Genomic DNA, 53,868 nt, shown 5'->3' with positions numbered 1-53,868 from the left:
TTGCCGGGGTTTATACGGAACGGGGGCGGGTCGCTTGCGATCAAGTGGTTCTGGCCGGGGGGGCTTGGTCGCGGTTGTTTGCCGGTAACGAAGGAATTGCCCTGCCACAGCTGAAGGTGCTGAACACGGTTCTGCGGACCTCGCCTGTGGAACCGGGTCCGGAAACAGCTCTGTGGTCGGATGATTTTGCCATTCGCAAACGCGCCGACGGCGGGTACACGATCGCCTCGGGCCATGAAAACACGGTGGATATTGTGCCTGACAGTTTTCGGTTGGCCGCGAAATTCCTGCCGGCATTCGCGCAGGAATGGAAATCGCTCAGAATCCGCCTGTCGAACCGCTGGACCATTGAGGCGCGTCAGCGCCGGTCATGGGCGCCCACCGACGTAACCCCGTTCGAACTCTGTCGGATACTGGACCCCGATCCGTCGAAAAAGGCGCTCCGCAAGTCATGGGCCATGGCCCGTCAGGCGCTTCCGGCACTGGTTGGCGCCGAGATCGTGCAGAGCTGGGCCGGGATGATCGATGTGACCCCGGATGCAATCCCGGTCATCTCGAACGTGCAGGAAATCCCGGGACTGGTGATTGCAACCGGATTTTCTGGACATGGATTTGGCATAGGCCCTGGTGCCGGCCGCTTGGTGGCCGATCTGGTGACGAACACAGCGCCTTGTGTGGACCCGGCCGCCTTTCGACTGTCGCGGTTTTCGGACGGTACGAAAGTACGGCCGGACCCGGGGTATTGATCAGCCCATCATCTGATAGCTGACAGGTACAAAGCGGAAGCCTTCGCCGCGCGGCTCGACATAGCCGGCGGCCGGGAAAGGCATGTGGTACCCGATCATCGGGACCTTGTCCGCGGCCAGCATACCCAACACGTTCCGACGCGATGCGGTGGCCGCCGCCTTGTCCATGTCAAACCGGACTTCCCATTCCGGATGCGCGAAGGACCAGACATAGTGATTGGCAAGATCGGCGGTCAGGATCAGCCGCTGACCGTTGCTTTCTAGATGATAGACCATATGGCCAGGCGTATGCCCGAAGGCCGCCATGGCGGTCACGCCGGATGCGACCTCGCCACCGTCCTCGATGAACGACATCTTTTCAGCCATCGGGGTGACCTTGGCTGCCACAAGGTCGCCGACGCGGTTGCCGGCCTCCTGTGCTGACCAGAAATCATACTCGGCCGCGGCGGTCACATAGCGTGCGTTCGGAAAGGTCGCAGCATCGTTGGTCGTCATGCCGCCAATGTGGTCGGGGTGCATGTGGGTCAGGACGACAACGTTGATCGCCTCGGGACCAACGCCCGCATCGGCCAGAGCCTTCTGGATACCGCCTTGGCCCAATCCCGTGTCAAACAGGATAAGTTCGGATCCGGTATTGACGAGCGTTGGCGTGAAGAAGAACTGGGCAATGTCGGGTGAGATGAAATTGTCGGCCGATACCTTGGCAAACTCCTCGTCTGACGCGCCACCGCCGAAAATCTCTTGGGCGCCGTCTCGCGGCAGGCTGCCATCCAGCAGGGTCGTGACCGTGAAATCGCCCAGTTGAAAGCTGCGGGCGACGGTCGAGTTGGCCTTGGTTTCGGCCCCGGCAGCCAGTGACTGTGTCGCGATAGATGCAAAAGGTAACGCAGCGGCCGTGCTCAAAGCGGCCCGGCGGGTCAGTTTCATGGTCATTTCAAAGTCTCCCTGTCAGATTACGTGCGACGAATTAGAACGCTTTCGGATAATTGCCACTTTCCACTCTACCATATGGGCTGCGCGCTGGCCGATCGCATGTTAAATCTTGTTCATGTCCCGCTCAGGAAACAAAACCGTTCCGACGGATCAAAGCGTCCAGGAATTTTTGGCGGCGATCCTGCCGGCCGCGCGCGCTGCGGAGGCGCAGAGGCTGAATACCCTGTTTGAAACCGTCACCGGGTTTCGGCCAGTCATGTGGGGGCCATCCATCGTTGGATACGGGCGGTATGACTACCGCTACAAGTCCGGGCGGGAAGGCACGTTTCTTGCCACCGGGTTTTCCCCACGCAAGGCCGCGTTTTCGATCTATATCATGCCGGGCTACTCCGATTTCGGCAGTATTCTGGCGCGCCTGGGCAAGCACAAGACCGGCAAGTCATGTCTGTACGTGAACAAGCTGTCGGACATTGACGGGGACGTGTTGGCCGAATTGATCCGCGCAGGGTTGGATGACCTGTCATCACGTTGGCCGATCAAGTCCGAGTAAACGGCAAGCATTCGCACCGCCTTCTGGACAAAAACGCGCTCATGTGACATGAGCCGCGCCAACAGGAGACATCCATGACAACCACCCGTTTCGCCCCTTCGCCCACCGGTTATATTCATGTGGGCAACCTGCGCACCGCGCTGATGAACTATCTGATCGCCCGCAAGGCCGGCGGCACGTTCATCCTGCGCATCGACGACACCGACCCCGAGCGGTCGAAGGAAGAATATGTCGACGCGATCAAGCAGGATCTCGAGTGGCTGGGCCTGCACTGGGATCGGGTCGAACGGCAGTCGGACCGGCTGGACCGCTATGCGGAAGCCGCCGACAAGCTGCGCGAGATCGGCCGGTTCTACGAAGCCTTTGAAACCCCGACCGAGCTGGACCTCAAGCGCAAGAAGCAGCTGAACATGGGAAAGCCGCCGGTTTATGACCGCGCCGCCCTGAACCTGTCGGAGGCGGAAATAGAGGCGCTGCGGGCCGAACGCGGCAATGGCGTGTGGCGGTTCAAACTGGATCATGAGCGCATCGAGTGGACGGACGGCATTCTGGGTGACGTGTCGATCGACGCGGCATCGGTATCGGATCCGGTGCTGATCCGCGGCGACGGGCAGGTGTTGTACACGCTGGCCTCGGTCGTGGACGACACCGAGATGGGCGTGACCGACGTGGTGCGCGGCGCTGACCACGTGACCAACACGGCGACCCAGATCCAGATCATCAAGGCGCTGGGCGGAACTGTCCCGCGTTTTGCCCATCACTCGTTGCTGACCGGCCCGCAAGGTGAGGCGTTGTCCAAGCGCCTTGGCACGCTGGCGCTGCGCGATCTGCGCGAGCAGGGTGTGCAGCCGATGGCGCTGCTGAGCCTAATGGCGCGGTTGGGCTCGTCCGACCCGGTGGAACTGCGCAGCGACATGGCCGAGTTGATTGAAGGTTTCGACGTCACCCGGTTTGGGTCGGCGCCGACCAAGTTTGATGTGCAGGACCTGTTCCCGCTGACGGCCCGGTATCTGCAGACGCTGCCGCTGGAGAAGGTTGCCGACGCGGTGGCCGCGGCCGGTGTGCCCGATGAACTGGCCGAACCGTTCTGGATGATGGCGCGCGAGAACATCACCACGCTGAACGACCTGAAAGGCTGGTGGGAGCTGTGTCGCGACGGGGCCGAGCCGCTGATCGACGAGGAAGACCGCGAATTCGTTGCGCAGGCGATGGAACTGCTGCCCGAGGGGCCGTTTGACGGCGAGACCTGGGGCAAGTGGACGGCGGCCGTGAAAGAGGCGACCGGCCGCAAGGGCAAGGGCCTGTTCATGCCCCTGCGCAAGGCGCTGACCGGGATGGAGCGTGGCCCCGAGATGGCGACCTTTCTGCCGTTGCTGCAGGTCGTGCGGGCGCGAAAATAAGACACCCCTCGGCGGTGTCGCCTTTGATCTGAACAAGAACCAGAGGCGGGTGCTGCAGGCGCCCACCTTTCTCACGCGGTTTGAACGATCCGGGCCGAGACCCGGGACAGGTGCTCATCGACCAAGGCTGTTTCGTCGGGGTGAAGCTGTTGGTGGCGCGGATAACGCGGCTCGTGCCGGTCATTCAGGATCGGCGCGTCCCACCCGTCGGTCGTGGCGAAGAAACGCTCGACACCCGGCAAGCCGAAGGCGCGCAAATACCCCTGCACCACGACGTCTACATAGCTGAGCAAAACCGGATGGCTGTGCGTCGGGTTCTTGCGGTGCTGTTCCGGAACAGCATAGACCGCAATCTCGACCTCTGTCTTCAGAGGATGAGTTATGGCGTGGGTGGCGGGGATCCGATCATAGGCCCACTCCCGTTCATCCAGTGCCGCCCAGTCGTTTTTGGGGACATGTGCGATCATGCCGTCGATCTCGCAGTCGGGATCCGGCACCGCAGTCAAGAAGGCGACCGGGCGCAGATCGGTATGCCGCCACGCCCGGCGCCAGCCCTTGAGTCGCGCCGGTCGCGGGTCGGGAAAGTCATGCGTGGCAAGGTTTACGAGGCTGCCATAGCCAAAGAAATAGGGCTCTGCCATTTCGCGTGCTGTCCTTCTTGACGATTGATGTATGTCAAACCGTTTTTTTGCGGCCTGTGCAATAAGGTTGCATCTTGAAATTCGGGGGGAGGATCTGATGCGGATCACCAAACGAACAAATATCGCCGTACGGCTGCTGATGTATTGCGCTGCACATCCGGACCGGCTCGTCACGAAATCCGAGATTGCGGATGTCTGCAACATTTCGGAAAACCATCTGGCGCAAGTCATCAACCAGCTGGGTCAGCTGGGGTATCTGAGTACGCAGCGCGGTCGCAACGGTGGCATGACGCTGGGTCGGCCGGCGGACCAGATCCGGATCGGATCCGTCTTTCGCCATGTCGAGGGCAGTTTGCCGATCGCCGAGTGTTTTGCGGATGCCGACAACACCTGCCCGTTGACCGATGCCTGCCGCCTGCGTCTGGCGCTGCAGGACGCGGCCGAGGTCTTCTTTGCGTCGCTGGATGAAATATCGCTGGATGCTTTGGTTTGCGACAACGATCCGCTGCTGAAAATTCTGCAACCCGTTACCTGCGCGCGTTGAATTCAGTCGCTGGCCCGCAGAACGCGGGCCGGGCTGACGGATAGGGGGCGGAGGGCGAAGAACAACCCCGCCAACAGCGTGACGGCCAGCCCAGCAGCGACGATACCCAATGCCGAAGGCCATATCACCGCAAAGCTGGTATCGAAAATGAATGTCGCCACAGCCCAGCCGCCAAGGATGCCGGCCAGCAGCGCCACGCAGCCCGCGGCCGCACCCAGAAGCGCCGAGCGCAAGCCAAAGCTGAGAAGTATCCGTCGGCGATCTGCGCCGATCGTCTTGAGGATTGCGGCCTCGTAGCGACGTGCGGGCTCTCCCGCGGCCGCAGCGCCGATCAGGACCAGAAAACCGGTCAGCAAAGACACGCCGGCGCCGTAGGAGGTGGCCGAGGCCAAACCGGCAAGCAGGCCCGAGACACGGTCGATCGCGTCCCGAACCCGGATCGCGGTGATGTTGGGGAACTGGGTCGCCAGGTCTTGAAGGATGGCTGCCTCGGCCTCTTCCTCGGCGTAGACCGTTGCAATGAAACTATGAGGGGCGCCGGCCAGTGCCGACGGGTTCATCGACATGATAAATCCCATGCCCGCGTTCGAGAAGTCCACCTCGCGCAGCGATGTTATGGTCGCGGTGATATCACGCCCGAGAATATTCACCGTCAGCTCGTCACCAAGATTGAGACCCATTTCCTCGGCCTCTTCCGCGGCAAAGCTGATCTGAGGTGGGCCTGAATAGTCCTCTGGCCACCATTCCCCGGCGGTGATGCGGGCGTTTTGTGGCGCGTTGTCCGAATAGGTCACGCCGCGATCGCCTTCCAAGACCCAATGATCGCCTGCAACCCGATGTGCCGGCTGGCCGTTGATCTGCGAGATGATTCCGCGCAGCATTGGTGCGCTTTCTACACGTGTGACACCGGGGTCGTTTTCAAGCCGGCTGCTGAAGCCGGGCATCTGGTCTTTTTGGATGTCCACGAAAAAGTACGACGGCGCTACGTCCGGCAGGTTCCCGGATATCGCATTGCGCAGAGTGCCGTCGATCTGTCCGACCGCAGCCAGAACCGACAGCCCCAATCCCAGAGACAGGACCACCGATGCGGCGCCTTCGCGGGGGTCGGAAATTGCGGCAAGTGCCCAACGCAATGCCGGGCGACCTCGGGCGCGTGTTGCGGCCCTTTTTGCGACATAGCGGATGCCATGGGCCGACAGCGCCAACAGCACCAATGCGCCGACAAATCCCCCTCCGGTCCAGAGGGTCAGCCACGGGGAGCCGCTGAACCAAGCTGCGGTGGCGATCAGTGTCGCCAGAGCCAGGCCCGTCGCCAACAGGTAAGCGGCGCGGGGCAACCTGCGGGCACTGCTCAGCGCATCGCGGAACAGGGTCGCTGCCCGGACGTCCTCTGCCCGGGCAAGGGGCCACAGAGTGAACAGCAAGGCGGTCAGCAGGCCATACAGTGCCGCCTCGAACAGCGGTTGCGGGTAGACAGAAAAAACGGCCGGTACGGGAAGCCGGTTTTCAATCAGGGGTGCCAGGAGAATCGGGGCCAGCCCGCCAAGGGCTACACCAGCGGCGATCCCGACAACCGAAAGGACGCCGATCTGGATCAGATAGGTCTGAAAGATCGTGGCGCGGTCTGCGCCCAAGGTGCGCAGTGTGGCGATGGTTTCGGTCTTTCGAGCGAGATAGGCGCGTACGGCCGCGGACACGCCGATGCCGCCCACAGCCAGACCCGAGAGGCCCACCAACACCAGGAACGCGCCGAGGCGCGAGACGAATTCGGCAATTCCGGGTGCGCCGTTGCGCGCATCGGTCCAGCGCAGCCCAGAGCCTTGCAGAACGCTCTCTGCTTGTTCCGAGAGTTCTGCGAGGTCGGCCCCGACCGGCAGGTCCATACGGTATTTGGTGGAAAACAGCGTGCCGGGCTGCAATAGGCCCGAGTCCTTCAGATCGGCTGTGCGAACCAATGTGCGCGGCCCCAAGGTGAACCCATCTCCGGCCGCGTCGGGTTCGGATATCAGGGCGGCGGACAACACAAAGTCCTGCGTGCCCAGTGCAAAACTGTCGCCGATGTCCAGCCCCAGACGCTCGATCAGAACCGGGTCCATCACTGCCCCGGGAAGGGTGGCATTTCCGTCCAACGCATCGGACAGCGAGATTTCGGGGTTCAACCGGACGGCACCGATCAGAGGATAGGCCTCATCGATGGCCTTGACCTGGGTAAGTCCGCGTTGCGGTGCGTCGCTGCGGGTCACGGCCATCGAGCGGAAATCGACGACTTCGGACACGCGATCGGCGTTTTGCTCCATCCACGCGGTTTCTGCTTCGTTCGCGAAGCGATAGGTCAGCTCGATCTGGGCATCGCCGCCCAGCAAGACCGCCCCCTCTTGCGCAAGGCCGGTCATGATTGCTTGCCGCACCGATCCAACTGCAGCGATGGCGGCAACCCCTAGGGTCAGGCAGGCCAGAAAAACCCGAAAACCGCGTAAGCCGCCCCTGAGTTCACGTCGGGCCAGGCGCGTCGCCAGACGCAAGCTCATTCCGCTGCCTCTTGGCTGGCCTCTTCGGTGATGCGACCGTCGCGCAATCGAACAACCCGGTCGCATCTTCGGGCCAGCGAGTGGCTGTGTGTGACCAGAACCAGCGTTGCCCCGTGCCGGTCACGCAGGCCGAACAGCAAATCAACGATAGCCGCGCCATTCGCCTCATCCAGATTGCCGGTCGGTTCGTCCGCCAACAGGATCCGAGGCCGCGGGGCCGAAGCGCGGGCCAGCGCGACCCGCTGTTGTTCGCCGCCCGACAGTTGCGCCGGGTAGTGATCGCGCCGATGCGAAAGCCCCACCGCCGCCAATTCGGCCTCGGCCCGATCGAAGGCATCGCGGTGACCGGCCAGTTCCAGCGGGGTGGCAACGTTTTCAAGCGCCGTCATGGTCGGGATCAGATGGAAATTCTGGAAAACGACTCCCATCGCGTCGCGCCGAAACCGGGCAAGCGCATCCTCACTCATCGAAGTCAGGTCTTGTCCCAATGCAGTGATGCGACCCGCGGTCGTCTGCTCTAGTCCGCCCATCAGCATCAACAGCGAGGATTTGCCCGAACCTGACGGACCGACGAGGCCCAGCGTCTCTCCCTCTTTCACGGTCAGATTGATGTCCCGCAAGATTTCGACGGGTCCGGCATTGCCATCCAGCGACAAAGCGGCATTTTGGAGTGTCAGAACGGGTTCAGTCATTAGTCTTTCCGAAAGGGGCAATCATTTGGGATATGGAGCGGTCAGGAACTTGCGCAAGGCTCTGGCGGCGGGGCTGTTGTCGCTCTGCGGCATTGCTGCCACAGCCGAGCCGGTGGTCCTGGCCGCTCTCGGAGACTCGCTGACTCAAGGCTACGGCCTTGTTGAGGAAGACGGGTTCGTCCCTCAACTAACCCAGTGGCTGGATGCGCAAGGCGTCGAGGTGAAGATAATCAACGCCGGTGTTTCCGGAGACACCACGGCTGGCGGGGCAGCGCGTGTGGGTTGGACCCTGACACCAGAGGTGGACGGGATGATCGTGGCGCTGGGCGGAAACGACGTTCTTCGTGGGATCGACCCGGCGGTCTCGAAGTCGAATCTGGAAAAAATTCTGACAGAGGCGCGAATAGCCAAGGTTCCGGTTCTGCTGATCGGCATGCAGGCCCCGGGCAATTATGGCGTGGACTACAAACAGGCGTTTGATGCGATGTATCCGGATCTGGCCACCCAGTTCGGCACACTTTACGCCCCCAGCTTTTTTTCCGGGTTGCAGGCGGGTGGCGACCCCGGAGCCGTGCAGACTTACATGCAACCAGACGGGATCCACCCCAATGCGCGCGGCGTTGCGCTGATCGTGGATGATCTGGGACCCGCCGTCCTTGATCTGATCGCCGCCGCAAAACAGCGGCAGTAAACCGTGCCCGGGCGGTTCTTTCTGACGCGGCCGTTTTCCCAGATTTCCGAATTCCTGGGTCGAGAAACTGTTTGGCCGGATGAACAGCCGCGCCAGAACATACAGCCCGGTCAGGAAGTGATCGTTCTGACCGCTGAAGGCACGAGGCGCATGCGGTGGGGCATGATTCCCGTAGGGCGCGTCAATGCCCGGGGGCGACCGGTCATGGAAACGATCATCAATGCGCGGTCGGAAACGGTTTTTGACAAATCTGCTTTTCAAGGTGTCGGTCGCGCGGTTGTTCCGGTTGATGGCTGGTACGAGTGGACCGGCGAAAAGCGTCACAAAACCGTGTGGCGGATTGAAACCGCCGATGGAAACCCCCCTGTTGTTTGCCGCGATTACGGACAGGTGGACTGCACCCGGTGGTCAGCATGTCGATCAGTTCGCCGCAGTGACCTGCGAACCGAACGATAATCTGCGGCCGATCCACCACCGTATGGGTGTCCTGTTGCGGCCCGAAGACGTCCGGACCTGGCTGAACGGATCAGACAAGCAAGCAGCAAGCCTTTGTGTACCGTGGCCAAACGGACGGCTGAAGATTGAAAAAGCCAAAGGGTGGATTGGTCGGGGCCTTGACCGCTGTGTTAGACGACGGTGACGACCGTTCCGATCGGGACGCGGTTGTACAGGTCGATCACGTGCTCATTCAGCATTCTGATGCACCCGTTCGACACGGCTCGTCCGATGGTCTGCGGCTGGGTCGTTCCATGGATGCGGAAATACGTGTCGACGCCATTCTGAAACAGATACAGGGCACGGGCGCCAAGCGGGTTGTCTCCTCCACCGGGCTGGACATAGTCATTGTCCTTGAATTTGGCATAGGCAACGGGGTCCCGCTCGATCATCTCTTCGGTCGGGCGCCAGGTGGGCCATTCCTTTTTCACGTCGATCGTCGCAGTTCCGGTAAACTCCAGCCCGGCCTTGCCGACGCCACAGCCGTAACGGATGGCTTTGCGGGGCTCGGTCACGAAATACAGGTAGAACGAACGTGGCGCGACCAACAATTGCCCGGGCAAAAACTGCTTCTTGATCCGAACGATTTGCGGAGTCGGGTCGTACTCGACCGGCTTCTTCTTCGCGTGGGCCGTGCCAGGCACGGCACTGATAGCGGCGGCAGAGATCAGAAAATTGCGGCGTGAGAACATGGCAATACTCGGCTAATCAACAAAGAAAACAGGGTAGCAGTCTGTTCAGAATAGCCGATCCGGTCAATTCCCGCGCGAGTTTCACCGGAAAGAGATGTGGTTTTCCTGCCCCACCTGGGCTGGAAAGCGCGATCGGAAACCGCGCAAAAAAATGGGGGCGACGGCCATCCGTCGCCCCCAGAGACCTGATTTAGGCCAGTTCGATGTTGTCGGCGCTTTCGCGACCGTCGCGACCAGCGCGCAGTTCATAGGTGACTTTCTGGTTGTCGGCCAGACCAGTCAAGCCCGAACGTTCGACGGACGAAATGTGCACGAACACGTCTTTGCCGCCCTCTTCGGGTGCGATGAAGCCGAAACCTTTGGTGGTGTTGAACCATTTTACGGTGCCTGCGGGCATATCCGTATCTCCTGTATTAGTGCTGCCCACGGAATTGCGGCAGCCCGGCGTCGTTGTCTGGATCGATAGACTGAACGCCGAAAACGGAGACAGTAGGTCGAAGTAGAATAACGTAAGCTCTTTGCATATGGCACTGAGAGGGCCATATGGCAAGGGTCAGTTGGGCAGAATGTGTTGTGCTTTCAGGGGCCAGCGGGCGTTTTGAACATAAATCCGCCGAACTGAATTCGAATCCGCTACGGACTTTTCGGTGTCAGATTATCGCGTCCCATCCGGGCAGAACGGACACGAATCCATTAGCGGATCGGCCAAGAAATAGGATCGGTCACCTGTCTGATAGTCGACTCCAGTCAATGGCATTCGGACGCCCGAGAGCCCGTATGGGCACAAGCAATCAGCCAGATGCCGGGATGTCGTTTTCTAGATTCGTGCCGAGATGATGTTGAACATCGCGAATGCAGCGATCCACAGGAACACGGTAAAAATCAAGGTCGCAAGTGCCAGGAGAAGCATGCGAAAAAGGTTGCGATTTGGAGTGGTTTTGAGTGCACCCGGTGCAGGTGAATCGTGCCCCCAATCTATCTTAAAGAAATAGCTGTTAGCCCCGTAAACCGTCAGAAGCAGACGAAGACGGGTGGGCGGTGCGCCGCTTACCCTCAATAGATACTCGGTATACTCTTTCTTGAAGTTGAAGAATGGAAACACAGACGCCAAGATCAGCGAAGACACCCACGCCGAAATGCTTGCGAGCACAAAGAAGCCAAGCAACAGTAGCGCTTCCGCCATACCGTTCTCCAACTGTCCATCATCCCGGTGATAGTATGGGCTGATTTCTGCCCACACTATCCATCCGGAGATGTATCAGGGGTGCTACCGCGCAAATTTCTTGTGCTTTAAGCGCTTGGGCTCCAGCGCGTCCGGTCCAAGGCGGCGCTTCTTGTCTTCTTCGTAGTCCTCGAAGTTGCCCTCGAACCATTCCACATGCGCATCGCCCTCGAAGGCCAGGATGTGCGTACAGATCCGGTCGAGGAAGAAACGGTCGTGCGAGATGACCACGGCGCAGCCGGCGAAATCGACCAGCGCGTCTTCCAGCGCGCGCAGGGTTTCGACGTCCAGGTCGTTGGTCGGTTCGTCCAGCAGCAGGACGTTGCCGCCCTCTTTCAGCAGGCGGGCCATGTGGACGCGGTTGCGCTCACCCCCTGACAGCAGCGAGACCTTTTTCTGCTGGTCGCCGCCCTTGAAGTTGAAGGACGAGCAATAGGCGCGGGAATTGACCTGCGCGTCACCCAGTTGGATGATTTCGGCACCGCCGGTGATCGCCTCCCACACGGTGTCGTTGTCGTTGAGATCGTCGCGCGACTGATCGACATAGGACAGTTCTACAGTGTCGCCGTATTCGATGGTGCCTGCATCGGGCTTTTCCTGGCCGGTCAGCATCTTGAACAGGGTCGACTTACCGGCGCCGTTGGGACCGATGACGCCGACGATGCCGCCCGGCGGAAGGCTGAAGGACAGGTTCTCGATCAATTGCTTGTCGCCCATATGCTTGGCCAGCCCGTTGACCTCGATCACCTTGCTGCCCAGGCGCGGGCCGTTGGGGATGACGATCTGGGCGCGGGTCAGCTTTTCGCGCTCGGACTGTTCGGCCAACTCGTTGTAGGCGTTGATGCGGGCCTTGGATTTGGCCTGACGCGCCTTTTGCCCCTGACGCATCCATTCCAGTTCGCGCTGCAGGGTCTTCTGCTTGGACTTGTCCTCGCGGGCTTCCTGCTCCAGCCGCTTGGCCTTCTGTTCCAGCCACGAGGAATAGTTGCCCTCGTACGGAATGCCACGGCCGCGGTCCAACTCGAGAATCCAGCCGGTGATGTCATCAAGGAAGTAGCGGTCGTGCGTGACGATCAGGATGGTGCCCTTGTAGTCGATCAGGTGCTGTTGCAGCCAGGCGATAGTCTCGGCGTCCAGGTGGTTGGTCGGTTCGTCCAAGAGCAGCATGTCGGGCGCTTCCAGCAGCAGCTTGCACAGTGCCACGCGGCGTTTCTCACCGCCTGAGAGGTTGGCGATGTTGGCATCGTCCGGCGGGCAGCGCAGTGCCTCCATCGAAACGTCGATCTGACTGTCGAGGTCCCACAGGTTTTCCGCGTCGATCGCGTCCTGCAGGGCGGTCATCTCTTCCATCAACTCGTCCGAGTAGTTCTCGGCAATCTCCATCGCGATTTCGTTGAAGCGGTCGACCTTGGCCTTTTTTTCGGCCACGCCCAGCATGACGTTTTCGCGGACGGTCAGGGATTCGTCCAACTGAGGTTCTTGTGGCAGATAGCCGACCTTTGCGCCCTCGGCGGCCCACGCCTCGCCGGTGAAATCGGTATCAAGGCCGGCCATGATCTTCATCAGGGTCGACTTACCGGCGCCGTTCACGCCGACGACACCGATCTTTACGCCGGGCAGAAAGCTCAGGTGAATGTTTTCAAAGCACTTCTTGCCACCGGGATAGGTCTTTGAGACACCCTGCATGTGGTAGACATATTGATAGGCGGCCATGTCGCGTCCTCTGGGTCGGGGAATTCAGGTTGACCCGCTTGATAGCCAAGCGGGACGGGCGGGGCAAGCTGGTGCTTTGGCGAATTTCTGGCTGGCCTTATGCGCCGGCCGGACCGGACTGGGAGGGATGCTGGGAATGCCGGAACTTGCGCAATTGGTATCGGGTTGGGCCAAGGCCGGACGGATCGAATGGATCGGCGTCAGACCGGGGCGACGATTGGACATGATGGCGCTGGGTCAGGCGATGATCCGGGAAGACGGGGTTGAGGGCGATCGGAGTCGCCCGGGGAAGCGTGCGGTGACCCTGATTCAGCACGAGCATCTTGCCGCGATCGGCAGCTATTTGGGACAAGGTCCAGTCACACCGGACGTGCTGCGGCGCAATCTGGTGGTTTCCGGCATCAATCTGGGCGCTCTCAAAGGGCGCGAGGTTCAGGTCGGCACAGCGATTTTGCGGATCACGGTTATCTGCGCGCCTTGCAGCAGGATGGAAGAGGCGTTGGGCAGCGGAGGCTACTCTGCCGTGCGTGGGCATGGCGGCTGGTGTGCCGAAGTGGTGCGATCGGGGATGGTCGGTTTGGGCGATGCTGTGCAACCTGTTGATTGACAAGGCTGCCGAGTTCTGGACTACAGCAGGGGATGTTGCGAAGCGCGATACCATATGCGCGGCCCGGTCAGGTCGTGGGACTGTTCGGGGGATCGTTCGATCCACCGCATCAGGGGCATGTGCACGTTACACTGGAGGCGATGAAGGCTTTTGGGTTGGGTCGGGTCTGGTGGTTGGTGTCGCCGGGGAATCCGCTGAAATCTCGCGGCCCGGCTCCGATCGATCAGCGTGTCGAGGCCGCACGGTCCATCATGCGGCATCCCAAGGTTGAGGTGACTGACATAGAGGATCTGACCGGCACCCGCGCCACGGCTGACACACTTGCTGCATTGCGGCGGCTCTATCCGCAGGTTCGGTTCGTTTGGCTGATGGGGGCTGACAACCTGGCCCAGTTTCACAAATGGAAGGACTGGCGGTTGATCATGGACACCGTTCCTGTGGGCGTGGTGGCGCGCCCCGGAGATCGGATTTCGGCCCGCATGTCACCGGCGGCGCGTGTCTATGCCAAATACCGGATTGACGGAACGGCGCGGCATCTTTTGGGTCGGGCCGATGCGCCTGCCTGGTGTTTCGTGAACGTGCCGATGGTCGACGTCAGCTCGACTCAGATACGCTCCAAAGGCGGCTGGACCTGACAGGTGTTGCCTGAACAGCCCCGATGGGCACATAATTCAGGTGCATGGTTGTTTGCCTGTGATCTCTGGGATTTTATTTAACCCATGACTGATCGTATTTCGAGACGTTTCTTTCTGGCCGGCGCCGGTTCGCTTCTGATCCCCACCGCGGGTTTTGCCGGGGCGCCAACGGTCTCGTTGCGGCCTGTTGCCCGTGGCGCCGAGTTGAGCGGTGCCGAACGCATCATTCAGGCGGCGCGATTGAAAGGCGAAGTGGTCTTCGCCGTGGCCGACGTGAAAACCGGCGTGCAACTGGAGGAATTCGGCGGAGCCAGCGGCTTGCCGCCGGCCAGTGTCGCCAAAGCCCTCACCGCGCTATACGCGCTGGACGTTCTGGGCCCGGACCATCGGTTCGAAACAAAGCTGATCGCAGATGGTCCGATTGAAAACGGGATCCTCAAGGGTGATCTGATACTGGTCGGAGGCGGCGATCCGGTATTGGATACCGATGCTCTGGCCACGATGGCCGCCAACCTGCGCAAGGCCGGACTGACCGAGGTTCGGGGTGCGTTCAAAGTGTACAGCGGCGCATTGCCCTATGTATTCAGCATAGACCCCGGTCAGCCTGATCATGTGGGCTATAGCCCTGCGATCAGTGGAATTTCGCTGAACTTCAACCGTGTGCATTTCGAGTGGAAGCGCCAAGGGTCCAGCTATGACGTGACCATGGACGCACGCAGCGCCAGTTATACGCCGTCGGTGGACATGGCCGCGATGCGGATCGAAAATCGCAACCTTCCGGTCTACAGTTATCAACCCAGCGCGCGGCAGGACCGCTGGACAGTTGCCAAGGGCGCGCTGGGCAGCGGCGGCGCCAGGTGGTTGCCAGTGCGCAAACCGGGTTTGTATGCCGGAGATGTGTTCCGCACTCTGGCCCGGGTCAACGGCATCGTCCTGGGGCGGGTTCAAGTCACGCGCGAGGTCCCCAGCGGCACCGTTCTGGTCACGCATCAGAGCGATGAATTGACCAGCATCGTGAAAGGGATGCTGAAATATTCGACCAACCTGACGGCCGAGATGGTGGGGCTGGCTGCGACCGTTGCACGGGGTAGGCGGCCGCAAACACTGGCAGAGTCTGCGGATGAGATGAATCGCTGGTCGGCTCAGACCTATGGCGCGTCCGGTATTGCTATGGTGGATCATTCGGGGTTGGGCGATGCTTCGCGAATGGTACCTTCTGGTCTGGTCAAGGTTCTGGTGGCCGCACAGCAGCATGAAACGCTGCGACATCTGTTGAAGCCGTTTACCCTGACCGACGCCAAGGGCCAGCGGATCCAAGGGCACCCGATCAAGGTGGACGCCAAGACCGGGACCCTGAACTTTGTGTCTGGCCTGGGCGGGTATCTGACCACCGCCGGAGGATCAGAACTGGCCTTTGCGATATTCACTGCCGATCTTCCACATCGGGCGACCATCGCGCGTGAAAGCCGCGAACGCCCTGAAGGCGCGCGCAGCTGGAATCGCAGGTCCCGCAAACTGCAGCAGGCCCTCATCGAGCGCTGGGGCGCGCTTTACGGCAGCTAAATCCGATCAGACGGTGTGACGCGCCCGTGCGCCCCGCTCGATCGCTGCGGCGTGCAGCCGATCGATCTCCAACTCATACCGGATCTCTTCCAGCAGCCGCAGTTCGGTCTCGGCCAGCGAGCCATCGGCGGCGGCGACATCGCAGGCCAGAGCATAAGCCGTTTCGTTCAACCGCTCAGGCAAATTGTCCCGGATCAGGCCAAACAATGCGTCCAGACCATCTTCCTGCTCGAACAGGTCAAACACGATCTGCGAAACCCGGCGCATACGGTCAATATCGTAGTCGGCAAAAACAGGCAGCATGTTCACAGCTGTCTCGATCTTGACCAGTTCCACGGTGCGGATGTTCTCGTCCGAGGCTGAAACGGCCACCATGATCGCCACAAGGCAATCCTGCGGCGACATCGGGTGGGAAACGGGTTGGGTCATGGGAACGTCCTGCGATTGGTATCGTGCCGCACGTTATTGAGGTGTGGCAAAGGGTTCAATATCTTGTTTTCCAATACATACCGATGTCTGCTTGTGCCCTGATCAGATTTTGCCGTGTTTCTGGTCACGAGCAACCGTCTGAAATCGTAGCAGGGGCGGCGTTTCTCGCCTGCGGTCATTGACTCACGCTGCATCTGCACAATAGGAGATGCCGATCGGTCGCATTGCGCGACCGTCGCTGATTTCCCGATGGAGAACGAACGAAATGTCTGAACTGCGTGAAACCGCCATGACGTCAAAGGCCTGGCCTTTCGAAGAGGCGCGCCGGTTGCTCAAACGCTATCAGAAGTCTCCACCGGAAAAGGGCTTCGTTCTGTTCGAAACGGGATATGGCCCGTCCGGCCTGCCGCATATCGGCACTTTCGGTGAGGTGGCGCGGACCACGATGGTCAAGGGCGCCTTCGAGGCCCTGTCGGACATTCCCACCAAGCTGATCTGCTTTTCGGACGATCTGGACGGGATGCGCAAGGTCCCCAGCAACGTGCCGAACCCAGAGGCCCTGGAAGCCTATCTGCAGCAGCCACTGACTTCGGTCCCTGATCCGTTCGGTGAGTATCCCAGCTTTGGTGAACACAACAACGCCATGCTGCGTCGGTTCCTTGATACGTTCGGGTTCGAATACGAGTTCTATTCGGCGCGCGACTTTTATCGTTCGGGTCAGTTCGACGAGATCCTGAAGCGTGCAGTCGAACGTTATGACGACATCATGGCCATCATGCTGAAAAGTCTGCGGGAGGAGCGTCAGCAGACCTATTCGATCTTTCTGCCGATCCATCCGGAAACGGGCCGGGTCCTTTATGTTCCGATGAAAAAGGTGTGCGCCGAGACCTACACAGTCACCTTTGATGATGAAAACGGCAAGGAGTGGACGCTGCCCGTGACCGGCGGCAATGTGAAGTTGCAGTGGAAGCCGGATTTCGGGGCGCGCTGGGCGGCGTTGGGCGTCGATTTCGAGATGTATGGCAAGGAACATGCGACCAACGAAAAGATCTATGACGCGATCTGCCGCGCGCTGGGCGGCCGTGCGCCCGAGCATTTCTCGTATGAGCTGTTCCTCGATGAAAACGGGCAGAAAATCTCGAAGTCGTCCGGAAACGGTGTTTCGATCGACGAGTGGCTGACCTATGCACCGACCGAGAGTCTGGCCTATTTCATGTATCAAAAGCCGAAGACGGCAAAGCGGATGCACTTTGACGTCATCCCCAAGGCGTATGATGAGTACCATCAGCAGTTGCGTGCCTACCCCGGGCAGGATCTGAAGGCTCAGTTGAACAACCCGGTCTGGCACATTCACGGCGGTGACGTGCCGGAATCGACGTTGATCGTACCCTTTGCAATGCTGCTGAACCTCGCGTCGGTTTCAGGTGCCGAGGACAAGGAGACGCTGTGGGGCTTCATCCGCCGCTATGCGCCCGAAGCCACGGCCGAAAGCCACCCGGACCTCGACAAAGCCGCCGGTTTTGCAGTGCGCTACTTCAACGACTTCGTGAAGCCGACACGCAAGCACCGGGCGCCGACGGAGCAAGAGCGCGAGGCACTTGAGGCCCTGAAGTCCGCGCTTGAAGCCTATGACGGTCCGGTCGAGGACGAAGCTCTGCAATCGGTGGTCTATTCCATCGGCCGCGAGCGCTTTGACCCGATGCGCGGCTGGTTCACAGCCCTTTACGAGGTGTTGTTGGGCGCCAGCCAAGGCCCTCGGTTCGGCGGGTTCATCGCCCTTTATGGCGTCCCCGAAACGATTGCACTGATCGACAAGGCCTTGGCCGGAGACCTGGCCTGATTTGACCACATACTGCATGGGGCTACCTTTCCGGCAGGAGGTGGCCCCATGCGTCGACTTTTGCTTGCAGTTTCCTTGAGCGCCGGTTTGGCAACAGCCGCAGTTGCCCAAAGTGGCGACATCGAAGCCAATATTGCTGCGCAGATTGAAGCCTTCAAGGTCGATGACTTCGCCACGGCCTTCACCTTCGCCAGCCCCAACATCCAGACAATGTTCCGCACGCCTGAGAATTTTGGCGCGATGGTGCGCAACGGCTATCCAATGGTCTGGCGCCCAGCTGAGATCCGATTTCTGGAATTGCGGCAGATTTCTGGTTTCTGGTGGCAGAAAGTGATGGTGGTGGATGCGAACGGCCGGGTTCACATCCTGGACTATCAGATGGTCCAGCTGGAAAACGGCTGGAAGATCAACGGAGTGCAGCTGCTTGGCAACTTCGACCCATCGGCCTGATGCAACACCCACCGTTACGATGATATGAGCGACCGTTAATCCCTTTCCGATACTCAGACCAGCGTGTCCGGGCGGCTTCCGGATCCGTAATTTGGCACGCGCGATAGCCTGAAGAGTGGGCGCGTTTGGGAAAGGGTATTCAATGAACAAGGCAATCACCGACGGCATCGTTTTCACGCCGCCGCAATTCGCGAATGGTCTGGATGTCTGGTCCAGCGGCGACGGCACTCCGGGCTCACCGACCTATGACGGATCGGGAACTGGAGTGTTCGTGCCTGCAGATGCGGAGTTTGGCGGTTGTCTTGAGATACTGAAGGTCAATGCCACGCAGCAACTGCGGTACATGGGGCAGACGCCGCTTCTGCCGGGCTGCTATTTGCAGATCAAGGCGCGGGTCAAAGCGATCAGCGGGCCATTGCCGCAGGTCCGGATCGCTGGATGGGCCGGAGGGGCCGGCGACGTGCACCTTTCCGGACTGACCGAACAGGGCCCGGCCATTCAGCTGTCGGGCTATGGCGTGGTGCACGAGGTCACCGCGATCGTCGGGATTGGGCAGCGGCCGGGCGTGGACATGCCTTGGGGCATTTCGGCGCTATACGGGCATTTCGGCCTCGATATCGAGGGGGCAAACGGCGCGCTCGTTCGGATCGATGATATCGAAATTACCGATGTCACCGGGGTTTTCTTGCGCGACATGATCAGCCTTGTGGACGTGCGGGACTATGGCGCGTTGGGAGATGGTGTGACCGACGACTCGGCCGCGTTTGAGGCGGCTGACCAAGCTGCGGGAGGTCGCCGCATCTATGTGCCGCAGGGAACCTACCACCTGGCACAGGATGTTGGGCTGGACGCCGAGGTCGACTTTGAGGGCACGGTCACTATGCCTGATGACAAGATGCTTCTTCTGACCAAGAATTTCGATCTGCCGACTTACATCTCCGCCTTCGGCGACGAAGCCCTGGCCTTCAAAAAGGCGTTTCAGGCGCTGCTGAACAACTCGGATCATGAATCGCTGGACCTGGGAGGCCGCAAGATCTCGGTGTCCGAGCCGATTGACATGCAGGCCGCCGTGCCCAATCGCGGCAGCTACTCCACTCGCCGCGTGATCCGCAACGGGCAGTTCGACGTCAAAAGCAGCGCCTCATGGGACACCGAGACTTTCAACTCTGTCGCAACATACGATCCGGCGGATCCTTACAAGTTGTCCGGTGTGGCCAACGTGGCCAATATCCCGCTCGGGTCGTTGGTTCAGGGCAGCGGCGTTGGAAGTGAGATCTATGTTCGGTCCAAGGATGAAGGTGCCGGTGAGATCACCTTGAACGCACCCATCTACGATGCGGCTGGCACTCAGACCTTCACGTTCGTTGATTTCAAGTACCTGTTGGATTTCTCGGGCTTCAGTGCGCTGCAGAAATTCGCGATGGAAGACATCGAGTTTCAATGCAACGGGCGCTGCAGCGCCATCCGCCTGTCGCCGGGCGGGAACACGTTCGTTTTGAAGAACTGCTTTGTCAGCCGTCCGTTGGATCGCGGCATCACCTCGATCGGCGTGGGGTGCCAGGGCATGTTGATCGACGGTTGCCAGTTCCTGTCCAGTGAGGAGTCTCTGGACGTGCCCGACCGCAGTTCGATTGCCATCAACGCCAATGCCAACGACGTCAAGCTGCGCCACAACCGCGCCGTTCGTTTCCACCACTTCGCGGTTCTGGGCGGAGACAACAACCTGGTTCTGGGCAACCATTTCTTTCAGGGCGACAGCGTGTCGAACGGTGTGCGCAATGCGGGTTTGGTGATGATCGGGGCCTACAACAGTTCTTCGATCGCCGACAATTATGTCGACAACTGTTTCATCGAGTGGAGCAATGAGCGCGATGCCGAACCTGACTACACCTCGGGCTATTCCTTCAGCGCCATGAGCATCACAGACAACATCTTCTATTCAAGTGACGTTGCCCCGTGGTTCGCCTATATCGTCGTGCGCCCGCATGGCGTCGGGCATTTCCTGAACGGAATGACGGTCACGGGCAACAAGTTCCGAACGGCGAACGGGTCAATCGACCGCGTGGACAAGGTTGATACAACTTTTGCCGATCTGAATCCTGATCGGCATGTGAATGTCACGTTCGCAGACAACACGTATCACAACGTGACAATCAAGACCGCGAACCCGTTGCGGGTCCGACACGAACAGAATACGGCGGCCTCTGCCTGGACGGTGGACTCGGATGGTGCTTTCCCATTTGGCGGGCAGGCCCGCAGCTGTGACAGCGTCGTCGTTTTGGACGGGCTGAGAACCGCCTTTGGAACCCTGCGCTATTCGGCCCCCTATGTTCAGTTGCAGCAGGGGACAAACCAGGACCAGATCAAGTTGCGTTGGTCCGAGGCCTTGAGCGGTGAAGTTTCGGTGATCATGCGGATCGAGGTCTGATCCGGGTCGGCCGGTCGCTTTTGGGCCGGCCGGCTCGCTGCATTCAGAACTCGCGCCACAGCGCGAATCTCAGGCCTGGCCTGTCCTGGGCGGCGTTGCGCTCGACCCCGATTATCCAGGTATTTGGGCCGCTGTCCGATCGAAACATCGCCGAGGGCCGCGCGCTCCAATAGAGCGGGCGGCCGGGTACATAGGACGTTTCGATCTGGAGCAGGGGATTGACCCGACGGTGCGAGGACAATCCCACTGTCAGATCCAGTTTGCGGATCAGAGCGTCATGGCTTCGGTATTCCAGCGCGGCATCAGCCGCCATCCAGCCACTGCCATATCGGGCCTGAAATCCTTTGCCCCAAGACAGGGTTGCCTTGTACATCGCCCATGCGCGGGTTTCACGGTGATGCGCGCCGACACCCAACTCGGCCGCCAGCCGCCCACCGTTGGAAAATTCGGCAACCGGTAGGCGCGCAAACACCACGGCGTGACCGTAGAGGTCCTGATGCTCTTCCGCGTCCAAACCCAGCGTCAGATTTGGACGCATTCCCCATTCCCCATAGAGCGAGGACTTGAAGCGGATGTCCTTCCCGGGCTCGCAAAACGCCGTCAGGGCCAACGAGGTGAACGAGGCGCCTTTTTCACGCAGCCACGCCCCGGCGACGGCCGGAGTCGAAAACACAAGGCTTGCACACAGGAAGGCGATTAGGCGGGCCATTGGCGCAGGATCATCAACCTTGGTTAACGGAAGGTTAGCGCTCGGTTCATTTTTCGGAAACTTTTTCGCGCCAGCTCAACGAAAGGCAGGACGTTTGAAAAACCTGTGCTAGGCTTGGGTCAGACAAGGGAGATGACCGATGCCGAAGATATCAAAAGACGCCAGTGTTCAAACCGTTATCACCACTTTCGAAATGACCCCCGGAACCTGCCAGGACCTGCTGGAAGCGTTGACCGACGCCTATGCGAACTTCATTTCCAAGCAGCCCGGTTTTGTCGCGGCCGGACTGCATGTCAACGATGCCCAGACCCGCATCGCGAACTATTCGCAGTGGGAGCGGCGGGAAGACTTTCTGGCCATGCTGCGAACGCCTGAAATGCGCGAGCGTAACCGCAAGATCAACGAATTGTGCAAAAGCTTCGAGCCGGTGATGTACGACGTGGCCGAAACATTTGACTGATCCTGACCTGAATCAAGGTCAGAAGACTTTGGCTACTGCTATCTGAACGCGAAACTCAAGGAGGCGCCAGCCATGTATCACAATATTCTTGTCCCGATTTCCTTCGATGCCGAGCGTGACACGTCGGGGCCGCTGAAGCTGGCCAAGCTGTTGGCGACGCCAGATGCCAAAGTGACCCTGTTGCATGTTGTCGAGCATATTCCGGACTACGCAATCTCTTATATGCCGGCCGAATACCTGACCGAGGCGCGGCGCGCGATCCAGGATGAGCTGAACATTCTGGCTGCCAAGCTGCCGAACGCCAAAGGCGTTGTGGTCGAGGGCCATTCGGGGCGCACGATTCTGGATTGGGCGGAAACCAACAAACCTGACCTGATCATCATGGCGTCGCACCGACCGGGGATGCAGGATCTGTTGCTCGGCTCGACCGCGACGCATGTGGTGCGTCACGCCAGTTGCGCAGTTCACGTCGTTCGCTGATCTGATGGTGGGCAAAGGTCTTCGCGTGTCATCTTCCACGCTTTGCCGAACCCGCCATTGAGAAGCCCATCGACAATCTCAAAACGCACAAAACGGAAATCCGCGAAGTCGACATATAGTCCGGCCTTCGGGCGCTGTGACAAGTAGCGTGCCCGAAGCGCGGTATGCTCCTCGGTCGCCCGTGGAATCGGGCGCGCCGTGCAGTGCAGGGTCAGCCGGGGATGGGTCAGTGGATCACCTTTGTCAGCGGGCTCGCCGATCAGCAACGCGCAGGCCGGATTTGCCTCCAACGCGCGTGAGTGCTCCGCCAGATCCGAGATCAGGGTGAGCGGCCATCCAACACTGTCGGTGGCCAATGCGATGCGGCTGATCGACGGCAGTCCGTTGTCCGGATGCACCACGGCAAGCGCCGCAAAACGGGCCTGCGCAATGAGATCAAGGGCCAGTTCCCGCGCAGTCTCGTCGACCGGGCGAAATGGGTTTCGTGTGTTCACGTGGCGCCCTCGCTGGATTGCGTCATTCCGATGCCTCGGCTTTGCCACATAGTTGGTGTATCGCCAAGCTTATGAAGCTGAAGACAACCGTATACAACGAACCCGCGCAAGATCCGCGCTTGGCACGTCGACAGCGCAAGGCTGATGCCCTGCGCCGACATGCGCTGTCCCCGCTGCGCATTCTGCTGATGGTGCTGGCCCTGCCGCTGACGACGGGGATGATCGCGCTGGGCGTATATCTCCGGACCTCGGATCTGGAGCGGACCGAAGCCGTGATGCACCTTGTGGCGCTGGCTGGTTGCGATGCGGCTCGCTCCGTTGGTCTTGGACCGATGCGCGAGGGACAGCTTGGGTACCACAAACGCAACGACCCTGACGGCGACGGGATCGCATGCGAGTCCAGTGTCCGGGCCGCGACGCGGTCGGCTGTGCCGGTCCAGGCTCCTGCGTCCACGCAAACCGCGGCGCCCAAACCCCGGGCTGTCGGAAACGCCAAATTTGTCCGCCCCTGAAGGTCCTTGAAGACGCCTATCTTCATGGTTGAACCTTTCCTCGCACATGATCGCGTTGCCTGTGTCCCTGCGTGATTTGGGCAGGACGTGGTAGGATCATACCGTCCGCTGGCAGTTTGCCGCGGTTCGGGGTCTGGACCCCATGCGAGGGAGGACAACCATGTTTGCACGCGTTACCCAGTTCAAGATGAAGCCCGGCACCCGTGAGGCCGCCACGGCCCGAATGAACGATCTTAAGGATCAGATCATGGGCATGCCCGGTATGCACTGCTTTACGAATGTGATGAACGAGGATGGCAGCGGCTATGTGATCTCGGTCGTCGAAAGCGAGGCGACATCAAACGCAAACGCCCCCAAGGTTGCCGAGTTGTGGGGCCAGTTTGCCGAGTATCTTGAAGGAGCTCCGACGCCGATGGGCTATGATGTCATCGCCCATTGGGACAAGGGGTGACATTGGCCGCCACCCGGGGATGGCCTGATGCCTTACAAGATCACGCCGCGTATTGCAGCCGAGCTTATCGCGCACGAAGCGATCGTGCGCGAGGCCTATCTGGATTCCGTTGATGTCTGGACCTGGAGCGTGGGGATCACGTCGGCCTCGGGCCACACGGTCTGGCCGCGCTATCTGGACAACCCTCAGACCTTGCGGCGCTGTTTTGAAGTGTATGAGTGGGCTATCCGCACCAACTATCTGCCTGCTGTGGAAACGGCCTTTGCCGGCCACGCCCTGACCGAGGCGCAGTTGGGCGCGGCCTTGTCCTTTCACTACAACACCGGGGCCATAGACCGGGCCGTATGGGTGCGCAGGTGGAAGGCCGGGGATGTGGCCGGTGCTCGACGCGCGATCATGTATTGGCGGCGGCCACCTGAAATACGCCCGCGGCGGCGCAAGGAGCGCGCTCTGTTCTTCGATGGCGTATGGTCGGGCACCGGCACCGGAACCGAGTATCAGGTGCGAAAACCGTCCTATCGGCCAGACTGGTCCAGCGCGGCGACGGTTCAGATCGGCGACGTTCTGCAAGACCTGTTCGGTTAGGCCCGACAGGTCATGCTTGCTTGCGAAATCCTTGCCGGCCGGTCAGGATCGGCGTCATGACCCGAGACGAATTCAACGCCTTCTGCGCCTCTCTCAAGGCCACAAGCCACGTCGTGCAGTGGGGCAATGCGGATGTCTGGAAAGTGGGCGGCAAGGTGTTCGCGATCTGCGGCTGGAACGACGGCAAGGACGCCTTTACCTTCAAGGCCACCGATCTGGCCTATGAGGTGCTGCAGGATCAGCCCGGCATCCGCCCCGCGCCCTATCTGGCCTCGCGGGGCATGAAATGGCTGCAGGTTTATGACGAACGCGGGATGAGCGACCCGTCCCTGCGCGATCACATCGTGACGTCCTACGAGATGGTCGTGGCCAAGCTGACGAAAAAGATGCGGGCGGAACTGGGGCTTTAACCCTTCATCGCCTGCAGCAGTTCGATCAGCCGCTTGCGGTCATCGTCATCGGCGTAATCGCCCGCGGCCAACCGTTCAGCGATGCGCAGGCGCAGACGCTCGTGCTGGGTGCGCACCTCTTCGCCAGCGGTTTCGGCCAGGGTTTTCATGATCGTCGCCACCGCCTGCTGGCGCTTGGTGGTGGGGTTGGCGATGTAGTCGACCAGGCTCTGTTGCCCGGAATCGAGGATGTTTTCGGCCAGTGCCCGCAATTGCTCGCCATTGGGCAGCAGTGGGGCGGGGGTGCCTTCGGGCGGCAGGATCTCGGGCGCGCTGCGTGGGGTTTCAGCGAGGGCGTTCGCACCGTCGACGAAGGCCTCGGTGATCATGCGGGTGATCTTGATCGCGCGCGGGTCCTTGAACAGGGTCGAGGCGATGGCCACGCCGTAATCGGTATAGACCCACGGGTTGACCCGCCGCCCGCCGCGGCCTTTGGGCTTTGAAATCACATTCCGTGATATCAAATCGGCCACCTCGTCGTCGGTCAGTTGAAAGCGGTAGCCCTCGAACAGGTCCTTGTTGCGCGAGACGGCCTGATTGAAGGCGCTGACGGTTTTTCCATAGAACCGCGCCAGATCTTCGGCCAGCACCACGCGGGTTCCGCGCACCCGGTGAATGGCGCTTTGGACCTCATGCGTGCTGGGCAGGGTGTTCGGGTTCGTCATGGCAGCCGTTTGGAATCACAATTTGTGATTTCAAACGTGGAGGAGGGAGGGGTGCGTGGCAAGGGATGAGTGAGGGGCGTAAACTAAGGGGCGGACAAAACGCAATAACAGAAATTCTAAAGAAAGGGCTCTTTACGGAAGCAAAGTCACCTCTATTGCGGGGTGTGCAAAACTTGCTATCAATCTCTGTATGATTAGGTTTGCTTTCTTGTTAATTTTTTCCTTAGCAGCGGTGTTATTGTCGGTGACGGCTTTCGGTCCGGTCATAACACTTCCAATGTTGGCCGGGGTCGTCGGTTCAGTTCTGGCAATTATACTATTATTTAGAACCAAGCTGCGCAAACAAGCCAATTGGGTCGTGATAGACGGGTCAAATGTTCTGTATTGGAATAACGACAAACCGGACCTGGACTCTGTGAGAATAGTAATTGACGAGCTGATCTCGGAAGGGCTTGAACCTGTAATCTGGTTTGATGCAAATATCGGTTATTTGGTTGCCGGCCGTTACCTAGATCCCGCGAAGCTGTCCAAAGCACTTCGGTTTCCCGCACGTCGTATTTGGGTTGCGCCGAAAGGAACGCCTGCTGATCCGCTGTTGATTACGGATGCTCAAAAACTGAACGCGCGGATAGTATCAAACGACAGATATAGGGATTGGGAACAGCAGTTCCCGAATATATCTCAGAAGGATGTCTTCGTGCGAGGCAAAATAAAGGACAACCGTGTAGAGTTCAGATAAATTCACCGCTTCCGTCGCTTGACATTACCACCCCGCTGCCCCGGCCTGCCAGCCGTTGACCGTCCGCGCGATTTCACCGCGTCTTCCGAGGCTTTCTCGACCGCCCATTGCCGCGCCATGGGGTCGTCGGCGACGGCCAGATCGACAGCTTCCAGACGCTTGATTTCGTCGCGGATGCGGGCGGCTTCTTCGAATTCCAGGTTCTCGGCCGCTTTGCGCATCTGGTCGCGCAACCCGTCCAGATGGGCCTCGAGATTGGCGCCGTGCATCGGTTTGTCGATGGTGGCGGTGACGCGGTTCATGTCCACGTCGCCCTGATAGAGACCGGCCAAGACGTCATCGACATTCTTCTTCACCGTCTCGGGCGTGATGCCGTGTTCCTCGTTATAGGCGATCTGCTTGGCGCGGCGGCGGTTGGTTTCCTCAAGCGCACGCTCCATGCTGCCGGTGATGCGGTCGGCATACATGATCACGCGGCCCTCGGCGTTGCGGGCGGCGCGGCCGATGGTCTGGATCAGCGAGGTTTCCGAGCGCAGGAAGCCCTCTTTGTCCGCGTCCAGAATGGCGACCAAACCGCATTCGGGAATGTCGAGCCCCTCGCGCAGCAGGTTGATGCCCACCAGCACGTCGAAGGCCCCCAGCCGCAGGTCGCGCAGGATCTCGATCCGCTCGATCGTGTCGATGTCGGAATGCATGTAGCGGACCTTGATGCCCTGTTCGTGCATGTATTCGGTCAGGTCTTCGGCCATGCGTTTGGTCAGCGTGGTGACCAGCGTGCGGAACCCCTTGGCCGAAACCTTGCGCACCTCGTCCAGAAGGTCGTCCACCTGCATCTCGACGGGGCGGATTTCGACCTCGGGGTCCAGCAGACCCGTGGGGCGGATCACCTGTTCGGTAAAGACGCCGCCGGTCTGCTCCAGTTCCCACTTGGCCGGGGTGGCGCTTACGAAGACCGACTGCGGGCGCATGGCGTCCCATTCCTCGAACTTCAGGGGACGGTTGTCCATGCAGGAGGGCAGTCGGAACCCGTGTTCGGCCAGCGTGAACTTGCGCCGGTAGTCGCCGCGATACATGCCGCCGATCTGCGGCACGGACACGTGGGATTCATCGGCAAAGACGATGGCGTTGTCGGGGATGAATTCGAACAGGGTCGGCGGCGGCTCGCCCGGTGCGCGGCCGGTGAGGTAGCGGGAATAGTTCTCGATCCCGTTGCAGACGCCGGTCGCCTCGAGCATCTCGAGGTCGAAATTGGTGCGCTGCTCCAGCCGCTGTGCTTCCAGCAGTTTACCCTCGCCCACCAGTTGATCCAGCCGCTGGCGCAGTTCTTTTTTGATGCCGAGGATTGCCTGCTGCATGGTCGGTTTCGGCGTGACGTAGTGCGAGTTCGCATAGACCCGGATCTGCTCCATCGTGTCAGTGCGCTCGCCGGTCAGGGGGTCGAATTCGGTGATGGCCTCAAGTTCTTCGCCGAAGAACGAGAGTTTCCAAGCGCGGTCTTCCAGGTGGGCGGGCCAGATCTCCAGAGAATCGCCCCGCACCCGGAAGCTGCCGCGCTGGAAGGCCTGATCGTTGCGGCGATATTGCTGGGCCACCAGATCGGCCATCACCTGCCGCTGGTCGTATTCGTTCCCGACCTTCAGATCCTGCGTCATCGCCCCGTAGGTCTCGACCGAGCCGATGCCATAGATGCACGAGACCGAGGCCACGATGATGACGTCGTCACGCTCGAGCAGCGCGCGGGTGGCCGAGTGGCGCATCCGGTCGATCTGTTCGTTGATCTGCGACTCCTTCTCGATATAGGTATCGCTACGCGGCACATAGGCCTCGGGCTGGTAGTAGTCGTAGTACGAGACGAAATACTCGACCGCGTTGTCCGGGAAGAAGCCCTTGAACTCGCCGTAAAGCTGGGCCGCCAGCGTCTTGTTGGGGGCGAGGATGATGGCGGGGCGTTGGGTTTCCTCGATCACCTTGGCCATGGTGAAGGTCTTACCGGTGCCGGTGGCGCCCAGCAGCACCTGATCGCGTTCGCCGTCCAAAACACCGGCGGCGAGTTCCTTGATGGCCGTTGGCTGATCCCCGGCCGGTGCAAACTCCGTATGCATGACGAACCGCTTACCGCCCTCAAGCTTCAGGCGGGCGCGGACATCGTCGACGGTCAGTTGGGTTTTGTCAGAATGTGCATAGGGCATCGGCAGGCTCCGCTTGGGCTTCTTACATTTGTTCTTATTTTGTCCGCATGCAACCCCTGCAGCACCGGTCATTTGCATGGCCCTGCGGCATTTGCAATCTTGTCCCCGCCCGCACTCTGACGCATAAACGGTCGCGACCAACCGAGTATGGAGAGGCGACATGCGCGCACGGATTTACCAGCCTGCAAGAAATGCGATGACGTCGGGTATGGCCAAGACCCGCAAATGGGTTTTGGAATTCGCGCCTGCGTCGGCGCGCGAGGTTGATCCGCTGATGGGCTGGACGTCGTCCTCGGACACGCAATCCCAGGTTCGCCTGAAGTTCGACACCAAGGAAGAAGCGTTGGACTACGCCAAGGATCATGGCATCGAAGTTCTGGTCAGCGAACCGCACAAGCGCAAACCCAACCTGCGCCAGCGCGGGTACGGCGAAAACTTTGCAACAGACCGCCGCGGTCCCTGGACCCACTGAATGATTGACATCCGCGAGGCGGATCCGACTTCGGCCGCGCTGCGGCCGGTGGTCGAGGCGCATTTCGCGCACAGCGAAGCTGCGGGACCCGCCGAAAGCAATCACACAATGGATGCCGAGGCGCTCTCTGGGCCGGATATTCGGTTCTGGGCTATGTTTGACGACGACGAGCCTTTGGGGTGCGGCGCATTGAAGGCTTTGCCGGACGGGACGGCCGAGGTGAAGTCGGTCCATATCCTGGCCAAGGCGCGCGGGCGCGGTTTGGCGCGGACGATGATGAACCACCTAGCCGAATGCGCATGCGCCGACGGAATCTCTGCTCTGGTTCTGGAAACCGGCGCGGCCCATCTGGCCGAGTACGACGCCGCACGCAAACTCTATGAAGCGTTGGGATACAGCTATTGCGGTCCGATCTTTGGGTATCACGACGATCCCAACAGCGCGTTCATGCGCTTGGCTCTTGAACCCCGGCTCTAAACCGATCAAGAAGGGCCCAGCGGTCCCGTAGCTCAACTGGATAGAGCAGCTGACTTCTAATCAGCAGGTTGAGGGTTCGAGTCCTTCCGGGATCGCCAGTTCCTGATCCTAGTGACGTTCGACATCCAAAGTCCGTTTTTACGACAAAAAACGGTTTTTTGAATTGCCCTCGAATCTACCTTCCTTTTAGCGCAGTTCTTTCAACAACTTGTGTGTCGTGTAGCGGTTCTTTCACTCCGGCCGGGTTCGATGGCGCAACCCAACCAGGATGCGTTGACACGCAGCACGTTAGTTGTTCCCTAATCGTTCCAAAGGTTCCGGAACCTTTCACACCCATCAGCCCCGCCCGCCCCGGCGGTGTGGACACCAGCGCGGCAAGCCCCGTCGCGCCACGAAAGGATTCTGCGATGCCCCGTGCCACGACCACGATTCCGTTTCATGCGCTGCGGTTCGAAGACGAGCTGCCGACGCTGTACGAGGTCGAAAGACGCCTGAAGACATTCCTGCGCGCGCTCCGCAGGCGCCGCCAGGCGGCGCAAACCGGCGACGATGAAGACAGCCGCGACAAGATGGATCAGGTCTTCGACTATCTGAATGAGGACGAGCGGCGGAAGATCCGGCGTCGCGCGCACCGGTACGTGCAGCGGCTGGACGCCTTGTCCGGCCTGTCTCATCTGAGCGAGGAGAACCGTGCGAAGCTGACGCCTATTCGTGGCGGACTGCCGGTTACTCGCGTCACCTCCGAACACGAGGCGGACGAGATCGCCGCCGCGCTCCACGCCGAGATGCCCTGGATGGCGCCCGCCACCGAAGCCGTCTGGCACGGGCTGCGGGCCTCGGCACGCGAGGGCCTGCCCGGTGTCCGGTTCACCCCGCTCGTCCTGATCGGCCCGCCCGGCATCGGCAAGAGTTTCTGGGCCCGGCGACTGGCCCACCATCTGGAGGTGCCCGGGACAAAGATTGACGCAACGGGCGAGCCTGCGTCCTTCGCGCTCACCGGATCCCAGCGCGGCTGGGGCAGCGCCCATGCGGGCAAGCTGGTCAACACGGTCCTGACCCACCGGCATGGCGGGCCGCTGGTGATCATCGACGAGATCGAGAAGGCCGACGAGGTCCACTCCAACAAAGGCACGCGGCACACGCTGACGGATGCGCTACTGCCGCTGCTGGAGCGGATGACGGCGGCGACCTGGGAATGCCCGTTCTTTCAGGTCAAGATGGACATGTCCTGGGTCAACTGGGTGATGACAGCGAACAGCCGGCAGGGTCTGCCGGAACCATTCCAGAGCCGCTGAGTGGTGCTGGACCTGCCGGTTCTGACCACGGCGCAATTGAGAGACTTCGCTATGAACGAAGCCGCCCGGCGTGGCCTTCCCGCGCCTGCTGTCGACGCCCTCGCTGCCATCTTCGAGACCGGTGCAATGGCCCACCGCCGCCTGAGCCTGCGCACCGTCGCCCGGATGCTCGACCGCGCCGAGGCGCTGGCGATGCGCCCCTTGCTGCATTGAAGGCACCGCCCTGGAAGAGTTTTCCTACAGAGGATCAATGGCAGCATACATAAACGACATACATTCATCCCGTCCGAGTAACCGACCCCGCGCAGCGGTGCTCGATCTGAGGTCGCCCACGCACCTAAACTATCCATTCCCGATGCCGAAGGAACCGCGGGTTCGCGGAAACCCGGAGTATGACTTCGAAGGCATAGATCCAGCCCGAATATGGATGGGCACCGGAACGGGTGGAAAGTGTGAATTCGCGGCCGTGCAGCGTGTAACAGAGGAGATCGCAAAAGGGGACCTTCATTCCTGCGACCTGTGGCCCGTCCTGCCCAGAGATAGTGCGTACAAGGCACACCCAGAAAGGCCTTCTCGGCTTTCAATCCCTAAGAGCCGACAAAGTCTTTTCTTGTAGTTTCTCCGCCGGGCCAATCTGGGATGCGAGCGGTTGAACGGGCGCACTCCATGATGTGACGAACAATAGCACTCCGACCACGGTCACACAGGTCGCACCGGCGACTTGGGCAACGCTTTCAAAGCGTTGGTGGGTGGCTGCATTTGCACCGATCCGCTGCGCAACTTTCGCGCGTCCCCAGATGGCCGCGACGCCGATCAGAGACATAGAGATCGCCATGCCCAGCGAAATCGCGGCCACCATGGCGATCGCAGGCCATACAAGGTCATTTGCAAACCCGAACAGCATTACGATCAGCGCGCCGGTACAAGGAACGATGCCCACCGCTGTCGCAAGCCATCCGTCGGATCGGCTGGACGATTTTTCGGCAATTGCGCAGGCAGCGCAGCCGCTGTGGGTATTGTGGTCATGCGGGTGCGTGTGATGCGGACCGTGTTCATGGGTCGCCGAGGCCGTTCTACGGAGGTCATGAATTGTCCGAAGGCTTTTCCAAAGCATCAAAAGGCCAATTGCAATGATCAGCGCATAGCTGCCCAGCCGGATGAGCCTGTAATCGGATGGTGCCCCGCCGGTGGTTTGCCGGATCGCAAGGTCGAGCAGGAATACAGCCGCAACGGCCGAGAACACGTGTACGATGGCGATGCGAACCCCCATCCCGACACCGCGGCGCAGGCTACCCCCTTCACCGACGAAATAGGAAATCACGACGGCCTTGCCGTGCCCCGGCCCAAGCGTGTGCAGGACCCCATAAAGAAACGCGACAAGAAGAGCGAACGCTACCGTCGCCAGCGACTTGCCCTGATCCATCGACGTCATTGATGTCGTGAAGAGATTGCTGATCCAGGCCTGGGTTCGGACCACGATATTGCCCTGAACAGGCGCAGCGGCAGACGCCTTGATTTCACCCGGTACGCCCCAAACCTGTGCCTCTTTCAATGAGTAGGATGCTTCGACCATCCTCTGCCCGTCGACGAGGAACAGATTGCTGACAGACGGTTCATGTTCCAGAATGCCGCGCAGCCGAATTGCGTGAAACGCTTCGTCTATTTCAATGCCTTCGGGTACATCGACACGAACCATCTGGTTGGGCGGCGGCGGCGGCGTGTGAATGCAGGCCCCCACCCACGGCACCAGCAGAAAACTGAATACGCGCCCGTTATCCCCGCGCAGCGGTAGGACGTATCCATCAAGCGAAACTTCGTGCCCGAGATACTGCCCGGTTACGCCGGTCGCCTCTTCGCGCCGTTTCTCCATCACCACAAGGCGCTGGGTCAAAAGCTCGTCCGCGTCATAGCCTTGGTCGCGCAGCCGCACACGGGCCTCCTGTGCCCGCTGGCCGAGTTCGGCGTCATCCACGCGGCGCGCGGCATCCAGGATCGTTCGCAGGTCATCCTTCTGCTGGTAAGACATCTCAAGGAACGGATCGTCATAAGGCGCCGTTGACGGCGCCAGATCATGCCAATCTACATGCGGGGGCTCATTGGCCAGCGCGGTCGAAGGGTGCAGCCCCAGCGCAAGCAATAGCAAAAGCACCATATGCCCGAAAAAGGTGATGACTTGTTGCGCGTCCATAGCAGGCCTTTCCATGTCACACCGCGTTCTTGAAGTTGACGCTGTTCCTCATGATCAAATCAATGTTTCCCCACGGGTTGGCGGCCAGTCTCAAATCCTCGAGAGGGTTGACGACAACCATGATCAGGTCTCCGTCGGTGACGAAACTGGTGACGTCGATCATCTCCGCGGACAACCCGTCAAGGACATTTGCGTGTATTATGATGATTGGACCGGGGGGCGTCCCGCGCCCCCGCGACCGAAGCCGCGAGGACGAAAGGAAAGGTAGTCAGCGTTCGGCCACGCATGACCGGTCACTCCATGTCGAACTTGTAGATGGTGCCGTCCTTCATGATCATGCCGAAGTTCGCCTTGGCATCGCCGATCAACTGCAGATCCTCCAGAGGATTGCCGTTGACGAGGATCATGTCCGCATAGGCGCCTTCCTCGATCACGCCGAGCGGGCCCAGTGGGTAGGGCGTCAGGTCGCCCGACATCTTCAGCAGTTCGGCGTTGTCACAGGTTGCCATTTTCAGCGTTTCATACGGCGTGAACCAACGTTCCATCTTGGCCAAGACGGCACCCTGACGTTCGGCAAGGTCCGCGCTGAACAGCGTATCGGTGCCGAAAGCGATCTTCAGGCCCAGTTCCTTGGCGGTCTTGTAGACGAAGTCGGTGCCGTCGGTGACAAACTTGTACTTAGCCTTCTGGAACTCGTTCAGAGCCGGTGCGTCTTCATCATCCATGAACGGCTGCATGCTGAGCCACACATCTTTGTCCTTCATCATCTGCAGGGTCTCACGGGTCGCCATGTGACCGTGTTCGACGCTGCGCGCGCCATTCTCGACAGAGTGCCGAACCGCTTCATCATTGATCGCATGGGTCGTCACATAGGTGCCCCAGGCTTCGGTGGCTTCGACAGCGGCCTGGAATTCCTCGTCGGTGAACTGGATGACGTGGATCGGGTCATAAGACGAGGTCACGCCGCCACCCGCCATCAATTTGATATGGGTGGCCCCCTGCATCAGGTTTTCCCTGACGCGTTTCAGAACTGCCGGAACGCCATCCGCGAGATAGAACATGTTGCCCTCTTCAAAAGAGTGCAACTCACCCAGGGGAGTTGGCACGTCCCGCGTAATCCGGAAATCCTGGTGGCCGGCGGTGATTGACAAGGCTGGCCCAGAAGGGAACACCCGCGGCCCGTCGATCAGCCCCTCGTTCGTTGCGCGCGCGATGTCGAACATCGGTCCGGCCACGTCGCGCACTGTTGTGAACCCGCGCGACAGCGCGTTGTTCTGGGCCTTGGCGGCCAGAAGGTTCCAGTAGCCCTCGCCCGTCAGGGCCAGTTGCGCGATCGTCGCTTCGGCAAAGACCCCATGCCAATGCGCGTCGATCAGGCCGGGGATGAGCGTGTAGCCCTCGGCATCGATCTCGAAAGCGCCTTCGGGTGCCTCAAGATCGGAACCAATGGCGGAGATCAACTGACCGGAAACCAGAACGTCAACATCCGCGAGTTCTTCGTCACACCCGTTGAAGACCTGTGCGCCCCTGATCAGGACATTGTCGAATTTCATCTTTACGTTGGTGGTTTCAATTTCACCGACGACACCGGCCGGGACGACCTCATGGTTGGCCTCATGCGCCAGAACGCTGACCGGAGTCGCGGCGAGCGTCGTGCAGAGCAGATAGGTGAGCGTTCTGTTGGTCATGATGTACATCCTCATTTTCAAGCGATGAATGAATTTGGTTTTGGTCGCGCAAAACTGTTTTTTGGGTGCGCAGCCTGGGTTTTCAAAAATTGCTGATCGCGGTGAGTGGACCCGCTTGGCTTTCTTGTGCTCCCGTGGCACTGAAATGTTCTGTCACATGAGGGCGTGAACAGACCCAAGAAGTCAACAGTGACATCGCCCCGCGTCAGAAATTCAGCACCTTGTATCCAACCTGGACAGACCACTCTGCCGGCCTGTCGCCGCCAAACAGAATGCCAGGCTTGATGAACACTTGACCGTCACCGCCAAATGCCTTGCCCGTCAGCATGCCCGCGGTCACCTGTAGGCTTCCGAACGTCGCGTCCGTTTCCCAATCGTGGATGATGGCCGGGTCGAAGGTCAGGTAGAAACGCGGATTTTTCAGCTTGGGAACATAGTAGAAGTCGATCGTGGTCGTGTTCACATTCTGACCTTGATCATTTCCGCCCTCCAGTCCGAATGTCTGAACCCAGGCCGGGGCGAAAATTGCTCCGTTGTTGAGAAACCACGCGTAGAAGGCCGAGGTTTCACCGGCAAATTGCCCATAGCCGGCGGCTTCGGTTTCTGCTGTGTCCAGGAACAGTTCAAAAGTGAAAGCGGCCCCGTTTTTCTCGGTAAGGTAAAAAACGTCAATGTAGGTAACGCTGATGTCGCCCAGCGTGAATTCAACCCCTGGCTTTCCGCCGAAGATGGGGTTTGCGTTGAACGGGCTGTCCGATCCGGGCACGGTGATCCGGAAGGCCCGTTTCCCACCCTCACCAAAAGGCTGCGTATAGAAGGCCTCGAACAGACCGGTGTTCAGGTCGGAATTGATCTGGTTGAACTGATACTGAAGCCCAAACTGCGTCGTGAGCAGCGTTGGATTTGTTCCGTTGTTGATCTCGCTGAGGTCTTCCTGAGCTTTGGCAGGTGGTGCAATGGTGGCTGCAAAGAGAGCTGCCATTGCAGGTAATCTGCGCAGCTTCGGTGCAAGCGATGTGCCCGAGGCTCGATGCAAGGATTTGATTTCGACGGTGTCCACTCGGCTGTTCCCCATCTTGAGTTGGTTCCGATCTCGTCAGCCTTTCGACACGCGCTGACACTCCGGCATGAGACAAGCCTAAAGCTCAAATTTCAACCTGCAAAAATTTTCGTACTCTGATGAGGGATCATGAGGGATGATGTGCTACCCAACGCGTCCTCGACCGTTGTCAGATTTTCTGCCGATCTGGCCGGAGGTTTCTGTTCCATTGGTCTATGCTGCCAGTTCGGCCACCATACTCAAATCCGTTTCGACGACCTTGGCTGTGATAATGGTCCTATTGATGGGTTTTAATTGGACACGGCTATCCAAAGCCGGCCTTCACCCATAGCCGGGCACCGGCGGTTCGGTCCGCACTGTGTAATTCGCCAATCCGCAGATTTAGCCGTTGCAGCGAATATCAGGTTCGGCGGGCCGCACCGCAGCATGCCGTGCTACGAGTGAACGGCCGCAATGGGCAGGGCTCCACCGTTGCCAAACAGCGCATGACTGCCGGTCATGCGAGAAAACGTGAAGTGGTCACTCATTGCTGCGCCGCACAAATGCCAGGGCACAGCCCAGGGTGATGAGCAACCCTCCACACGTCCGGTCGATCCAGCGCGCGCCCCGGTGGCTCAGAAATTGCATCGCCTTTGCCCCAAGACCGGCATAGGCCGCCATAGTGGCCACGTCGACCGCGATGAAGACGAGAGCGAGCAGGGCGTATTGCGCCAGAAGCGGTTCGGACGGGTCAAGGAACTGCGGCAGGAACGCAGTGAAAAACAGGTAGCCTTTGGGGTTCGTAACGGCGACCAGAAAGCTCTTGCGGAACAGTGTCAGTCTGCACCCGGATACGCCCGAGATTTGTCTACTCGAGTGCGCTGGAAAAGATCCCAGCTCCCCCGAGGACCGCAACATCTGAACGCCGAGCCACATAAGATAGCCGACGCCAATCATTTTCACGACGGTGAACAGAACCGCGGATGTGGCTAGTATCGCGCCCAACCCCAGACCAGCCGCGGCGATCAGAACACCGTCGGAGAGTGCGGCGCCCGCGATCCCATAGCCCGCGGACACAAGGCCGTAGCGAGACCCGTTGGACAGGGCCAGCAAAACCGTCGGTCCGGGTGTCATCACGACGACCAAGGCCAACAGGGCGAATGTCACAATCGAAATTTCCATCAGGTCGTCTCCGGTTTCAGGGCATGAATTGCGAGGCCGGTCAGGATCAGGGCCAGTCCGCTGACAAGGGTTCGGGTCGTATTCCAGATCTGCCACGGCGCGGAATAGTCCTTCCAGATTTGGGCGGCGTCCGCCCTGTCCGTCGGTACCGGCACTGTTGCAAGGGCCTCATTCATCGGCACGTTGATCAAAACCGTGACCAGAAATGCCCCGATGAAATACACGGCGGCCCCTGCCGCGAAGAGAGCGGCTGACCTCGTCCTTTCCTGATGGATCGCGACAAACGCGGTCAGCATCAGGATGACCGGTGTCAGAAAGAAGGCCGGGAAGAACACCGGATTCCGAACAGAGGCGTTCATCGCCTGCATTGCCGTGATTGCGACTCGGGGGTCGGTCGCATCGAGGCCCCACATGGTCGAGCAGACCCAAGCATAGAAGAAGCCGAAAACAGCGCCGATGTTCAAAAGGGAGAGCGTCGACATCGGCACGAGTAGTCGGGCCATCAAACCTGTCCTGCAGGTGCGGCCGGGCGTTGGCGTGTTTCATCAGCTTGACGGGACGCATTCAGGACGCGGACAAAGATCACGATGGCTGCAAACTGCCCGAGCACTACGGCGGGCCAGATCAATGCGAACTGCGCGTCGAAATACTTCTGCGGCCCGAACGATACCAGCGCCATCAGCGCAGCCATCACGCTCAGGCCACGCCCGACAGCGTCCGTGAGCGGCTGCACGATCATTGCCGACAGCGCGATTGATACCGAAGCGCCAAGAAACGGGGCGATGCCAAACAGCGGAGTCGTAATCGGCGGATGGGGCTGGATGCCGGCATAAAGCGCAGAAAGCATGATGAGTTGCAGCAGGATCAGTGTGGCCAGTGCTGCAATGGCCTGTCGGTCGTGGTGAGACATTTTTCCTCCAAAAGCGTAATTTAAGTTACGGTTGAAAATATCCGTAATTGCAGTTACGGATTATGTCAACACGCAGGAGACAGGAATGCGCAAAGAAAAGAGATCACTGCGCCAGCGACAGATCGAAGACGCCGCCTATGAGGTGTTGGAGGCCAAGGGCTATGGCGGCACATCGATGCGGGACATTGCGAAACAGGCGCGGGCGTCGAACGAGACGCTTTACAGATGGTATGGCGACAAGCAGGGCTTGTTTCAGGCCCTTGTCGCGCGCAATGCGGAAGAGGTGAAAGACCATCTCGCATCGGAATTGGAGACCGATCACGACGCGCTGTCCATCCTGCGCACGCTTGGCCCGAAGTTGTTGACCCTGCTCACTGGAGACAGGGCCGTTGCACTGAACCGGGCAGCGGCGGCGGACAGCAGTGGTGAATTGGGCGCTGCACTGTCAAAGGCGGGCCGCGAGGCGGTGTTCCCGCTTTTGGAGCGGGTGTTTCTGCGTGCCCGAGAGGAAGGCGCACTGAACTTTGAACACACCGGTGAGGCTGTGGCGCTCTATCTCGATCTCTTGATTGGCGATCAGCAGGTCAGGCGCGTCATCGGACGTCTGCCGAGTCCATCGAAAACCTTTTGCCAAGAACGGTCTGAACGTGCCGTCAAACTCCTCTGTAAACTTCTCGGCTAAATTCAAACACCCAAAGGAATTCAAAACATGAAAACCCTCATCGCGCCCAAGGCCTGCCAGACCATGACCGATCTTCGCGCGCAAATCGACGCGATCGACGTTGAGCTCATAAACCTGCTCGCCACGCGAAGCCTCTATATCGACCGGGCTGCGGACCTCAAGAAAATCGAAGGTCTGCCGGCGCGTACCACAGATCGTGTGGCTGAGGTGCTGGACAAAGTTGGCTCAACCGCGTCCGAAAAGGGTCTGGACCCGGAACTGGCGCGCAAGCTTTGGGCCGAGCTGATCGAATGGTCGATTCAGCGCGAAATCAGGGAGCTTGGCGAATAGAGCCATTCGGAAAGACCAAGGGCGAAATTGGTGGGGGTGGCCATTTGAAACTAATCCGGAATATCAGAGCCGCGGGGGTCTTCCACAAGGCTGCGAAGTCAATGCAGGCTGGGGATTACCCGGCTGTTCTTGACCGCTTGGATGGGTTCAAAGCGCAACCATATTTCATGGCCAAGGCGGAACTGTTTCGCGCAATGGCGCGGCATCGGCAGGACAGGTTTGCAGATGCGGTTCACCATTATGACAATTTCCTGATCAACCATCTCGCGGACATGCCGCGAAAGGACCGTCCCTACGTGGAAGAGTATGCGAAATTCTTCAGAAGCCGTGCCCAAGCGAGAATTGATCCGTCAACGCCGCTGTATTCATCTCTTGAAGAACTGAGAAAGCATGCGGCCTCGGCACCATTCCTTACCAGGGCTGAATTCTCGGTCTGAACTCCGGGCAGGTGCCGACGGGTCTTGAAGGAGCCTGACCTTCGATTGAATGCGTCAAAAGGGACCTTTGCCTGCGGGCCGGGGTTCCGCGCTCGCGAACAGGTATTTTCCCACAGAATCGGCCGTTTATGCCATTTGGTTGCCGATTTCGAAGCAGCAGCTTCGCCTCGTATGAGTGACCATCACAATTTGCGGACAACTCAAGGCTTTTTGCCATCGAAACTGAACAATCGAAGACCACACGAAGAGGCGTGCGTCACGGATGATGAGCTTGACCTGCTCTTCGTCATCTTTATCGCTGAATACCACAACACGCCGCACCGGGGACTGAATGGGAAAACGCCTGCGACGGCTTGGGAAGAACTGACCGAGGATATCGCTTATGATCCAATGCAGATCCCAGGTCCGCAGGACCTTCGTGAAGCTTGTGGGTTCTCGACCACTGCAAGGGTAACGCATGAAGGCGTTCGCTTCGCCGGTGCGACTTACCTCAATGAATTTATTCGGAACGATCGCAAAACACGGGTAGCAGATCGGGTCGCCGCTCCAGATGGAACGGTGGAAATCATCGTCGATCCGATGGACATGGGTGCCATCTCCGTAGTGGGTCATGGTGATACGATTTCCGTTCCTGCATTGGACAGCTCATTGCGTGGGAAGACCCTTCGGCAGTGGCAGGAAGAACGCCAGCTGAGGCGTGCCGAGGCGGCTCTGGACGGCCAACGTCGCAGTGGCGCGCGTGACGAAGCACAGCGGCTTCGCGCGGAACTCGTCGGCAAGATTATGCGTGGCAACGACATGGGCATGACCGGCTACACCCAAACCGCATTGGATCGTGCGAGCCTCGAGTTGTCTTTCGGAAAGGGCTCGAATGAGGAACCTTTCGTCGGACGGGATGAATATCAAGATCCTGTCCACGGGGGCTTCGAGATTGCCGCCGATGACATGCATGATGAAGGAGAATTGGCGCAGGAAGATGCCATCGGAGACGAACACAGGGTCAACTCGGTGGTTCTCCCGGACGAGCCCGGAAGTCTTGATCGTTTCCGGACCAGCAAGAAATTTTCCCGGTAGATGTGAGGGGAGGGATAGTCATGCCATCGACAATCGACGCAGAAAAATACGCCGCACTGAGAAGCAAGGCGCGGCCAAAGATCGACTTTGAAACCGAGTTTTTCGAAACGGAGGACTTTAAAAAATTCAGGGATCGTATTTTTAAGGTTTTGGTCGAACGGGAAGAGCGGCTTAGCCGCGGGTATACCGAATTGCGCGGCGCAGCGTTGATCGGTCCGCCGGGAATTGGCAAGACGCGCATGGTCAAGCGCATTGCCGCCGAATTCAAGGAAGTCGTCGATGCCACCGGGGGGGCTGAAATACGGGTCGTTGATCTGGAGTGTCACGGTACCAAGTCGGGCAACTGTAAGAGAGACCTGCGAACTGATTCTGCACGATCTGGGCTATCCGATCTCCGCTCGTCGTGATGAGGGCTACCTCGTCAGTTTGGTTGGAGATGGGCTCCAGCAAAAAGGGATTGCAGCGCTTCATCTTGATGAGGTTCAAGACAGCGGTCGCTATGTGACAAGCGATAGCATGAAGCACTTAATCGGAAGGTTCCGTAATTTCATGCAGAAAGGAGCTTAGCCAATTTCTGTAATCATTACTGGCACAATGGAAGCAAAAACAATCATCAATCAGGATGGGACAATGCTCCGTCGGGTCGAGCCGATCGAGGTTCTTCCGATGGCCTTTGGAAAAGACGGTCCGCTAGTCAAACGCTCCATCAAGGAACTGTTGGAGAAAGCGGGGCTTGAAGATGACGGCTTGCTTGACGAAAGCGAGTTTTTCAAGATCCTGATGCATGCATCGGCACAGCGTTTTGGCATGGCGATCGAATTGTTTATCGGCGCGACTGGTATTGCGAAGAAATACGAGAGCCAAAGGCTTGGTATCGAGCATTTCGCGGAGGGATCCTACGAAAGGATGAACTGCGATGATGCGCTTAATCCCTTCCTCAGCCGTGATTGGCGAAGCATCGATACAACGATTGAGATGGACAGACACATCAAAGAATCACGGCAGACCCGCAGGAGACCTCGGCAGAGATAACCCGCCAAGATCAAAGCTATTCAAGCCGCTCAGGGATGAGCGGCTTTTTTCTTGAGAATATCGAAGAAAACGAACGGTTCATAAATGTCGCAATACAGAATCTAGGTGTCGTGGGGCCGGAAAAGAGAATGTCGCACCGAAAATATTATCGTTTTATTACAATGGGGTGATATTGTTTAGGAACGGACTTTGGATGTCGAACGTCACCTAGTGGGCGGCAAATGCCCTAGAAGCGATAGGTTGCGCCAATGACCGGGCCGGATTGGTGGAAGCTGAAGTCATTTCCATTGATGTCGTGATCAAAGGAAATGTAGCGGTACCCGCCGCGTAGCAGCCAGCGGTCGTTGATCGCATAGTCCGCAGTCAGCAGGACCTGCCAGGTTTCGCTGCCGCTGCGGAACCCGCCATAGTCCAGGAACCCGGTTCCCGACCATTTGTCTGAAAACGCGACGCGGGCACGGACGCCGATCACCGGATCGGTCCAGCTGCTGTCGACCGAGGTCTGGTTGCCGGGCGCTGTTCCGGGCAACAGGTTGAACTCTGTTTCCGTGCTGAACCATCTGAATCCGCCAGCCAGATCGACGCTGGCTGTCGGCGTTTCGTGGACGCGGTAGCCGACATAGCCGCTCAGAAACTGGGTTTTGAACGATGTGTCCAGACCCGAACTTGCCGGTCCCGGAGTCTCGTTCGAGAAGGACAGGTTCGTATAGTTGTAGTCCGCAAGGAACGACCAGCGGCCGTTCGATGCGGTAAACGTGCCCATGAAAGCAAGGTCGAGGTTTTCCAGCGCGTCAGAGAAGCTGAGCGTGCTATCCAGGGTTCCCGCGGGTGTGTCCAACGACACTTCGGTTTCAGGGGTGAACAGGTAGATCGTGGCCGAATAGGACCAGTCGGACTGCTGAGACAGTGCCGATGTCGCTGTTGAAATCGCAAGCGACAGGCCAAGCATCAGGGGTTTCGCGATCCGTACCGTCTTCATGATGTCCCTCCGGTGAGCCCGTTTTGGCTTTGACCCACAGTAAAGGAGGCTGCTGGCAAACCAAAATGGTATTTTGATTTGTGCATGGGTTGGGCAACGCGCCAGAGATTGGCAGGTCACATCCGCGCAAATACTGAAGACGTAGAATGGGTTAGCATGGTGGGTGATGAGAGACTCGAACTCCCGACATCTTCGGTGTAAACGAAGCGCTCTACCAACTGAGCTAATCACCCGTGAAGGGGGATTTAGCCAAGCTGGTGGGCCGGCGCAAGAGGGTCTTTCAGAATTTCTGCGCCGTTGGCCATGTGTCTCAGGGATTTATGTCCTTCAATGCGGTCAGCAGCTGCGCGACCTCGTGCTCGGTGTTGTAGTGGCACAGCGAAATCCGGATGCAATCGGACAAGCCCAACGGGTTCAGCACGTTCCCGCTGTAATGGTCGGCCTTGCGGGTGTGGGTTCGGATGCCCTGCGCGTTCAGGCGCGAGACCACGTCTGCCGAGGGCATGTCGCGGACCACGATCGACACCAGTCCTTCGCGGGCGGGGTTGTCTGCTCCGGCCAGAATTGTGACGTGATCCATATCGCGCAGGCCGGGCAGGTTGCCGACGCCGTTGATCATCGCGTTGGTCAGATGGGTCTCATAGGAATGAATCGCCTGGCCGGCGGCCTCGATTCTGGTGCGTTGGTCAGCGGCGTCCGAAACCTGACTGCCCAGCCAGTCGAAATAGGCAACCACGTCGGACATCGCGGCGTAGGCGCCGGTGTCGCGCGTGCCGAATTCCCAACCATCAGCGGGCGCGTCAATCAGTTGGTCATGGGGCAGGGCGGTCAGCCGGTCGGATATCCAGGCAATGCCGTAGCCATGCCGGGAAAACACTTTGTAGGGTGAAATCGCATATCCATCGACTCCGTAGCTGTTGATGTCCAGCTGTCCGTGTGCTGCGTGCTGGATGCCGTCGACGATGATGAAACAATCTGGCGACACCGCCCGGATCGCGCGCGAGATTTCAGCCACGTCCATTCCCATTCCCGTAACCGGCGAAGCGTGCAGGATCGTGGCGACCGCTACGTCCGGTGTCATGTGGGCCGCATAATCTGCGGCGGTAACCAGACCTGTCGCGTCGTCATGCGGCACGTTCACATAGTCCAATCCGGCAATGCCCGCCCAACGGCGCGCGGCGCTGCGGCTGGCGGGATGTTCGATCGAGCTGCCGATCACCCTTGCACCTTTGGGCGCATTCACGCAGGCCGTGCGGATCATGCGGAACAGAAGCTCTGTTCCGCTTTCACCCACGAAGAACTGCCCCGAAGGCGCATTCATAAACACGGCAAGATCTGCCTTGGCACGGTTGATGATGTCGACCAACGCATGACTGGCGGGATTGTCCCGCCCCTGATTGTCCGGGATGCCCGCAAAACGGGCCGAGGTTTCGACCACCGAATTCAATGTCAGCGCGCCGCCGGCATTCTCGAAAAAGATGCGGGGACCCTGAAAAGGGCAGCTGTCCACATGGGCAAACCGCGCGCGAACGGTGTCGATCAATCCCGGGGTTTGGTGCAGCATGGTGTACGTCCTGTTTGGTTCATGCCCAGACTCGGCTTGCGAGTGCGCGACATCAATTTCGTTTGCGACAGATTGCGGGTTTGGGATGCCGCCTTTTTCTCTGGGCTTACTCTTTCGACGCCGGAAAGACCAATTGATTCCGGACTCTGCATGGCACGCCGGCGGGAATACACCTTGCCTGCGGCCCGCTGCCTCCGATATGCCAAAAGCAGTGCGACCGTCCGAACAGGAGAGCCGGGGATGCAGTTCGACACATGCCGCCGTCTTGTTGCGGTTGCCACCCTTTTCGGCGCGTTGGTTGCCCCGGTTCGGGTTGCGGCGGCTGAGGTCCTGGTGTTCGCGGCGGCCAGTCTCAAGACCGCGCTGGACCAGATCGCTCCGGAATTCGAGGCCGCGACAGGTCAACGGGTTACGGTTTCCTTCGCAGCCTCTTCCGTTTTGGCCCGGCAGATTCAGCTGGGCGCGCCGGCCGATCTGTTTATCTCTGCCAATACCGCCTGGATGGATGTTCTTGAGCGGAACGGAGACATCGACCCAGCGTCGCGCGTCGATCTTGTGGGCAACGGGCTGGTGCTGATTGCGCGCGCAGGGCAGCCCAGCGAACAGGAGCTTACGCCGAACTTCGATCTGAGAGGCCAATTGAAAGGCGGCTATCTGGCAATGGCTCTCGTTGATGCGGTTCCCGCCGGAATCTATGGCAAGGCCGCGTTGACCGCTCTGGGCCTGTGGGACGATGTTCAGGATCAGGTGGCTCAGGCCGACAACGTGCGCGCGGCGTTGGCGCTTGTCGCAAGTGGCGCGGCACCAATGGGTGTTGTCTACCGTTCCGATGCGCAGGCCGAGGCCCGGGTGGATGTGGTCGGAATTTTCCCTGAAGGCACGCATCCGGTGATCGTCTATCCCGCGGCCCTGACTGCGACCGCACGGCCTGAGGCGCAGGTCTTCCTCGACTACCTGCAGAGCGAACCGGCGACCGGCATATTCAAGGCGCAGGGTTTCACCCTGCCGCACGGATAGCGCCATGGGTTGGTTGGGCCCCGCCGAGATCGAAGCGTTGCGACTGTCACTGCGCGTCTCTTTCTGGGCGACGATCGTTTCGCTGCCACTCGGGATATTCGTGGCCTACGCACTGGCCCGCTGGAGGTTTCCCGGCCGACACGTGCTGAACGGTCTGGTGCATCTGCCGCTTATCCTGCCGCCGGTCGTGACCGGTTATCTGTTGTTGCTGACCTTCAACGTACAAGCCCCGGTTGGTCGGGTGTTGGCTGATCTGGGCGTCGTTGTGGCCTTCCGCTGGACCGGAGCCGCACTGGCCGCCGGGATCATGGCATTTCCGCTGATGGTTCGGGCAATCCGCCTGTCGATCGAGGCGGTTGATCCAAAACTGGAGCAGGCGGGAGCGACGCTTGGGGCATCGCAACCTTTTGTCTTTGTCACCGTGACTTTGCCTATGATCTTGCCGGGGATCATCGCAGGGGCAATCCTTGCCTTCGCAAAGGCGATGGGCGAGTTCGGAGCCACGATCACCTTCGTGTCGAACATTCCCGGCCAGACCCAGACCTTGCCGTCGGCGGTTTATGCTTTCCTTCAGGTGCCGGGCGGCGAGAGCGCCGCGATGCGGCTGGTCATCATCTCGATCGTCATCGCCATGGGGGCGCTGCTTCTTTCGGAATATGTGGGGCGTCGCGCAGCGGCCCGGGTGGCCGGAACATGAGCCTGTCCGTGCAGATAAGGCACCGCCTGCCGGGCATTGACCTGGACATCCTGTTCCAGGCGCCGCGGGGTGTGACGGTGCTGTTCGGACGATCGGGGTCGGGCAAAACCACCATCGTGGATGCCGTGGCCGGTTTGCTGCGCCCTCAAGGCGGGCGGGTCGCGGTGGATGATTGGGTGCTTTTCGATACCGTGAAGGGCCATTGGCTGCCGCCGCATCGCCGCCGGCTGGGGTATATCTTTCAGGAAGGCCGCTTGTTCCCGCACCTGACCGTGCGCCAGAACATGTCTTATGGCCGGTGGTTCGCTCCCCGGGACGCGCGCCGTGAAAACCCCGATCACGTGATAGAGATGCTGGGCATCGGCCACCTGCTGGACCGCCGCCCCGCCCACCTGTCGGGCGGTGAAAAGCAGCGTGTCGCCATTGGCCGTGCTCTGCTGGCAAGTCCGCGGTTGATCCTGGCCGATGAACCTCTCGCTGCGCTGGACGAAGCCCGAAAGGCCGAGATCCTGCCCTATTTCGAGCGATTGAGGGACGAGGTCTCGGTGCCGATCCTCTATGTCACGCATTCTGCCGCCGAAGTGGCCCGCCTTGCCACCTCGGTCGTGGCGTTGCAGGACGGCAAGGTGTTGCGGCAGGGGCCGGCCTCCGAAGTGTTGGCGGATCCTTCGGTTGCGCCGACAGGTGTGCGGGCTGTGGGTGCGGTGCTTGAGGTAAGTGTGGCCGCGCATCACGAAGATGGCCTGACGGAACTGGCGGCAAACGGTGTCCGACTGTTCCTACCGCGCATCCCGCATTCGGTTGGTGATGCGCTTCGGATCCGCATCCCCGCCCAGGAAGTCATATTGTCGGACCGAAAGCCCGAAGGCCTGTCGGCGCTGAACGTCCTGCAGGGCACCGTCGAGTCCGTGCGCGCGGGCGAAGGTCCGGGGGCGATCGTTTCGATCCGAACACCGGCCGGCACCCTGCTGGCCCGAGTGACGCGCCGGTCGGTCGAGGCCCTGGCGTTGCAACCCGGCAAACCGTGCCACGCGGTCGTCAAGACCGTAGCGCTGGCACCGCAGGATGTCGGTGGACGGGTCGCCAAGTCTTAGGTGGCAGGGTCAGCCACCCTGTTCTTTCAGAAGCTGTGAGAACTCTTTTTTCCGGTACAGTTTCATGTGGACCTTGCCGGCCTCATCCCGGGTCCATTCGACGATGCGGTTTCGGGTCATGTCGCTGTCCATGCGGTTCGTGCGCACCCTCGGGTGCGGAATCTCGCGTTTCAGAATCTCGACCATCTGGTTGGTCTGCCCGAAAGGCGCGACCAAGTCGACGATCCAGAAAGATGAACCGCTGGTGAAATCAGTATCCATCAACGGCTTTTCCTGCACCGCATATCGGTATTCCGCTTCAGGGCTGAGCCCGGCAAAGGTCACGAACCCGCGCGGGAATCCGTTTTGGCGAAAGATGTGATACTGCCCCAGCCGCAAAGGCGTTTCGAACGCGTACAGAACCTGGGCGAGGCTGCGCTGCTGGTGGGTTTTGGTCAGTCCGGCAAGGTAGAAGAGCGCGCCGAAGTCGGCGTATTTCTCGGGAGAGAAATCAAACCAGTCCTTTGGAAATTTTCTGCTCAAACCTGACCTCAACCCCTTGGGACATCGGCAGTATATCGGGCAAAAGTCTTGAAATGGTATTCGTTTTCTGTCGCCTCCGCAGCTGAGCGGGCTTGTGGGCGTGGCCTGTTTCCAAAGGTGACCGGGTTTGGCTTTACTCAATGGGCAGGCGGCCTATGATTGGCACAACCCGGTTTTTTGGCGGATAGTTTTGATGAAGCATTCGATTTCAGCCTTGGTTCTGTCTGCAACACTGTTGGCCCCAATCGCCGCACAAGCTGTCGGGTTCGGCATCGGCGTCCGCCCGACCTACCGCACCGAGATAAGATCCGTCGGAGACGGTGTGTACGAGGTCAAGGCAATCGGGTCGTCAGCTCCGGTCAACTACTGGTGCGGGATCGGCGATTTCGCCATTCGGCAGTTGGGTGTCCCCGGTTCGCAACGGATCTACATCTGGAGGGCTTACGAGCCGGGTGTCCGAACCGTGCAGTTCTCGTTGAAGCCGCCGCCGGGCGTGGATACCACCCCCGGCTATTCAATCACCGTCAAGCGGGTGGGTGAGAACATGTCAGCGTCCTCAGCGCAGAACTACTGCTACGACAACTTCATGGATTTCGGGTTCTGACGTCTCAGACCCACTTGGCCAGCGGCGGCAGGCTCATCAGCACGGCGTCGGGGTCATGCCCGGTTTCCAAGCCGAATTTCGTGCCCCGGTCATAGACCAGATTGTATTCGGCATAGAGCCCGCGGTGCACCAGCTGGGTGTTTTTGTCTGCCTCGGTAAAGGGTTGGGTCCGCCGCTTTTTGACCAGCGGCAGAAAGGCCGGCAGGAAAGCGCGGCCAATGTCCTGTGTCAGCGCAAAATCCGCCTGCCAGTCGCCGGTGCAGTAGTCGTCCATGAAAATGCCGCCCACCCCACGCGCACGCTTGCGGTGCGGAATGTAGAAATACTCGTCTGCCCATTCTTTGAGCCGCGGATAGTGACCCGGCCCGTGCGGGTCTAGATGCGCTTTTTGCGTGGCGTGGAAATGGGCCGTGTCCTCGGCATATTCGATGCAGGGGTTCAGGTCTGATCCACCGCCGAACCACCAGGCGTGCGGGGTCCAGAACATGCGGGTGTTCATGTGAACGGCCGGTGCGTGCGGGTTTTGCATATGCGCCACAAGGCTGATGCCCGAGGCCCAGAACCGCGGGTCGTCTGTCATCCCGGGGATACCCTTGCGCGCGGCCATTGCCTGTTGTGCCCGTTCGCCGAGCGTGCCGTAGACGGTCGATACATTGACGCCGACCTTCTCGAACACGCGGCCACCGCGCATGACCGACATCAGCCCACCACCCGCGTCCGAGCCGTCCTCGGACTGGCGTCGGGTCTCCTTGACCTCGAACCGTCCGGCGGGGGCATCGGAAAACGACCCCACCTGGTGGCTGTCTTCCAAAGCCTCGAAGGCCGCGACGATTTCGTCGCGCAACTGGCGAAACCAGGTCGAGGCGGTGGATTTTTCCGTTTCAAACATCGTCAGGCTCAATGCGCGGGGGCGGCAACCGGGTCCAGAAGGGTCCGTCCACCGTCGATTGTGAGGACTTGCCCGGTAATGAACGCAGCCGCGTCCGAGGCAAGGTATTGCGCCGTTTCGGCCAGCTCGGCCGGGGCGGCAATGCGGGCCAGTGGGGTATGATCCTCAATGTCCCGCCGATAGTCCCGATTGTCTTTCAGGGTGGCCTGCAGTGACGCGCTCATGACCGACCCCAACGCAATCGAGTTCACGCGGATCCGATGAGGCGCAAGCGCCACTGCAAGGGACCGGGTCAACTGGTCCTGCGCGGCGCTGGAAACCGAATAGGCCAAAAGGCCTGGATGCGCGCGCTGACCGGCGATCGAGGACAGGTTGATGATCGAACCATTCGGCCCGTCTTCCTGATCCTCGGATTGTTTGATCATCCGCTTGGCCACAAGCTGGCTCAGCCGCAGGGCGGGCATCAGGTTCTGGTTCAGAAGGGTGCGAACCGAGTCGTCTTCCAGATCAAGCGGATCCGTCGAGATGACCTGTCGCGCTCCGTTTACCAGAATGTCGACCTGATCGAATGCATCCAGAGTGGCCGAAAGGAGGTTGGCGATCGTCAGCTTTTCGCGCAGATCACCGGCGAAGTAGCGGACGTTGCTGTCATCGGCCTGTTCGCCTAGTTCTTCTGCCAGACGTTTCTCGTCCATGTCGGCGAACATCACGTTGGCGCCCGCGTCGGCGAAGTGACGGCCGATGGCAAGGCCGATGCCGTTGGCGCCTCCGGTGACGATGGCGGTCTTGCCGGCTATGGAAAAGGACATGTGTTTCCTCCTGAGTCGCGGCGCAGGTTAATCGGCTTCACCGCCGAGGGCGAGAGGCGTGGAATACCTTGAACCGGTTGTCGCCTGCAATTTCCTCGACCCGCGCGAAAGCGTCAGTCAAAGTCGTTTCGTAGGGGAGATGCCGGTTGGCGACCATCCACAAGTGGCCCGAGCGGGACAGGTTGCGCACGGCGGCGGTGATGAACCCGCGCCCCAAGCCGGGATCGGCGCTGCGCGAAGTATGAAACGGCGGGTTCATAACAACGGTGTCCACGGGTTCTGGTGCAGGCCATGTCACCGCATCTGCCCAGTGGAACTGTGCCCTTGGGTCGGGCACATTGATCCGTGCGCATGTCAGGGCAGCAAAGTCGGCTTCGACGAGGTGCAGCGTGCGTACAGTGTCATCCTGCAGCAGCCCGGCGGACAAATAGCCCCATCCGGCACCCAGATCGGCGACCCGAGGTCCAAGCCCTGACGGAAGGGTCTCGCGCAACAGTGCCGAAGCAGGATCGACCCCGTCGGCCGAAAACACCCCGGGCGCGGTTTGGAAGCCGTCCGCCATCTGTCCTGCGGGCGCGGCCCAGTCTGCAAATGCGTCGGGGTCGGCCTTGAACCAAAAGATCTTGCCATGCGCCTTGGCGATGGGGCCCTCGATCTCGACCCGCTTGCGAATGTCCTTCAACAAGCTGTCCACGCCATATGTCTTGGCGCCATCCACGACAACCGTTCCCGAGGCCCGGCTGCACGCATGATGTATCATGGCGCGTGCCTGTGCTTTGGCGCGGGGCAGAAACAGAACCACGTCTTCACAAGCGCTGTCGGTTTCGGGCACAGCTGCAAAGCCGCGGTCCCGGAAATGGTCGTGGAACGGTTTGAAAGGTTGAACAACCTCGACACCGTTCGGCAGCGCCGACAGGTCATGATCCGGCGTCGGTCCAACGACCGACAGCGGTTCCGACAGGGTCAGGCCCGAATCGAGGGCGAGAGACAATCGAGAGGACATCAGAGCGGGTTGAAGGGGCAGAGGCGCGCGTCGCGGCCCTACTCCTCTCTCTCCATGGTGCACTGAAGCGGGTGTTGATGCCGACGAGCGAAATCCATCACCTGCCCAACCTTGGTCTCGGCAATCTCGTGGCTGAATACGCCGACCACGGCCACGCCTTTCTTGTGCACGGTCAACATGATTTCGAATGCCTGCGCATGGGACATCCCGAAGAACCGCTCGAGCACATGCACCACGAATTCCATGGGCGTGTAGTCGTCGTTCAACAGCAGCACCTTGTACAAGGGCGGTCGTTTGGTCTTGGGCTTGGTCTGTACAAGGATTGACGTGTCGCCATCGTCTTCCGATTTGCCAGCCATCATCCAACGGGCTTCAATCATGTCGCGAGATTTTCCGATTCACACTTCGGGTCGTTTCAGGGCTTATATAACGTCGACCCACCCAGAGGAAAGAGCAACCGGGCGGATTCGAAATGGATGAAAACCTGACCATCGTCGCTTTCGACGCTGACGACACCTTGTGGCACAACGAGCGTTTCTTTCAGCTGACCCAAGCGCATTTTGCCGTGCTGCTGGCGGATCATGCAGACCGCGACCATCTGATGGAGCGGTTGTTGGCGGCCGAGAAGCGCAACATCCGCCACTATGGGTACGGCATCAAGGGTTTCGTCCTGTCGATGATCGAAACAGCAATCGAGGTAACAGAAGACAGAGTCCCGGCCAGGGTCATCCGCGAACTGATCGAAGCCGGGCAGGAGATGCTGTCCCACCCGATCGAACTGTTGCCTCACGCGCGGGAGACGGTCGAGACAATCGCAGGTACCCATCGCATTGTTCTGATCACCAAGGGTGATCTTATTGATCAGGAGCGCAAACTGGCCCAATCGGGATTGGGCGAGCTGTTCGACGCGGTCGAAATCGTGTCGGAAAAGACGCCCGAGACCTACCGCGAAGTCTTTCGGCGGATGGGGCAGTCACCTGCCGGTGCAATGATGGTCGGCAATTCGATGCGGTCGGATGTGGTCGCGCCGATCCAGGCAGGGTGCTGGGGCGTGCACGTACCGCACGGTCTGGTGTGGGAGATCGAGCAGGCCGTGATCCCGACAAGCCATCCCCGTTTCCGGGAGATCCGCGATTTGGGAGATCTTCCTGATCTGGTCCGGCAGATCTCCTGACCTGTGACAGATTGGCCCCAGTTTCAAAATTTCACGACGAAGCCGCGCCAACTTTCTGACATCTTCGCCGTTTTGGTGGCGGCCATCCGTTGGGCCGCAACATCTAGACGCCACCGAGCGGAGCCGCGGCCGCGGATTTTTCAGCTTTCGGTTTATTTCAGCAGTGCTGTGTGTTAGCCTCAACCAAATAATCAAAAAGGCTGACCGGGAAAACCCGGCGGCGCGAGGCAGACAAAGGCAAAGATCGTGCAGATTCGGCGGATAGTTCCGGCGCGGGCGGGCTTGCTCGTAGTCACATTGGTATGGATGGCGCTTGTCCTGGCGACTCAGGCGCTTGCGGCTCCTTATGCGGCAATGGTCATTGACGCCAGAACCGGTGAGGTTCTGCACTCCCGCAACGCCGATACCAGGCTGCACCCTGCTTCTCTCACCAAGATGATGACCCTCTATATCGCCTTCGAAGCGGTGCGGAACGGTGAGATCACGCTGGACACTCAGGTGCGGATCACCAAGGCCGCGGCCGCCGAGCCGCCCTCCAAGCTGGGCCTGCGGGCGGGCCAAACCATTGCATTCCGCTATCTCATCCGCGCGGCTGCTGTGAAATCGGCCAATGACGCCGCGACCGCGATCGGCATCGCCCTCAGCGGATCCGAGGCCGCCTTTGCGCGCCGTATGACCCGGACCGCCAAGGCCATGGGCATGAGCCGCACAACCTTCAAGAACGCACACGGGCTAACCGAAGCGGGCCATCTTTCGACAGCGCGTGACATGACCACGCTGGGTCGGCACCTGCTTTATGACTATCCCGAGTATTACAACCTGTTTTCACGCCAATCGACACATGCCGGCATCAAGACTGTCCCGAACACCAACCGGCGGCTGCTGGCAGCCTACCGGGGCGCCGACGGCATCAAAACCGGATACACGCGCGCTGCGGGCTTCAACCTTGTTGCTTCGGCCAAGCGTGGGGACAAACGGATCATCGCAACCGTGTTCGGCGGCAAGTCCAGCACCTCGCGCAACGCCAAGGTGGCCGAGCTGCTGGATATGGGATTCCGGCGCGCCCCTTCACGCGCTCCGATCCGCAAACCCGCCCGTCCAGCATATGCCGGGAATACTGGGCTGGGTGGAGCCACCCAATTGGCCAGTGCGGTCCGCGCACCACAGAGTAGCCTTCGGCCTGTGATGCGACCCGGGGCTGGCGTTGCCATCCAGGTTGCCGGCGCCGTGGCCGAAACCGCAGCCAAGAACGGTGCACGTATTCAAGACGGCATCGCCGCGGCGATCGCCGCAGCGGATATCGCGCCGACGGCGCCTCCGGTCGAGAATGCCGACACGCGCCCGGCCCTGCGCCCTGAAAACCTTGTGCTTGCATCGACCGAACCCGCAGAAGTCGTGGCCGAGCCCGAGCAGGAGGTCGTTACCCGTTTGTCCACGTCGGGCGGGCATCTTTGGGGCGTCAATGTCGGGCGTTACACCACCCGCTACGAAGCCGAGAAGGTTTTGCTGAAAACGGCTCTATCGGAAATGACGACACTGGAAGGCACTTTGCGCAAAGTGAACCAGAGTTCACGCGGATTCGACGCGACCTTTCAGGGTATGACTCGCGAGCAGGCGGATCTGGCCTGCCGTCGCCTGAAGGCGCGCAATGTCACCTGTTTCATGATCGGACCATCATAAGGCCCGGCATTCTCTCCTGGATCGTTGCTGGCCGCGAATGGATTTCGCGGCCTTTTTTTTGTGCCTTGAATGGGGCGGTCATTCGACCCGGCCGGAGGCCAAAGGCCAAGTGGCCGCCAAAAGCAGGGGGGGGCAAAAGCAAGGGGGGCAAAACGCAGTGTTCGGCACACCAACGCTTGTGCATTCCGAGCCGCAAATCGGCTGCAGAGTGAGTCGACTCATGTGGTGCGAGTCGAGTGTTCTTGTGGTGGTGTCAGGGCGCTTTCGCTATATATAGTGGTCTCGTGGGGTCGGACCTTGAAGCCAGCGGGTCGGGCTTGATCTTCGGGGGTGAAACTCCCAGCGACGGAGCTAAGTGGCTGCGGTTTAAGTCACTGACAAATATTGATAAAAATAAAATCAGCAAAAAAGTTTGGCAGTTTGTCATTTTCTGCTTGCGGTGATTTGTAGTTATCCTTAGAACGCCCTTCACCGGCGCTGCTGAGGCGGTGTTGGGTG

The 53,868-nt window shown here is 59.9% G+C and carries 63 protein-coding genes and 2 tRNA genes (1 of these 65 only partly in view); 37 read left to right on the top strand and 28 right to left on the bottom strand.

Translation table 11 applies throughout. The features are described 5' to 3' along the window. Positions 1-746, top strand: partial view of an NAD(P)/FAD-dependent oxidoreductase gene (locus AC2FNL_RS01235; RefSeq protein WP_496831847.1) — the 3' portion only. The gene continues 586 nt to the left of window position 1, outside the view; 746 of the gene's 1,332 nt are visible here — the last part of the coding sequence; its start codon lies off the left edge, out of view; it ends in the stop codon at positions 744-746. Here AC2FNL_RS01235 and AC2FNL_RS01230 read toward each other — a convergent pair whose 3' ends face one another. Next, positions 747-1,679, bottom strand: coding sequence for an MBL fold metallo-hydrolase (locus tag AC2FNL_RS01230; RefSeq protein WP_496831845.1), 933 nt, complete (start codon positions 1,677-1,679; stop codon positions 747-749). A 115-nt stretch (positions 1,680-1,794) separates the two neighbouring features. On the opposite strand from AC2FNL_RS01230, the gene AC2FNL_RS01225 reads away from it, so the two are divergent. Both AC2FNL_RS01225 and gltX read left to right on the top strand, forming a co-directional pair. Then, positions 1,795-2,229: a DUF1801 domain-containing protein gene (locus AC2FNL_RS01225; RefSeq protein WP_496831843.1), complete on the top strand. Its 435-nt coding sequence runs from the start codon at positions 1,795-1,797 to the stop codon at positions 2,227-2,229. Positions 2,230-2,303: 74 nt separating this feature from the next. Continuing rightward, positions 2,304-3,629 (top strand): glutamate--tRNA ligase, encoded by a 1,326-nt coding sequence (gene gltX, locus AC2FNL_RS01220; RefSeq protein WP_496831841.1) that lies wholly within the window; start codon positions 2,304-2,306, stop codon positions 3,627-3,629. Between the two features lie 71 nt (positions 3,630-3,700). Here gltX and AC2FNL_RS01215 read toward each other — a convergent pair whose 3' ends face one another. Next, on the bottom strand, positions 3,701-4,270 hold the full coding sequence (locus AC2FNL_RS01215; protein ID WP_496831839.1) for a gamma-glutamylcyclotransferase family protein: 570 nt from the start codon (positions 4,268-4,270) through the stop codon (positions 3,701-3,703). A gap of 97 nt (positions 4,271-4,367) precedes the next feature. Here AC2FNL_RS01215 and AC2FNL_RS01210 point away from each other — a divergent pair, with 97 nt between their 5' ends. After that, on the top strand, positions 4,368-4,814 hold the full coding sequence (locus AC2FNL_RS01210; RefSeq protein WP_093963764.1) for an RrF2 family transcriptional regulator: 447 nt from the start codon (positions 4,368-4,370) through the stop codon (positions 4,812-4,814). A 2-nt stretch (positions 4,815-4,816) separates the two neighbouring features. Here the strand turns inward: AC2FNL_RS01210 and AC2FNL_RS01205 are convergent, their stop codons facing one another. Both AC2FNL_RS01205 and AC2FNL_RS01200 read right to left on the bottom strand, forming a co-directional pair. Further along, positions 4,817-7,342, bottom strand: a complete 2,526-nt coding sequence (locus AC2FNL_RS01205) for an ABC transporter permease (protein WP_496831836.1) — start codon at positions 7,340-7,342, stop codon at positions 4,817-4,819. Beyond that, positions 7,339-8,034, bottom strand: coding sequence for an ABC transporter ATP-binding protein (locus AC2FNL_RS01200; RefSeq protein WP_170343269.1), 696 nt, complete (start codon positions 8,032-8,034; stop codon positions 7,339-7,341). Before AC2FNL_RS01200 ends, AC2FNL_RS01205 begins: the two co-directional genes overlap by 4 nt. Before the next feature lie 49 nt (positions 8,035-8,083). Between AC2FNL_RS01200 and AC2FNL_RS01195 the strand changes: the two genes are divergently transcribed. The 3 genes from AC2FNL_RS01195 to AC2FNL_RS01185 are packed head-to-tail and all read left to right on the top strand — an operon-like array spanning position 8,084 to position 9,365. Beyond that, positions 8,084-8,725, top strand: a complete 642-nt coding sequence (locus AC2FNL_RS01195; protein ID WP_496831834.1) for an arylesterase — start codon at positions 8,084-8,086, stop codon at positions 8,723-8,725. A gap of 3 nt (positions 8,726-8,728) precedes the next feature. Beyond that, a complete protein-coding gene (locus AC2FNL_RS01190; RefSeq protein ID WP_496831832.1) occupies positions 8,729-9,181 on the top strand; it encodes an SOS response-associated peptidase family protein in 453 nt (150 codons plus the stop codon). Continuing rightward, positions 9,078-9,365, top strand: a complete 288-nt coding sequence (locus AC2FNL_RS01185; RefSeq protein WP_496831830.1) for an SOS response-associated peptidase family protein — start codon at positions 9,078-9,080, stop codon at positions 9,363-9,365. The genes AC2FNL_RS01190 and AC2FNL_RS01185 overlap by 104 nt, the downstream gene beginning before the upstream one ends. On the opposite strand, the gene AC2FNL_RS01180 is transcribed toward AC2FNL_RS01185, so the two are convergent. From AC2FNL_RS01180 to ettA, 4 genes are all read right to left on the bottom strand, one after another. After that, on the bottom strand, positions 9,352-9,912 hold the full coding sequence (locus AC2FNL_RS01180; RefSeq protein ID WP_170360241.1) for a L,D-transpeptidase: 561 nt from the start codon (positions 9,910-9,912) through the stop codon (positions 9,352-9,354). The two genes, AC2FNL_RS01185 and AC2FNL_RS01180, sit on opposite strands and share 14 nt — an antisense overlap. A gap of 190 nt (positions 9,913-10,102) precedes the next feature. Further along, positions 10,103-10,309: a cold-shock protein gene (locus AC2FNL_RS01175; RefSeq protein ID WP_093963409.1), complete on the bottom strand. Its 207-nt coding sequence runs from the start codon at positions 10,307-10,309 to the stop codon at positions 10,103-10,105. 420 nt (positions 10,310-10,729) lie between these two features. After that, a complete protein-coding gene (locus AC2FNL_RS01170; RefSeq protein ID WP_170365292.1) occupies positions 10,730-11,095 on the bottom strand; it encodes a hypothetical protein in 366 nt (121 codons plus the stop codon). Positions 11,096-11,179: 84 nt separating this feature from the next. Beyond that, the gene (gene ettA / locus AC2FNL_RS01165; protein WP_093963407.1) at positions 11,180-12,847 is read right to left on the bottom strand and encodes an energy-dependent translational throttle protein EttA; all 1,668 of its coding nucleotides are present in this window, start codon (positions 12,845-12,847) and stop codon (positions 11,180-11,182) included. 136 nt (positions 12,848-12,983) lie between these two features. Between ettA and AC2FNL_RS01160 the strand changes: the two genes are divergently transcribed. The 3 genes from AC2FNL_RS01160 to dacB all read left to right on the top strand — a co-directional run bounded on the left by AC2FNL_RS01160 (position 12,984) and on the right by dacB (position 15,652). After that, positions 12,984-13,454: an MOSC domain-containing protein gene (locus AC2FNL_RS01160; RefSeq protein WP_170342595.1), complete on the top strand. Its 471-nt coding sequence runs from the start codon at positions 12,984-12,986 to the stop codon at positions 13,452-13,454. A gap of 32 nt (positions 13,455-13,486) precedes the next feature. After that, positions 13,487-14,089 (top strand): nicotinate-nucleotide adenylyltransferase, encoded by a 603-nt coding sequence (locus AC2FNL_RS01155; RefSeq protein WP_496831826.1) that lies wholly within the window; start codon positions 13,487-13,489, stop codon positions 14,087-14,089. Positions 14,090-14,173: 84 nt separating this feature from the next. Beyond that, complete coding sequence (gene dacB / locus AC2FNL_RS01150; RefSeq protein ID WP_496831824.1) at positions 14,174-15,652, top strand: D-alanyl-D-alanine carboxypeptidase/D-alanyl-D-alanine endopeptidase; 1,479 nt, start codon at positions 14,174-14,176, stop codon at positions 15,650-15,652. A gap of 6 nt (positions 15,653-15,658) precedes the next feature. Here dacB and AC2FNL_RS01145 read toward each other — a convergent pair whose 3' ends face one another. Further along, positions 15,659-16,081, bottom strand: coding sequence for a tellurite resistance TerB family protein (locus AC2FNL_RS01145; protein WP_093963405.1), 423 nt, complete (start codon positions 16,079-16,081; stop codon positions 15,659-15,661). A gap of 265 nt (positions 16,082-16,346) precedes the next feature. Between AC2FNL_RS01145 and AC2FNL_RS01140 the strand changes: the two genes are divergently transcribed. From AC2FNL_RS01140 to AC2FNL_RS01130, 3 genes are all read left to right on the top strand, one after another. After that, positions 16,347-17,921: a lysine--tRNA ligase gene (locus tag AC2FNL_RS01140; protein ID WP_496831822.1), complete on the top strand. Its 1,575-nt coding sequence runs from the start codon at positions 16,347-16,349 to the stop codon at positions 17,919-17,921. Positions 17,922-17,969: 48 nt separating this feature from the next. Further along, the gene (locus AC2FNL_RS01135) at positions 17,970-18,371 is read left to right on the top strand and encodes a DUF4864 domain-containing protein (protein ID WP_496831820.1); all 402 of its coding nucleotides are present in this window, start codon (positions 17,970-17,972) and stop codon (positions 18,369-18,371) included. Positions 18,372-18,513: 142 nt separating this feature from the next. Further along, complete coding sequence (locus tag AC2FNL_RS01130; RefSeq protein ID WP_496831818.1) at positions 18,514-20,799, top strand: glycosyl hydrolase family 28-related protein; 2,286 nt, start codon at positions 18,514-18,516, stop codon at positions 20,797-20,799. 43 nt (positions 20,800-20,842) lie between these two features. Here the strand turns inward: AC2FNL_RS01130 and AC2FNL_RS01125 are convergent, their stop codons facing one another. Continuing rightward, positions 20,843-21,508 carry a hypothetical protein gene (locus AC2FNL_RS01125; protein ID WP_496831816.1) on the bottom strand — a complete coding sequence of 222 codons (666 nt, stop codon included), beginning with the start codon at positions 21,506-21,508 and terminating at the stop codon, positions 20,843-20,845. Positions 21,509-21,647: 139 nt separating this feature from the next. On the opposite strand from AC2FNL_RS01125, the gene AC2FNL_RS01120 reads away from it, so the two are divergent. Together AC2FNL_RS01120 and AC2FNL_RS01115 are read left to right on the top strand one after the other, a co-directional pair. Then, positions 21,648-21,968, top strand: a complete 321-nt coding sequence (locus AC2FNL_RS01120; RefSeq protein ID WP_093963400.1) for an antibiotic biosynthesis monooxygenase family protein — start codon at positions 21,648-21,650, stop codon at positions 21,966-21,968. Between the two features lie 72 nt (positions 21,969-22,040). Then, on the top strand, positions 22,041-22,448 hold the full coding sequence (locus tag AC2FNL_RS01115) for a universal stress protein (protein WP_093963399.1): 408 nt from the start codon (positions 22,041-22,043) through the stop codon (positions 22,446-22,448). On the opposite strand, the gene AC2FNL_RS01110 is transcribed toward AC2FNL_RS01115, so the two are convergent. Then, positions 22,433-22,942, bottom strand: a complete 510-nt coding sequence (locus AC2FNL_RS01110; RefSeq protein ID WP_093963398.1) for a HugZ family pyridoxamine 5'-phosphate oxidase — start codon at positions 22,940-22,942, stop codon at positions 22,433-22,435. The genes AC2FNL_RS01115 and AC2FNL_RS01110 overlap by 16 nt on opposite strands. 71 nt (positions 22,943-23,013) lie before the next feature. Here AC2FNL_RS01110 and AC2FNL_RS01105 point away from each other — a divergent pair, with 71 nt between their 5' ends. From AC2FNL_RS01105 to AC2FNL_RS01090, 4 genes are all read left to right on the top strand, one after another. Continuing rightward, entirely contained in the window at positions 23,014-23,454 is a 441-nt protein-coding gene (locus AC2FNL_RS01105; RefSeq protein ID WP_496831813.1) for an excalibur calcium-binding domain-containing protein, read from the top strand. A 160-nt stretch (positions 23,455-23,614) separates the two neighbouring features. Next, on the top strand, positions 23,615-23,905 hold the full coding sequence (locus tag AC2FNL_RS01100) for a hypothetical protein (protein ID WP_093963396.1): 291 nt from the start codon (positions 23,615-23,617) through the stop codon (positions 23,903-23,905). A gap of 27 nt (positions 23,906-23,932) precedes the next feature. Continuing rightward, positions 23,933-24,490, top strand: coding sequence for a lysozyme (locus AC2FNL_RS01095; RefSeq protein WP_170367709.1), 558 nt, complete (start codon positions 23,933-23,935; stop codon positions 24,488-24,490). A gap of 56 nt (positions 24,491-24,546) precedes the next feature. Further along, positions 24,547-24,900 carry an MmcQ/YjbR family DNA-binding protein gene (locus tag AC2FNL_RS01090; RefSeq protein WP_496831810.1) on the top strand — a complete coding sequence of 118 codons (354 nt, stop codon included), beginning with the start codon at positions 24,547-24,549 and terminating at the stop codon, positions 24,898-24,900. Here the strand turns inward: AC2FNL_RS01090 and AC2FNL_RS01085 are convergent. Next, entirely contained in the window at positions 24,897-25,604 is a 708-nt protein-coding gene (locus AC2FNL_RS01085; RefSeq protein ID WP_496831808.1) for an ORF6N domain-containing protein, read from the bottom strand. The genes AC2FNL_RS01090 and AC2FNL_RS01085 overlap by 4 nt on opposite strands. A gap of 190 nt (positions 25,605-25,794) precedes the next feature. On the opposite strand from AC2FNL_RS01085, the gene AC2FNL_RS01080 reads away from it, so the two are divergent. Further along, positions 25,795-26,343: an NYN domain-containing protein gene (locus tag AC2FNL_RS01080; protein WP_496831806.1), complete on the top strand. Its 549-nt coding sequence runs from the start codon at positions 25,795-25,797 to the stop codon at positions 26,341-26,343. Between the two features lie 2 nt (positions 26,344-26,345). On the opposite strand, the gene uvrB is transcribed toward AC2FNL_RS01080, so the two are convergent. Beyond that, positions 26,346-28,532: an excinuclease ABC subunit UvrB gene (gene uvrB, locus AC2FNL_RS01075; protein WP_170373035.1), complete on the bottom strand. Its 2,187-nt coding sequence runs from the start codon at positions 28,530-28,532 to the stop codon at positions 26,346-26,348. A gap of 160 nt (positions 28,533-28,692) precedes the next feature. Here uvrB and AC2FNL_RS01070 point away from each other — a divergent pair, with 160 nt between their 5' ends. The 5 genes from AC2FNL_RS01070 to AC2FNL_RS01050 all read left to right on the top strand — a co-directional run bounded on the left by AC2FNL_RS01070 (position 28,693) and on the right by AC2FNL_RS01050 (position 30,989). Beyond that, a complete protein-coding gene (locus AC2FNL_RS01070; protein ID WP_093963390.1) occupies positions 28,693-29,004 on the top strand; it encodes an ETC complex I subunit in 312 nt (103 codons plus the stop codon). After that, positions 29,005-29,481: a GNAT family N-acetyltransferase gene (locus AC2FNL_RS01065; RefSeq protein ID WP_496831803.1), complete on the top strand. Its 477-nt coding sequence runs from the start codon at positions 29,005-29,007 to the stop codon at positions 29,479-29,481. A 21-nt stretch (positions 29,482-29,502) separates the two neighbouring features. Continuing rightward, a tRNA-Arg gene (locus tag AC2FNL_RS01060) sits at positions 29,503-29,579 on the top strand. Positions 29,580-29,888: 309 nt separating this feature from the next. Next, positions 29,889-30,776 (top strand): AAA family ATPase, encoded by an 888-nt coding sequence (locus AC2FNL_RS01055; protein ID WP_496831801.1) that lies wholly within the window; start codon positions 29,889-29,891, stop codon positions 30,774-30,776. Next, entirely contained in the window at positions 30,777-30,989 is a 213-nt protein-coding gene (locus AC2FNL_RS01050) for a hypothetical protein (RefSeq protein ID WP_496831799.1), read from the top strand. 367 nt (positions 30,990-31,356) lie between these two features. On the opposite strand, the gene AC2FNL_RS01045 is transcribed toward AC2FNL_RS01050, so the two are convergent. The 7 genes from AC2FNL_RS01045 to AC2FNL_RS01015 all read right to left on the bottom strand — a co-directional run bounded on the left by AC2FNL_RS01045 (position 31,357) and on the right by AC2FNL_RS01015 (position 37,783). Then, a complete protein-coding gene (locus tag AC2FNL_RS01045; RefSeq protein ID WP_496831797.1) occupies positions 31,357-32,964 on the bottom strand; it encodes a HoxN/HupN/NixA family nickel/cobalt transporter in 1,608 nt (535 codons plus the stop codon). A 16-nt stretch (positions 32,965-32,980) separates the two neighbouring features. Further along, positions 32,981-33,127 (bottom strand): hypothetical protein, encoded by a 147-nt coding sequence (locus AC2FNL_RS01040; protein WP_496831795.1) that lies wholly within the window; start codon positions 33,125-33,127, stop codon positions 32,981-32,983. A gap of 130 nt (positions 33,128-33,257) precedes the next feature. Beyond that, a complete protein-coding gene (locus tag AC2FNL_RS01035; protein ID WP_496831793.1) occupies positions 33,258-34,652 on the bottom strand; it encodes a metal-dependent hydrolase family protein in 1,395 nt (464 codons plus the stop codon). 205 nt (positions 34,653-34,857) lie between these two features. Next, the gene (locus AC2FNL_RS01030; RefSeq protein ID WP_170372889.1) at positions 34,858-35,712 is read right to left on the bottom strand and encodes a hypothetical protein; all 855 of its coding nucleotides are present in this window, start codon (positions 35,710-35,712) and stop codon (positions 34,858-34,860) included. A 519-nt stretch (positions 35,713-36,231) separates the two neighbouring features. Beyond that, a complete protein-coding gene (locus AC2FNL_RS01025; RefSeq protein ID WP_217897889.1) occupies positions 36,232-36,873 on the bottom strand; it encodes a LysE family translocator in 642 nt (213 codons plus the stop codon). Next, positions 36,873-37,376 (bottom strand): anthrone oxygenase family protein, encoded by a 504-nt coding sequence (locus AC2FNL_RS01020; protein ID WP_496831790.1) that lies wholly within the window; start codon positions 37,374-37,376, stop codon positions 36,873-36,875. The genes AC2FNL_RS01025 and AC2FNL_RS01020 overlap by 1 nt, the downstream gene beginning before the upstream one ends. Then, positions 37,376-37,783: a hypothetical protein gene (locus AC2FNL_RS01015; protein ID WP_093963070.1), complete on the bottom strand. Its 408-nt coding sequence runs from the start codon at positions 37,781-37,783 to the stop codon at positions 37,376-37,378. Before AC2FNL_RS01015 ends, AC2FNL_RS01020 begins: the two co-directional genes overlap by 1 nt. An 85-nt stretch (positions 37,784-37,868) precedes the next feature. Between AC2FNL_RS01015 and AC2FNL_RS01010 the strand changes: the two genes are divergently transcribed. From AC2FNL_RS01010 to AC2FNL_RS00985, 6 genes are all read left to right on the top strand, one after another. Next, positions 37,869-38,465 carry a TetR/AcrR family transcriptional regulator gene (locus tag AC2FNL_RS01010; RefSeq protein WP_496831788.1) on the top strand — a complete coding sequence of 199 codons (597 nt, stop codon included), beginning with the start codon at positions 37,869-37,871 and terminating at the stop codon, positions 38,463-38,465. Positions 38,466-38,492: 27 nt separating this feature from the next. Further along, positions 38,493-38,795 carry a chorismate mutase gene (locus AC2FNL_RS01005; RefSeq protein WP_093963068.1) on the top strand — a complete coding sequence of 101 codons (303 nt, stop codon included), beginning with the start codon at positions 38,493-38,495 and terminating at the stop codon, positions 38,793-38,795. 167 nt (positions 38,796-38,962) lie between these two features. Beyond that, positions 38,963-39,232 (top strand): hypothetical protein, encoded by a 270-nt coding sequence (locus AC2FNL_RS01000; protein ID WP_496831786.1) that lies wholly within the window; start codon positions 38,963-38,965, stop codon positions 39,230-39,232. 24 nt (positions 39,233-39,256) lie between these two features. Beyond that, positions 39,257-40,306, top strand: a complete 1,050-nt coding sequence (locus tag AC2FNL_RS00995) for a hypothetical protein (protein WP_496831784.1) — start codon at positions 39,257-39,259, stop codon at positions 40,304-40,306. A gap of 20 nt (positions 40,307-40,326) precedes the next feature. Next, entirely contained in the window at positions 40,327-40,713 is a 387-nt protein-coding gene (locus AC2FNL_RS00990; protein ID WP_496831782.1) for a hypothetical protein, read from the top strand. Positions 40,714-40,900: 187 nt separating this feature from the next. Then, entirely contained in the window at positions 40,901-41,338 is a 438-nt protein-coding gene (locus tag AC2FNL_RS00985) for a hypothetical protein (RefSeq protein ID WP_496831780.1), read from the top strand. Between the two features lie 226 nt (positions 41,339-41,564). Here AC2FNL_RS00985 and AC2FNL_RS00980 read toward each other — a convergent pair whose 3' ends face one another. From AC2FNL_RS00980 to AC2FNL_RS00970, 3 genes are all read right to left on the bottom strand, one after another. Beyond that, entirely contained in the window at positions 41,565-42,317 is a 753-nt protein-coding gene (locus tag AC2FNL_RS00980; protein ID WP_496831778.1) for an outer membrane protein, read from the bottom strand. Positions 42,318-42,474: 157 nt separating this feature from the next. After that, positions 42,475-42,550, bottom strand: a tRNA-Val gene (locus AC2FNL_RS00975). A gap of 77 nt (positions 42,551-42,627) precedes the next feature. After that, a complete protein-coding gene (locus AC2FNL_RS00970) occupies positions 42,628-43,881 on the bottom strand; it encodes an aminotransferase class V-fold PLP-dependent enzyme (protein WP_496831777.1) in 1,254 nt (417 codons plus the stop codon). A 240-nt stretch (positions 43,882-44,121) separates the two neighbouring features. Here AC2FNL_RS00970 and modA point away from each other — a divergent pair, with 240 nt between their 5' ends. The 3 genes from modA to modC are packed head-to-tail and all read left to right on the top strand — an operon-like array spanning position 44,122 to position 46,689. Further along, positions 44,122-44,898 carry a molybdate ABC transporter substrate-binding protein gene (gene modA / locus AC2FNL_RS00965; RefSeq protein ID WP_496831775.1) on the top strand — a complete coding sequence of 259 codons (777 nt, stop codon included), beginning with the start codon at positions 44,122-44,124 and terminating at the stop codon, positions 44,896-44,898. 4 nt (positions 44,899-44,902) lie between these two features. Further along, positions 44,903-45,595: a molybdate ABC transporter permease subunit gene (modB, locus tag AC2FNL_RS00960; protein WP_093963061.1), complete on the top strand. Its 693-nt coding sequence runs from the start codon at positions 44,903-44,905 to the stop codon at positions 45,593-45,595. Further along, complete coding sequence (gene modC / locus AC2FNL_RS00955) at positions 45,592-46,689, top strand: molybdenum ABC transporter ATP-binding protein (RefSeq protein ID WP_496831773.1); 1,098 nt, start codon at positions 45,592-45,594, stop codon at positions 46,687-46,689. Before modB ends, modC begins: the two co-directional genes overlap by 4 nt. 9 nt (positions 46,690-46,698) lie before the next feature. Here the strand turns inward: modC and AC2FNL_RS00950 are convergent, their stop codons facing one another. Continuing rightward, positions 46,699-47,211, bottom strand: coding sequence for a toxin-activating lysine-acyltransferase (locus AC2FNL_RS00950; protein WP_496831771.1), 513 nt, complete (start codon positions 47,209-47,211; stop codon positions 46,699-46,701). Between the two features lie 193 nt (positions 47,212-47,404). Between AC2FNL_RS00950 and AC2FNL_RS00945 the strand changes: the two genes are divergently transcribed. Next, on the top strand, positions 47,405-47,815 hold the full coding sequence (locus AC2FNL_RS00945) for a hypothetical protein (protein ID WP_093963058.1): 411 nt from the start codon (positions 47,405-47,407) through the stop codon (positions 47,813-47,815). Between the two features lie 4 nt (positions 47,816-47,819). Here AC2FNL_RS00945 and hemF read toward each other — a convergent pair whose 3' ends face one another. The 4 genes from hemF to clpS are packed head-to-tail and all read right to left on the bottom strand — an operon-like array spanning position 47,820 to position 50,896. After that, on the bottom strand, positions 47,820-48,704 hold the full coding sequence (gene hemF, locus AC2FNL_RS00940; protein ID WP_496831768.1) for an oxygen-dependent coproporphyrinogen oxidase: 885 nt from the start codon (positions 48,702-48,704) through the stop codon (positions 47,820-47,822). Positions 48,705-48,712: 8 nt separating this feature from the next. After that, positions 48,713-49,513: an SDR family NAD(P)-dependent oxidoreductase gene (locus AC2FNL_RS00935; protein ID WP_093963056.1), complete on the bottom strand. Its 801-nt coding sequence runs from the start codon at positions 49,511-49,513 to the stop codon at positions 48,713-48,715. A 37-nt stretch (positions 49,514-49,550) separates the two neighbouring features. Then, complete coding sequence (locus AC2FNL_RS00930) at positions 49,551-50,516, bottom strand: class I SAM-dependent methyltransferase (RefSeq protein WP_496831766.1); 966 nt, start codon at positions 50,514-50,516, stop codon at positions 49,551-49,553. Between the two features lie 38 nt (positions 50,517-50,554). Then, a complete protein-coding gene (gene clpS, locus AC2FNL_RS00925; protein ID WP_093963054.1) occupies positions 50,555-50,896 on the bottom strand; it encodes an ATP-dependent Clp protease adapter ClpS in 342 nt (113 codons plus the stop codon). Positions 50,897-50,988: 92 nt separating this feature from the next. Here clpS and AC2FNL_RS00920 point away from each other — a divergent pair, with 92 nt between their 5' ends. Further along, positions 50,989-51,690, top strand: a complete 702-nt coding sequence (locus AC2FNL_RS00920; RefSeq protein ID WP_093963053.1) for an HAD family hydrolase — start codon at positions 50,989-50,991, stop codon at positions 51,688-51,690. A gap of 306 nt (positions 51,691-51,996) precedes the next feature. Continuing rightward, a complete protein-coding gene (locus tag AC2FNL_RS00915) occupies positions 51,997-53,370 on the top strand; it encodes a D-alanyl-D-alanine carboxypeptidase family protein (protein WP_496831763.1) in 1,374 nt (457 codons plus the stop codon). The last annotated feature ends 498 nt before the right edge of the window (positions 53,371-53,868 follow it).

It is taken from the genome of Ruegeria sp. CRTD044 (genome assembly GCF_059613485.1).
Note: the sequence above shows the minus strand (reverse complement) of the source record. Positions and strands in the feature narration are given on the sequence as shown.

Bases quoted from the DNA above. Each gene is read 5' to 3' on its own strand.
- AC2FNL_RS01145 (WP_093963405.1), bottom strand. From the start codon at position 16,081: ATGACCCAACCCGTTTCCCACCCGATGTCGCCGCAGGATTGCCTTGTG.
- AC2FNL_RS00935 (WP_093963056.1), bottom strand. From the start codon at position 49,513: ATGTCCTTTTCCATAGCCGGCAAGACCGCCATCGTCACCGGAGGCGCC.
- AC2FNL_RS01045 (WP_496831797.1), bottom strand. From the start codon at position 32,964: ATGGACGCGCAACAAGTCATCACCTTTTTCGGGCATATGGTGCTTTTG.
- AC2FNL_RS01125 (WP_496831816.1), bottom strand. From the start codon at position 21,508: ATGGCCCGCCTAATCGCCTTCCTGTGTGCAAGCCTTGTGTTTTCGACT.
- AC2FNL_RS00920 (WP_093963053.1), top strand. From the start codon at position 50,989: ATGGATGAAAACCTGACCATCGTCGCTTTCGACGCTGACGACACCTTG.
- AC2FNL_RS01095 (WP_170367709.1), top strand. From the start codon at position 23,933: ATGCCTTACAAGATCACGCCGCGTATTGCAGCCGAGCTTATCGCGCAC.
- clpS (WP_093963054.1), bottom strand. From the start codon at position 50,896: ATGATTGAAGCCCGTTGGATGATGGCTGGCAAATCGGAAGACGATGGC.
- dacB (WP_496831824.1), top strand. From the start codon at position 14,174: ATGACTGATCGTATTTCGAGACGTTTCTTTCTGGCCGGCGCCGGTTCG.
- AC2FNL_RS00990 (WP_496831782.1), top strand. From the start codon at position 40,327: ATGCCATCGACAATCGACGCAGAAAAATACGCCGCACTGAGAAGCAAG.
- AC2FNL_RS01035 (WP_496831793.1), bottom strand. From the start codon at position 34,652: ATGACCAACAGAACGCTCACCTATCTGCTCTGCACGACGCTCGCCGCG.
- AC2FNL_RS01020 (WP_496831790.1), bottom strand. From the start codon at position 37,376: ATGGCCCGACTACTCGTGCCGATGTCGACGCTCTCCCTTTTGAACATC.
- AC2FNL_RS01230 (WP_496831845.1), bottom strand. From the start codon at position 1,679: ATGACCATGAAACTGACCCGCCGGGCCGCTTTGAGCACGGCCGCTGCG.
- AC2FNL_RS01090 (WP_496831810.1), top strand. From the start codon at position 24,547: ATGACCCGAGACGAATTCAACGCCTTCTGCGCCTCTCTCAAGGCCACA.
- AC2FNL_RS01135 (WP_496831820.1), top strand. From the start codon at position 17,970: ATGCGTCGACTTTTGCTTGCAGTTTCCTTGAGCGCCGGTTTGGCAACA.
- AC2FNL_RS01105 (WP_496831813.1), top strand. From the start codon at position 23,014: ATGAAGCTGAAGACAACCGTATACAACGAACCCGCGCAAGATCCGCGC.
- AC2FNL_RS01200 (WP_170343269.1), bottom strand. From the start codon at position 8,034: ATGACTGAACCCGTTCTGACACTCCAAAATGCCGCTTTGTCGCTGGAT.
- AC2FNL_RS01085 (WP_496831808.1), bottom strand. From the start codon at position 25,604: ATGACGAACCCGAACACCCTGCCCAGCACGCATGAGGTCCAAAGCGCC.
- modA (WP_496831775.1), top strand. From the start codon at position 44,122: ATGCAGTTCGACACATGCCGCCGTCTTGTTGCGGTTGCCACCCTTTTC.
- AC2FNL_RS01005 (WP_093963068.1), top strand. From the start codon at position 38,493: ATGAAAACCCTCATCGCGCCCAAGGCCTGCCAGACCATGACCGATCTT.
- AC2FNL_RS01185 (WP_496831830.1), top strand. From the start codon at position 9,078: ATGGAAACCCCCCTGTTGTTTGCCGCGATTACGGACAGGTGGACTGCA.
- AC2FNL_RS01180 (WP_170360241.1), bottom strand. From the start codon at position 9,912: ATGTTCTCACGCCGCAATTTTCTGATCTCTGCCGCCGCTATCAGTGCC.
- AC2FNL_RS01055 (WP_496831801.1), top strand. From the start codon at position 29,889: ATGCCCCGTGCCACGACCACGATTCCGTTTCATGCGCTGCGGTTCGAA.
- AC2FNL_RS00945 (WP_093963058.1), top strand. From the start codon at position 47,405: ATGAAGCATTCGATTTCAGCCTTGGTTCTGTCTGCAACACTGTTGGCC.
- AC2FNL_RS01155 (WP_496831826.1), top strand. From the start codon at position 13,487: ATGTTGCGAAGCGCGATACCATATGCGCGGCCCGGTCAGGTCGTGGGA.
- AC2FNL_RS01115 (WP_093963399.1), top strand. From the start codon at position 22,041: ATGTATCACAATATTCTTGTCCCGATTTCCTTCGATGCCGAGCGTGAC.
- AC2FNL_RS00980 (WP_496831778.1), bottom strand. From the start codon at position 42,317: ATGAAGACGGTACGGATCGCGAAACCCCTGATGCTTGGCCTGTCGCTT.
- AC2FNL_RS01040 (WP_496831795.1), bottom strand. From the start codon at position 33,127: ATGATCGACGTCACCAGTTTCGTCACCGACGGAGACCTGATCATGGTT.
- AC2FNL_RS01080 (WP_496831806.1), top strand. From the start codon at position 25,795: ATGATTAGGTTTGCTTTCTTGTTAATTTTTTCCTTAGCAGCGGTGTTA.
- hemF (WP_496831768.1), bottom strand. From the start codon at position 48,704: ATGTTTGAAACGGAAAAATCCACCGCCTCGACCTGGTTTCGCCAGTTG.
- AC2FNL_RS01025 (WP_217897889.1), bottom strand. From the start codon at position 36,873: ATGGAAATTTCGATTGTGACATTCGCCCTGTTGGCCTTGGTCGTCGTG.
- AC2FNL_RS01160 (WP_170342595.1), top strand. From the start codon at position 12,984: ATGCCGGAACTTGCGCAATTGGTATCGGGTTGGGCCAAGGCCGGACGG.
- AC2FNL_RS01000 (WP_496831786.1), top strand. From the start codon at position 38,963: ATGGCCAAGGCGGAACTGTTTCGCGCAATGGCGCGGCATCGGCAGGAC.
- AC2FNL_RS01215 (WP_496831839.1), bottom strand. From the start codon at position 4,270: ATGGCAGAGCCCTATTTCTTTGGCTATGGCAGCCTCGTAAACCTTGCC.
- AC2FNL_RS01070 (WP_093963390.1), top strand. From the start codon at position 28,693: ATGCGCGCACGGATTTACCAGCCTGCAAGAAATGCGATGACGTCGGGT.
- AC2FNL_RS01130 (WP_496831818.1), top strand. From the start codon at position 18,514: ATGAACAAGGCAATCACCGACGGCATCGTTTTCACGCCGCCGCAATTC.
- AC2FNL_RS01120 (WP_093963400.1), top strand. From the start codon at position 21,648: ATGCCGAAGATATCAAAAGACGCCAGTGTTCAAACCGTTATCACCACT.
- ettA (WP_093963407.1), bottom strand. From the start codon at position 12,847: ATGGCCGCCTATCAATATGTCTACCACATGCAGGGTGTCTCAAAGACC.
- modC (WP_496831773.1), top strand. From the start codon at position 45,592: ATGAGCCTGTCCGTGCAGATAAGGCACCGCCTGCCGGGCATTGACCTG.
- AC2FNL_RS01170 (WP_170365292.1), bottom strand. From the start codon at position 11,095: ATGGCGGAAGCGCTACTGTTGCTTGGCTTCTTTGTGCTCGCAAGCATT.
- AC2FNL_RS01225 (WP_496831843.1), top strand. From the start codon at position 1,795: ATGTCCCGCTCAGGAAACAAAACCGTTCCGACGGATCAAAGCGTCCAG.
- AC2FNL_RS00970 (WP_496831777.1), bottom strand. From the start codon at position 43,881: ATGCTGCACCAAACCCCGGGATTGATCGACACCGTTCGCGCGCGGTTT.
- AC2FNL_RS01065 (WP_496831803.1), top strand. From the start codon at position 29,005: ATGATTGACATCCGCGAGGCGGATCCGACTTCGGCCGCGCTGCGGCCG.
- AC2FNL_RS01210 (WP_093963764.1), top strand. From the start codon at position 4,368: ATGCGGATCACCAAACGAACAAATATCGCCGTACGGCTGCTGATGTAT.
- AC2FNL_RS01205 (WP_496831836.1), bottom strand. From the start codon at position 7,342: ATGAGCTTGCGTCTGGCGACGCGCCTGGCCCGACGTGAACTCAGGGGC.
- AC2FNL_RS00915 (WP_496831763.1), top strand. From the start codon at position 51,997: ATGGCGCTTGTCCTGGCGACTCAGGCGCTTGCGGCTCCTTATGCGGCA.
- gltX (WP_496831841.1), top strand. From the start codon at position 2,304: ATGACAACCACCCGTTTCGCCCCTTCGCCCACCGGTTATATTCATGTG.
- AC2FNL_RS00930 (WP_496831766.1), bottom strand. From the start codon at position 50,516: ATGTCCTCTCGATTGTCTCTCGCCCTCGATTCGGGCCTGACCCTGTCG.
- AC2FNL_RS00985 (WP_496831780.1), top strand. From the start codon at position 40,901: ATGGAAGCAAAAACAATCATCAATCAGGATGGGACAATGCTCCGTCGG.
- AC2FNL_RS01175 (WP_093963409.1), bottom strand. From the start codon at position 10,309: ATGCCCGCAGGCACCGTAAAATGGTTCAACACCACCAAAGGTTTCGGC.
- modB (WP_093963061.1), top strand. From the start codon at position 44,903: ATGGGTTGGTTGGGCCCCGCCGAGATCGAAGCGTTGCGACTGTCACTG.
- AC2FNL_RS01100 (WP_093963396.1), top strand. From the start codon at position 23,615: ATGTTTGCACGCGTTACCCAGTTCAAGATGAAGCCCGGCACCCGTGAG.
- AC2FNL_RS01140 (WP_496831822.1), top strand. From the start codon at position 16,347: ATGTCTGAACTGCGTGAAACCGCCATGACGTCAAAGGCCTGGCCTTTC.
- AC2FNL_RS01010 (WP_496831788.1), top strand. From the start codon at position 37,869: ATGCGCAAAGAAAAGAGATCACTGCGCCAGCGACAGATCGAAGACGCC.
- AC2FNL_RS01015 (WP_093963070.1), bottom strand. From the start codon at position 37,783: ATGTCTCACCACGACCGACAGGCCATTGCAGCACTGGCCACACTGATC.
- uvrB (WP_170373035.1), bottom strand. From the start codon at position 28,532: ATGCCCTATGCACATTCTGACAAAACCCAACTGACCGTCGACGATGTC.